The organism is Pseudomonas rhodesiae (assembly GCF_007858255.1).
In the GTDB taxonomy this organism is placed as follows: Bacteria; Pseudomonadota; Gammaproteobacteria; order Pseudomonadales; family Pseudomonadaceae; genus Aquipseudomonas; species Aquipseudomonas rhodesiae.
Genome location: NZ_VFEU01000003.1, coordinates 451636 through 498001, shown reverse-complemented (window position 1 = coordinate 498001; position 46366 = coordinate 451636). Strand labels below are relative to the sequence as shown.

Sequence of the window (46366 nt, the reverse complement as noted above, 5' to 3'; positions counted from 1 at the left end):
GCGATATCAGCCATTTCTTGATGCATCGGTACAATTGGATTCGACCCCATCAATTCAATGATGGGCTGGCGCCAGCTCGGGCCGAAGAAAAACTTAACGTCGTGTCCGGGATTAGTTGACCACTACAAACCCCCCTTCCTGTCCCCGGCGCCAAAGGCGATGGTGTCCACCTAATTTAAGTGGACACCCTTTCTAGCCTTTTAAGCGGGTCTTTTCATGCAGCCACAACGCCGCTCCTACTCCATATCCTTCAAGGCCCAGGTCATTCACGAATGTGCCCAGCCCGGAGCCTCGATTGCCAATGTCGCACTGAGCCACCGTCTCAACGCGAACCTCGTCCATAAATGGATTCGAGTGCAAGCGCAGAAAACCACCGCACTGCAACCTGCTTTCATTCCGCTGCCCGTGCCACCAGCCGGAGCAACTTCGCAAGCCGCGGCATCGGCTATCTGTCTGGAAATCCCACACCCGCGTGGCACCGTCAAAGTGAACTGGCCGACCGAGAACGCCGCTGCCTGTGCGACCTTTCTGCGAGACCTGCTGCGATGATTCGCATCGATGCTATCTGGCTCGCCACCGAGCCTATGGACATGCGTGCCGGCACCGAGACTGCATTGGCCCGGGTGATTGACGTGTTCGGTGCGGCGAAGCCGCACTGCGCTTATCTGTTCGCCAATCGCCGCGCCACTCGCATGAAAGTGCTGGTCCATGACGGTGTGGGTGTTTGGCTTGCAGCGCGTCGGCTGCATCAAGGCAAGTTTCATTGGCCGGGCATACGCCATGGCCCGCAAGCCGAACTCGATACTGAACAACTTCAGGCTCTGGTACTGGGTCTGCCGTGGCAGCGGGTCGGTTCAAACGCTGCAATCACGATGCTCTGATACCCGCCATTCACCTATAGGCTGATCGCCGCTGAGTGCCGGCTCTGGCACAATCAGCGGCATGACTTCGCTCCCCGATCTTGACCACCTGACACCCGAACAACTGCGCGCACTGGCCGCGCAGTTAATGCAGCGTGTCGGCACCCTCGATCAAGAGGTGGATACGCGGGGCAAGACAGTCGATACCCTCGGCAAAACGGTCGAGACGATGGGCAAGAAAATCCATCACGACAAAACCCTCATCGAGAAGCTGACCCACGAGATCGCGCAGCTCAAGCGGTTCAAGTACGCCAAGCGCAGCGAGCAGATGCACCCGGAGCAGGCCAGCTTGCTCGATGACTTGATCGACACCGATATCGCGGCGATCGAGGCTGAGCTTCAAACGTTACAACTCGCCCCGGCACCGACCGAGACCAAACAGAAGCCCAAGCGCACTGCATTACCAGCGGAGTTTCCGCGCACGCTGATCCATCACGAACCGGACAACACTCACTGCCCATGCGGCTGCGCACTTAAACGTATCGGCGAAGACGTCAGCGAAAAACTGGACTACACGCCTGGCGTGTTTACCGTCGAGCGCCATGTGCGTGGCAAGTGGGTCTGCGATGACTGCGAAACACTGATCCAGGCACCGGTACCGGCACAGATCATCGACAAAGGCATCCCGGCCGCTGGGTTGTTGGCTCATGTCATGATCGCCAAGTTTGCCGATCATTTGCCCCTTTACCGCCAGGAATCGATTTTTGGCCGTGCCGGCTTGGCGATCCCGCGCTCGACGCTGGCTCAATGGGTGGGGGCCTGCGGTGTGCAATTGCAGCCATTGGTTGATGCACTGCGCGATGTTGTACTCGCACACCCGGTCGTTCATGTCGATGAAACGCCGGTACAAATGCTCATGCCGGGTCTGAATAAAACCCATCGCTCATATGTCTGGGCCTATGCCACCAGCCAGTTCTGCGAAACGGCGGCGGTGGTCTACGACTTCAGCCTCAGCCGCGCCGGAGAGCATGCCCGAAACTTCCTGCAAGACTGGAAAGGCCAACTGGTCTGTGATGATTTCGGTGGCTACAAGGCCAGCTTCGAACTCGGTGTAACCGAGATCGGCTGCATGGCCCATGCCCGGAGAAAGTTCTTCGAGCTGCACGCGACCAACAAGAGCCATATCGCTGAACAAGGCTTGCGCTATATCCAGTTGTTGTACGAAATCGAAAATGAAGTCCGTGACCTGGAGCCGGACTTACGCCGCCGAATACGGCAAGAAAAAGCAGCTCCGGTGATGGCTACGTTACACACCTGGATGATCGCCCAGCGCGACCTTGTGCCCAACGGCTCGGCCATCAGCAAGGCGCTCGATTACAGCCTCAAACGCTGGACGGCGTTGTCGCGTTATCTTGATAACGGGGCTGTGCCCATAGACAACAATTGGTGTGAGAACCAGATCCGGCCATGGGCTCTTGGGCGCAAGAACTGGCTCTTTGCAGGCTCGTTGCGAAGTGGAAAACGGGCGGCAGCCATCATGAGCCTCATCCAGTCGGCGCGACTGAATGGGCATGATCCGTATGCCTACTTGAAGGACGTCCTCACGCGTCTGCCGACGCAGCGGGCGAGTGAAATTGAGGAGTTGCTGCCGCATAGGTGGCAGCCGGTTTAGTTACGCAAGGGGTGATGCCCGGACGCATACGAACATGGACGAAAGGATCTTGCAGCTAATCGGTGATGCTCAGTTCGAGCGTTGCCTTTATGAAGCTGCGATGTTTAATCTCGAAGACCGCAGGAACAGGCTTCGCTTTCATAACTTCGCCTTTGCTATGCGCGAGCTGGTGGGTCACACGCTGAAGCGCCTGGCTCCAGACGCCGAGGTGAAAAAGTGCATATGGTGGCAGCAGAAGGCAGAAGGCGTTGTCCCGGAGGTAACGCGAGTCGAGCGGTGTGTGTATGCAACGCAGGGCGGGCTTTCCAACCACTACGTGCGAACAAAGCTCCGGTTGGACTTCGCTCAGGAGTTTGAGGAGCTTCGAGATGCCGTAGTCCGTTTGAACGGGTACGTCCACATCACACCAGAAGTTTTCCTCATGGAGGAGGACGACATCGAGCACCTCGCAGTAGAAACAATCGAAGCCGTGGCCGGACTGATGGCCTGCATCCAAGAGTGCAGAGCCGCCGTCGGGGATCGTTTATCGCATGCGATCAATGATGCGACGGTCCAGCAGATTGTTGGGGAAAGTTTGGACGCTGTAGATGAGCTAGCCTCGCACTATTCCCTTGAAGAAATCTATGTGGAATCGCATGAGGTTACCAGTATTACCTCAGAGACTGTACACATCAGGGTAAGCGGTAGCATAGGGGTAACACTGCAGTGGGGATCTAACTCTGATCTCAGAAGAGGCGATGGAGCCGAATTGGATGAGTCGTTCGATTACACCTGCGAATTGACCTGCGAAGCGGCAAATCCAAATCCTGAGGCGCTAGAGTTCGTCGAAGACTCTTTGATGGTAGACACGGGCGACTGGCACGATCAAGAGGAGGATTGGATCGACTCTGCGGCGAGTACATCCGAAGACCATGAAACTCTCGATGCATCGGGCATTCGATCGGACTTCTAGGCTCAGTAGTTTAAGCACCGTCCCGTCCATAGCTATCCATTATCAAGGGCGATTATGGAGCCGAAAGCGGGACGTTCAAGCATGCTGATTCCGCCATGCATCAAATGGGTTGGCTATGTGTTGTGACACCATCTCAGTTGGCGCTATCGTCTTTCCCTGTCAACTGATCCAACGCATTAGCACCACTCTTAAACGCCGACGCAAAGATTGCTCTATTTTTCGCCATAAAAATGCTTGCGTCCTCCGCTTGTTTTTCGTCAAGACCTGGTACATTTTTAATGAGAACGGAAGTTAAAATTTCTGCCAATTCAAGCATTTGATCATGTGCATCGGCTAGTTTTCGATCCAAAAAAACCTTCTCCAAATCTCGAGTGCTTCGGTAAAGTACTTCTACTGCCATGATGGCCTCTCAAAAATTAAAGGGCTGCCTACCTGGGGCAATGCCCTGAAAAAAATTCTATCCGATGGATGTTATCTCTACGATCCGTGCTTGTCTTCATATGAACATTGATAACTAGGCATAGGTCCTTTCGAAAATCTATGCACCGCCTTCCTGTATCTGATTTGTCAGTTGGCGTCTAACGCGCTGATTTAAAACAATAAAACAAAGCATTTTGACACTAACTGGACAGGCATTAGGTGTAGAAAACGATAAACAAACGCTCCAGATCTCGGCTGCTGCGGTATACCACTTCGACGGCCATTCACCACCTCACATGCCTTCACGATAGTTGTCTTTTGCGACTACTGTATTTATATACAGCGAAAAGGGTAAGCCAAACCGTGGGGTTTGGGTAGCAGTTTTTTAATGTAGTAGGGAAATGGACGTGTGGGGCGACGCATCAAGGCTATCAGGCTGCCGGTGTGCCTCATGTCATGCTGACATCATCTCACTTTCCACGCTCTGGCCTTTTTTCTGCATGCAGAATAACCGTCACGTCCAACCCGCATTATCCGGTCGAACCGACCTAAGGAAGCATCATCGTGAAAATCAACTGGGCCGAAAAGTTGCGCCACCAGGTCCATGGCCTGGCCGAGTCGCTGGGGAACCTGTTTGTGGAGTCGTTCCACTACCTGGCGCTGTTCGCCATTGGCGCGGTCACGGCCTGGGCGGCGGTGATGGAGTTTCTAGGGATGCTGGAGAACGGGCACATCAAGATCGATGACATCTTGCTGTTGTTCATCTATTTGGAATTGGGCGCGATGGTTGGGATTTACTTCAAGACCAACCACATGCCCGTGCGCTTCCTGATCTACGTTGCGATCACTGCGCTGACACGTCTGTTGATCTCCAACGTATCCCATCACAACCCGCCGGACCTGGGCATCATCTACCTGTGCGGCGGGATTCTGCTGTTGGCGTTCGCAATCCTGGTGGTGCGTTACGCATCGTCGTCGTTCCCTTCGGTCAAGGTCGAAAGCCCGCGGCGCAAGGGCGAGGCGAGCCTGGAGACCGAGAAGGGTGAGCTTTAAAGCCCGACGCTGAACGGCAGGTCGCTGGCCGGCGGTGGCTGCATAAGTTTGTGGTTGTCGCCGTCGGTCATGATCGCCAGGATTTCCATGGCGCTGTGGCCCTGCTCGATGGCGATGCCGAACTGGATGCTCTGCACCAGGCGCTTGAGCCGTTCGGGGTCGTTGCGTTGCTCGGCACTGATCATGCGCTTGGCCACCACGCCCGTCTCATTCGAGAGGGTGAGCATGATGCTGCCGTCGAGCCGTTGAATGCTCAGGTTGACGCGATATTTTGGGCTGAATGTGTCGGTGATGATCTGAAAAGGATTGTCCATGGTGCGTTACCGCCTGATAAGAACATGCAGTCATTGACGACCGGTGTCTGGATTAGTTCGCATTGCCTGACCACCGGCCACTTCGTCGCTGAGGGGCACAAATTCCGTTTGCCTCAAGAGCTTTACAGCAAGGGCCGTGCCGTATAACGACCATCCCAATGTGGGAGGGGGCTTGCCCCCGATAGCGCTGGGTCAGTCAGCCCATCTACCACTGACCCACCGCCATCGGGGGCAAGCCCTCTCTCACAATTGTTTCAGGCCCGTGATCTATTTCAGGGCGCTACCGGCAAAACGATCTCACACAGCGCAATCAGCACTCCACCCAGCTCACCGCCAGGCCTCCCCGAGAGGTTTCTTTGTACTTGTCATGCATGTCGGCGCCGGTGTCGCGCATGGTGCGTATCACTCGGTCGAGGGAAATGAAGTGCTTGCCGTCGCCGCGCAAGGCCATTTGTGTTGCGTTGATCGCCTTGACCGCCGCGATGGCGTTGCGCTCGATGCACGGTACTTGCACCAGGCCGCCGACGGGGTCGCAGGTCAGGCCCAGGTTATGTTCCAGGCCGATTTCGGCGGCGTTTTCCAATTGCTCGGGCGTGGCGCCGAGGATCTCGGCCAAGCCGGCGGCGGCCATGGCACAGGCCGAGCCGACTTCGCCCTGGCAACCGACCTCCGCCCCGGAGATCGAGGCGTTTTTCTTGCACAGGATGCCGACGGCGGCTGCGGCCAAAAAGAAATTGACCACGTCGTCGTCAGACGCGTCGGCGTTGAACTTCATGTAGTAATGCAACACCGCCGGGATGATGCCGGCCGCGCCGTTGGTCGGTGCCGTGACCATGCGCCCGCCCGCGGCGTTTTCCTCGTTGACGGCCAGGGCGAACAGGTTGACCCACTCCATTGCCGACAAGGTGGACGTGATGACATTCGGTTTGCCGATTTCCAACAGGTTGCGGTGCAATTTTGCCGCGCGGCGCGGAACGTCAAGGCCGCCAGGCAAGATGCCTTCATCGCGCAGCCCTTGTTCGACGCATTCGCGCATCACTGACCAGATATGCAGCAGACCGCTGCGAATGTCTGCGTCACTGCGCCACGCACGTTCGTTGGCCATCATCAGCTCCGACACCCTTAAACCGTGCTGCTTGCACAGCGCCAGCAGTTCGGCGGCGCTGGAAAAGTCATAAGGCAATGCCACATCGCTGACCGGCGTGATGCCCGACGCCGCCTCGGCCGCCTCGATGATGAAACCGCCGCCCACCGAGTAGTACGTCTCTTCACTCACCAGGCCATGGTCGCCATAGGCATGTAGGGACATGGCGTTGGGATGGTAGGGCAAGCTCTCTTCGAGCAGCAGGAGGTCGGCGTGCCAGTTGAAGGCGATATCCTCGGTGCCTGCCAGCAGTAAGCGGCCGCTGTCGCGCAGTTGCTGAATACGCGGATTGATCGAGGTGGGGTCGACCTGATCCGGCCACTCGCTCATCAACCCCATTACGCAGGCGCGATCCGTGGCATGGCCGACACCGGTGGCGGACAGCGAGCCATACAGGCGTACTTCGACGCGGCGGGTGCGGCTGAGCAATTGTTGCTCGGTCAGCGCCTTGGCAAAGGTCGCGGCTGCGCGCATGGGGCCGACGGTGTGAGAGCTGGACGGGCCGATGCCGATTTTAAATAGGTCGAAAACACTGATAGCCATGCTAAAGCCTTACAAGCAATGGAGTAGGAATCGCTGCCATTTTTTGTAGGACGAGCGCAATTGGCGCGATACTGAGCGCCTGTAACACCACTGACCAACGAATTCTCCTAAGAAACCCTTTAGCAGGACTAAACCCTATGGTTCGGCCACTCCATGGTCAGACGTACGTCTGGCTGCATGTTTTCTCCTGTGCGGCGCGGCATTTGTCTTTCACCCGCTGCGCCGAAGAACTGCACATCACACCGGGGGCGGTGAGTCAGCAGATTCGCCAATTGGAGGAGCGCCTAGGCTTTCGCCTGTTCCATCGGCGCGCCCGGGGCGTGGAACTCAGTGCCGAGGGGCAGCGATTAGCGGCGACGGTGGGGGAGGCCTACGGCAGCATCGACGCCGAGTTGCGGCGGCTGGACGCCGGCATGATCAGCGGCACCTTGCGGCTGCGGTCGATCCCGTCGTTCCTCGGCAAGTGGTTGACCCCGCGCTTGCCGCGTCTGCAGCAACGCTTTCCGGATATCCAACTGCGCCTGGTCGCCGAAGACAGCAGCGTCGCCCTGCACGAAGGCGACTTCGACCTGGCCATCGACCTCAACGACGGCAGCTACCCCGGCCTTTTATCCACAGCCTTGCTCGACGAACAGATCTTCCCGGTGTGCGCGCCGAGCCTGCTGCGCGGACGCCCGCCGTTGCATGGCCCCGCCGACCTGGCGCATTTCCCGCTGTTGCACGACATCACGGCCTGGCGTGGGAGTTATGAGTACGCCGAGTGGGAGTTCTACTTGAATGCCATCGGTTATCCCGACGCCGATGTGCGCCGCGGCCATACCTTCAACCGCAACCACCTGACCATCGAAGCGGCCATCGCCGGCATGGGGGTGGCCATTGCGCGGCGTACCTTGCTCAACGATGAGCTGGAGCGCGGCACCTTGATCGTGCCGTTCGGCCTTGCCGTGCCGAACCACAAACGTTACGTGTTGCTGTACGCGCCAGGCGCGTTGAGCCACCCGGGCGTGCGCGCGGTACATGACTGGCTGGTAGAGGAAGCGGGGTTTTTTCGCAGTTTGCACCCGTTGGGAGAGGCGCAATGATGAAGATCGATAGGACGTAAGAAGATGTAACTAACTCCCCACCCTACCAGCGTTTTTGCTTGTCGTCAGGGTTAATTTGTAATGTGGGATTTATCTTTGCAAAGGGGTTGAATTGTTTCCGCAGGTGCTCAATTGTGTAATCAAGAGGTCATGGTTTCACCACAACGGTGTTGCAGTTTGTGATCTCTCGCGAGCTAGCTGAAATAAGGGAAGAACTATGCAAATCCAAGTCAATAGCGATAACCATATTGAAAGCAGCATCCGACTGGAGGAGTGGGTACGTACTACCATTGAGAGCACGCTCGAACGTTATGAAGAAGACCTGACCCGTGTCGAGGTCTACCTGCGGGATGAGAACGGCGACAAGCCTGGCCCCCATGATCTGAGTTGCCGCCTGGAAGCGCGGCCAAAAGGCCATCAACCGCTGTCGGTTCTGCACAAGGCCGATACCTTAGAACAAGCGATCGACGGTGCAGCGACCAAGCTGGACCACGCGCTGGAACACCTGTTCGGTAAACTGCAAGGCAAGCCTCGCGCTGCCGGCAAAGGCCAGCCGACCACCAAAGTCAACGAAGATGAGCTTGAACAGGAGTTCCTGGAAAAAGAACGCGCCGTTTTCAACGGCTGATCACTGACCGTTCTGTCATCCCCTCTGGAAACGGGCCTGCACACGCAGGCCCGTTTTTCGCTACTGGGCTCGTCGGAAAAAGTACCCGCTCAACAGCCCCAACCCAGCCGCTCCCAACCCCGCGAATACCATCGCCCAGCCAGCCCCGTGGCGCAGCGCCGCCTGTGCATCCGCCGTTGTCAGCCCCGCCGCGTTGAGTTTGCCCGCCGCAAGTTGCTGGCTGATGGCCGGCCACGTCTGGGCCGAGCTGGCAGGCAGCACACTGCCCAGGTAGTGGCTGATGCCCAGCAATACCACTAGGCCCATCAGCGCAATAGCGAGCGCCAACGTAATCAGGCGCGCGCTCAGATCGATGCCCGACGCCATTCCCGCCCGATCCGCCGACACCGAACCGGTAGTGGTGTTGGTGGTTGGGGAATTGATCAGCGCCAGGCCCACGCCGGCAATCACACAACTGGCCAGCATCCATCCGACAGCAGCGTGCTCGGCTTGGTTGGCGGCGGCCATCGCCAGAAAACCCGCCCCCATCAAACCCAGGCCCAGCGGAATGATGCGCTCGGCACCATGGCGCAATGCCAGGCGCTCGGCTAGAGGCGGCACCAGCAAGGTGGGCAGGGTGTAGGCGAGTAGCGCAGCGCCGGTAGTGAGGGTGTCGTAGCCCAGGCCGTTCTGGAAATACAGCGGCAGGTAGATCATGAATGGCCAAAAACTGACGTTCATGCCGATCGATCCCATCAGCGCGCCATTGAAGCGGCGAATGCGGAACACCGAAAAATCGAACATCGGGTGCGCACTGTGCCGTTCGATCTGCACGAACAACAATAAGGCGGCCGCCGACAGACTGGCCAAGCCCAGCATCGCCGGCGTGGCGAAGCCGTTTTCGCTGCCCTGGGTGATGACATACACCAGGGCAAACACCGCCAATGTCAGGGTCAGCATGCCGCCGATATCCAGGCGGTGGGCGGCCGGATCGCGGGATTCCTGCACACTGATGCGCAACAGCAACAGGGTGAACAGTGTCAGCGGCACATGCACCAGAAACACCCAGCGCCAATCCGCGACCGCGAGGATCAACGCGCCGACCATCGGCCCGAAGCCCAGGCCGATACCGGCGATCACGCCCCAGATAGCGAATGCCCGCGCCCGTGCCGCCGGTTCACGGAACAGATGCGAGAGAATCGCGAACTGGCAAATCATCATCGCCCCGGCGCCGATGCCCTGAACAAAGCGTGCCGTGATCAGGGTGGCGGCGCTTTCGGCCAGCCCGCAGGCCAGTGAGGCCAGCCCAAATAGCCACAAGCACAGCACGAGCACGCGTCGCCGCCCAAAGCGATCAGCCAGGGTGCCGGCCGCCATCAGCACGCTGGTGCAGGCCAGGGTGTAGGCATTCATGATCCATTGGGCGTCTTGGAAACCCGTGCCGAGTGCATGTTCAAGTGTGGGCAGAAGCACGGGCACGCTGGAGATTTCCAGGCCGAACATCAGCGCCACCAGGCACACGGCGGTGAGGGCGACGGCCTGTCGGGGAGCGCGCGCGGGGCTGGCGGTCAAGGTATCGGCGGCGGACATGGGATTCTCCTGTAAACAAATGGATTAGCCATTTTCAGGGGAATTGAATTCTTTATCCGTGATAAGTTTTCCGCCAGTTAGGGAATTAAAGGCGACAATCACATCATGGTCACCCCCCGTTTCGATGGCGTTGAATTGTTTTTGCAGATCGTTGAAAGCGGCAGCCTGACTGAGGCCGCCGAACGTTTGCACCTCACGCGGTCCGCCGTTGGCAAGGGCTTGGCGCGGCTGGAAGCGCGGCTGGGCACCTGTTTGCTACAGCGCTCCACCCGCCGTCAACGTCTGACCGAGGATGGCCAGGCGTACTACGAACATTGCTTGCGCGCCCAGGCGGAGCTGGAGGCTGCCGAATCGGTGCTGCAAAGCGGTCGGCAGCAACCGCGCGGGCGCCTGCGGGCGAGCGTACCGTTGGCGTTCGGTCATCACTACGCGGCGCCGGCGCTGTGGGGCTTGATGGACCGGTATCCAGGGCTGGAGGTGGAGATTTGCTTCGCCGATCGGCTGACGGACCTGGCGCAGGAAGGGTTCGATATTGCCGTACGCATCGGCGCATTGCCCGATACCGACCGGCTCAGCGCACGACGCCTGGGCGAACAAGTGATGGGCTTGGCCGCGTCACCGGCGTACCTGCAACGCACGGGACCGATCCATCATGTCGACGACCTTGCCAGTCGCCGTAGCATCGCCTATCGCAGCCAACCTACGCAGCGTGCCGGCATCGCCTCGCCGTTGATCATGGACGACCTACAGGCCGTGGCCGATGCCGCGATGGCGGGTGTCGGCCTGGTGTGGTTGCCGAGTTGGTTGATTGCCCATTACGTGCTGCGTGGGCAATTGCTGGCGGTGCTGCCGGACTGCCGTGAGCAGCCCGCACCGATCCATGTGATCTGGCCAACGGCCACTCACCTGCCGGCCAAGACGCGCTGTGCCATCGACGCGCTGGTGGCCGGCACGCCCTCGTGCCTGGCGGGCAGTTGATCAGAACGCGATGGAGGTCTGCACATACACCGTGCGCGGTTCGCCGACGTATTTGCCCTTGTTGTTGTCATCGAACGAGCGGGTGAAGTACTGCTTGTTGAAGATGTTTTTCACCCCGACCGCTACGTTCAGGTCCGACAGCTGCGGGCCGAAGTCGTATGCCGCGCGGCTGCTGAACAGCATGTAGCCGGGGATGCGTCCATTGGCACCATCGGCTGTTTCGGCACGGGTGTTGGCGTTGTCGGCAAACTGGCTGCTCTGGTAGCTGCTGTCCAGGTTGAGCTTCCAGCGGCCTTCGGTGTAACCCACGCCCAGCGTGCCCTTGTGTTTGGACGAGAAGGGCACGCGGTTGCCTTTGTTTGGGCCGTCTTCGCGGATGGTGGCGTCGACATAGGCGTAGGACGCGTACACGTCGAAATCGGCCAGTGCCGGGCTCAAACCGTCGAGGGCGTAGTTCACGCTGGTCTCGATGCCCTGGTGCCGGGTTTCGCCACGGGCGATCACCGAATCGTTGGTCTGGTTGCTTTCGTACTGATTGTCGAAGTTGATCAGGAACGCGCCGATTTCCGCGCGCAGGGTGCCGTTGTCATAGCGGGTGCCCAGTTCCCAGGTGCGGGCTTTTTCCGGTTTGACTTCGCCGCTGGTCACGCGATTGGGCATCTGGCTGTATTGCACGCTGCCGAACGAGCCTTCGGTGTTGGCGTAGAGGTTCCAATCGTCGGTGACGTGATACAGCACGTTGAGCGCCGGCAACGCGGTGTTGTAGTCGCCCTTGTACTTGACGTTGCTGAGGTTGTTGGTCTGCTGGGATTCGATCATCTCGTAGCGAATGCCCGGGGTGAGGGTCCATTTGCCGATATCGATCCGGTCGTCGATGAAAAACGCGTTGGCTTCGGTGCCGCCCCGGGTGTCGCGGTCGTTGCGGCTATCGGTGTTGGGGAGCTGCTGGTTATTGGCGTTGATCGGCGTGCGGTAGCGCAGTTCGTGGCCGGCTTCGTTGATATAGCGGTAGCCGACGCCGACTTCATGGCTGGCCGGGCCGAGGTCGAAGCCTTGGGCGAAGCGGGTTTCCAGACCGCGTACCCAGTATTCACGCGGCGACAGCGACAGGAACGTGCCCTGATCCAGGTAACCGCTGCGAAGGGTCTTGGTGAAGAAGCTGTTGACGGTGAATTCGCGACGGTCCTGCTCGTAGCGGTAGCCAACGTTGAACATCGTGCGGCGACCCCAGAATTTGTCGTAGGGGCGGGTGGACTGATACGGGTCGGCCTTGTAGTCCGCGACGTTCAAGCCGCCGGGCATATCGGCCTGGCCTTCGTAGTACTGCGCCATGGCATTGAAGCTGTTGGCGTCGTCGAGTTGGTACTTGCCTTTGAGAATCAGGTCGTCGATGCGTGTGTCGCTGTGTTCGCGCCAATCGCCGCCACGGGTGCCGGAGTACAGCAGCGCGCCGCCCAGGCCATTGTCGGCAGTGCCGCCGGCCAGCAAGTTGCCGGTGGTCTTGAAGCCATCGTGGCTGGAGGATGGGCTGGTTTCAGTCTGCAGGCCGCCTTTGACAGTGGGCGCGTCCGGGATCGCACGGGTCACGAAGTTGACCACGCCGCCCACGTTCTGTGGGCCGTAGCGTACGGCGCCGCCACCGCGTACCACGTCCACCGCGTCCATGTTACCCATGCTGATCGGCGCGAAGGACAACTGCGGCTGGCCATAGGGCGCGAACGGCACCGGAATTCCGTCCATCAGCACAGTAGAGCGCGAGGCCAAGCGCGGGTTGAGGCCACGGATGCCGAAGTTGAGCGCCATGTCGTGGCTGCCGGTGCCGTTGTTGTCCGGGGCGTTGACGCCAGGGATGCGGTTAAGCACATCGCGGGCCTGGGTGGCACCTTGGCGTTCGAACTCGTCGCGGCGGATCACGTCCCGGGCCCCGGGGTGTTCGAATACGTTGGTCTGTGCCGCATCGCCGAGCCAGTCGCCGACCACGCTGGAAGTACCCAACTCAATAGTGGCCGGTGCGCTGGCCGGTTGCACGCTGTAGGCGTTGTCGCCCTCGGCGCGTGCTTGCAGGCCGGTGCCTTCCAGCAGTTTTTGCAGGCCGTCGGCGGCGCTGTAGTTGCCGGACAGGCCGCGACTCTGCTGGCCGGCGGTGACCTCGGAGCCGAACGAAATCAACACGCCAGCTTCGCGGCCAAATTGATTGAGCGCCGCTTCAAGGGAGGCGGGGGCGATGTGATAAGGCTTGGTCTCGGCCGCCATCACCGACGGCAACACCGTCAGGCTGAGGCTGGCGCCGAGCAGCAGTTGGCGCAGGGTGCGGGCGAGAAGGGTGGGTTGCTGGGGCATGACGGGCGGTCCTGAGAAGGAAAGGATCAAGGGGGGCTTTTCTTCTCTGTCACGCGAGGTACGGAAAACGGCTCACGGTGTTTGGAAATAATTTAAGCGCGGGCCTGCACCGTGACCCAGTAGCGGGTGAAACGCCGGACTTTCACCGGCAGGCTTATTTCCAGCAGGTCGAGGATGCGTTCGCTGTCATCCAATGGATAGCTGCCGGAAATCAGCAGATTGGCCACCTGCGGATCGCAATTGAGCTGGCCGCGGCGATAGCGGCCCAGTTCTTCGAGGAAGTCCTCCAGGCGCATATGGGCGGCCATCAGCATGCCTTCGGCCCAGGCGCCGCTGTTGGCGTCGGTGGCGCGCGGCGTGTCCCAGCCCTTGCGGGTGAAATTGACCTGGCGCATCGCCTCCACCGTCAGCGGCAGGCCGCTGTAGGTGTTGGGCATCACCTCGACGCGGCCATTGAGCACCGCCATTTGAGTGTGGTCGTTGAACTGGCGCACATTGACGCGCGCGGCTTGGCTGCTGAGCAGGCCCTGGCCGGTCAGCACTTGCAGCGGGCTACTGCCGGCGTTGGCGTTGAGCAGGATCTCGCCTTCGAGCAGGCGCACCAGGCGTTGTTCGCCATCGAAATGCACATCCACCGCGCTGCCGGTGTTGAGCTGCAATTGGCTGCCGTCCGCCAACTGCACCTTGCGTCGCTGGCCGACGGGGCTGCGGTAATCGGCGGTCAAAGGCGGCAGGATGTGCTGCTGGCGCAGGCTCCAGGCCGCGGCCGAGCCGGCACCCAGGATCAACAACAACTTCAACGCCTGGCGCCGACTGTTGGAGGTTGGCGCATTCAGTGCTGCGTGGGCCAAAGGCGAAGGCATGCCGCGCAGGCGTTGATTGACGCGTTGGATATGCTCCCAGGCGCGCTGGTGTTCGCTGTGGGCGTTCAGCCACTGCTGCCAGGCGGCCTGCTGACGCGGGGTGAGCGCGCCTTGCTGCATTTCCAGCAGCCAGTGCACAGCTTGTTCGGCCACCTGGTGGGAAACGTTCATAGGGCGAAGTAGCAGCGCAGCGCCGCTTTATGCAGGTGGCGTTTGACGGTGGCGATGGAGATGCCCAACTCGGCGCCGATCTGCGCGTAAGTGAGGCCGTCGAGCTGGGCCAGCAGAAAGGCGCGTTTGACCTGAACGGGCAGGCCGTCGAGCAATTGGTCCAGCTCCATCAGGGTTTGCAGGATGATTGCGCGTTCTTCTTCCGAGGGCGCTACCTGCTCGGGCATCTGCGCGAGAGTTTCGAGGTAGGCGCGTTCGAGGTCCTGGCGGCGATAGAAGTTGTACAGCACGCGCTTGGCTACGGTAGTGAGGAAGGCGCGCGGTTCGATCAGTGTCGGGGTTTCGCGGGCGGTGAGCACGCGGATAAAGGTGTCCTGGGCCAGGTCGGCGGCACTTTCCGGGCAGCCGAGCTTGCGTCGCAACCAGCCGGTGAGCCAGTGGTGATGGTCGTTGTACAAAACTTCGACGGTGTTGGACGGCGACAACGCGAACACTCCGCAAGCATCGGTAGGCGTTAGAGAACAAGAATTGTTCGCATTGTAGGGCCGGCAACGAGGTTCGGCAATCGGAACGGGGAGGTGATTCATCTGTTCTGTTTTGCTTATGAGAATATTTATCATTAATATTGCGCGCTGACGAACCTGGCGCCCACCCATGAAAAGCAAACCCTCACTGCCTCTGGCTTACCGCTTTGCCGTCACGTCACGTGTGTTGGCGGCGGTCATTGGCGGCTACCTGATGGCCTCCCTGGCCAGCATCTGCCTGGCGCTGTGGTTGCCGACTTCTCGTGCCGACGCGGTGATCACCGGGATGATGAGTTCCTTTGTGTTCTATCTGCTGGCCGTGCTCTGGTGCTTCGCCTGCCGTAGCGCCATGCGCGCCTGGCTCGGCGTGATGCTGCCCAGTGCGGTGTTTGCCACCCTGGCGGGCCTGGGTTTTTGGATGGCGCGCACATGAAAGAGGGCTTCCGTCAGGCCATGGCCTGGTTGCACACCTGGGCCGGGTTGATCTTCGGCTGGCTGCTGTTCGCGATTTTTCTGACGGGCACCCTGGCCTATTTCAAGGAAGAGATCAGCCACTGGATGCAGCCCGAAGTGCAGGCGCATCCGCTGGACGACGTGCGCAGCCTGAACGTGGCGCAACAGTACTTGCAGGAAAACGCCCCGACCGCCGCGCGCTGGTTTATCAACCTGCCGGATGCCCGCGACCCCGGCCTGTCGGTGATGTGGCAAGACAAAGTCGACCCCGGCAAACGCGGCAATTTCATACAGAAAACCCTCGACCCGCTGACCGGCCTCGCCGTGCAGGCTCGGGAAAGCATGGGCGGCGAGTTCTTCTATCGTTTCCACTTCCAACTGCAAATGCCCCATCCGTGGGGGCGCTGGTTGTCCACCCTGGCCGCGATGGTGATGTTGGTGGCGCTGATCACCGGCATCATCACCCACAAAAAAATCTTCAAGGACTTCTTCACCTTCCGCCCGCGCAAAGGCCAGCGTTCCTGGCTCGACGGGCATAACGCCGTGGGTGTGCTGGTATTGCCGTTCCATTTGATGATCACCTACAGCAGCCTGGTGATTTTCATGAGCATGGTGATGCCGGCGCCGATCCTGGCCTCCTACGGCAACGACACACGGGCATTCTTCAGCGAAGTATTCCCGGCCACCGATAACGCCCCGGCCCTCGGCCAGCCTGGCCGCTTGCTGCCGTTGGCGTCGATGTACGAACAGGCGCGAGCGCAGTGGGCGGGCGGCCATGTCGGACGTGTGGCGGTGAATAATCCCAGCGATGTAAATGCGTCAGTGAATGTGTTCCGCGCCGGTTCCGACAGCGTGGTGCATGACTTTGGCAGCACCGTGTCGTTCAACGGCACCACCGGCGAGCTGCTGCGGGTCAGCGGCGAGCCATCGTTGCCGGCGGTGGTCGGCGGCAGTTTCTACGGTCTGCACATGGGCCATTTCGCCGGGCCGGTGTTGCGCTGGTTGTACTTTATTTGTGGCCTGGCGGGCACGGCCATGATTGGCACCGGGCTGGTGATCTGGCTGGGTAAGCGGCAACTCAAACATGCCAAAACCGATGGGATGCCGTTTGAACTGCGTCTGGTGGAAGTGCTGAACATCGCCAGCATGTCCGGGCTGTTGATCGCCATTGCAGCGTTTTTCTGGGCCAACCGGCTACTGCCGGTGAGCTTCGCCGAGCGTTCCAGTTGGGAAGTGCAGGCGTTCTTCATCGCTTGGGGCTTGAGCCTGCTGCACGCGATCCTGCGCCGAGGCCGCCAGGGCTGGGTCGAGCAACTGAGCGTCGCCGCACTGCTGTTTATGGCAATCCCGGTGCTCAATGCACTGACCACTTCCCATCACCTGGGGGTGTCACTGGCCAGCGGCGATTGGGCCATGGCCGGTTTCGACCTGACGTGTCTGGCCAGCGGCCTGTTCCTCGCTTGGGCCGCCCGCAAGATGCAGCGTCGCAGCGCGCCGGCGGCCAAGCCAGAGCGCCCACGAACCTTGACCCTCAAGCGCGAGGCCCACTGAATGTTGATCGCGTTGTTGATGTGCTACGCCGGGTTTACCGCGTTGTGCCTGGCCACCGACCGTCACCATGGCGAACTGCTGCGCAGTAAACCGTCGCCCGCTCGGCGCCTGGGCTTACGTGTGGCGGGCTGGTTGTTGCTGACGCTGTCGATAGCGCCGGCGGTCGCAGTCGCCGGCTGGGCTCAGGGCTTGGTGGAATGGTGCGCGGTGTTGATGCTCAGCGCTTTGCTGCTGGTGCTGTTATTGCCGTATCGGCCAAGGCTGGCCTTGATCCTGGCGGGCGTCGGCCTGCTGGCCAGTCCAGTTGCGGCCTTCGCCACCCTCTGAGCGTCTTTGCATGATGATCGGCACCCCACCGGATTCCCAGGACCCGCCCCAGGCCGATGCGCAGGGTGGACGCGCGCATTTTTTGCAGGTGTTCCTATCTCAGCGTTCACAGATGGAAGCCCTGGTGAATCGCCGCGTAGGCTGCCGCGCCACTGCGGCGGACCTGGTGCAGGACCTGTTCCTGCGCTTCTGGCGTCGGCCCCTGGTGCAGGTCGAAGAACTCAGCACCTACCTGTTGCGTTGCGCGGGCAATATCGCCATCGATCACCTGCGCAGCGAAGGCGCGCGGGTGCGCAGCAATGAAGGCTGGCTGCCGGAACAGCATGACCACCAGGGCTGCGAACCCCAGGCGGCGCTGGAAGCGGGCAATGATCTGCGGCATGTCGAAGCGGCCCTGCGCAGCCTGCCCGAGCGCACCCGGCACATCTTTCTGCTCAACCGTATCCACGGGCGCAAATACGCTGATATCGCCAAGGCCATGGGGTTGTCCCAAAGTGCCGTGGAAAAACATATGATGCGTGCCCTCGAAGCCTGCAAGGCCAGCCTTCGCGAGCCATCGACCCCACGCACGCCAGGGAAAGCACCGTGAACCTCACCCCCACGTCCGACCAGGAAAAAGCCGCCCTGGCCTGGCTGAGCCTGCTGCACGACCAGCCCAGCAGCGGCGATCAGGCCACGTTCAGCCGCTGGTTGCGCGCCGACCCGGCCCACGTCGAAGCCTATGCCCAGGCCCAAGTGCTGTGGGAGTTGAGCGAAGTGCCCGCACGCCAGCTTGCGAATGAAGAGGCCCAAGCGCTGCAGGGCTACCTCGATGCGATGAACCGCTCGAAGCGTTCGCGGGTGGCGCGTTGGTCGGGCGCACTGGCCATCGCCGCGTGCCTGCTGCTGATGATTTCGATGGGCGCCGGCTGGCAGCCGTCGCGCTGGGTCGATGACTTCGGGGCCGACTATGTGAGCGCGCCGGGGGAGGTCAAGACCGTGACCCTGGCGGATAACACTCAAGTGACCCTGGATGCCGACAGCGCCATCGCGGTGGATTTCACCCACGGCGAGCGGCATATCCAGTTGCGGCGTGGCGCCGGCTTTTTCAGCGTGAGCCACACCGGTGAGCCATTTGTGGTGGAGGCGGGCAGCGGTGAAGCACGGGTGCTCGGCACGCAATTTGAAGTGCGCCTGCAACCGGCGGGCGCGCAGGTGACGGTGTTGACTGGGCGTGTTGGGGTGACAGCGTCGAAACAAGGCCGGCAACAGGTACTGACCGCCGGCCAGCAGATCGCTTATGCCGATGGCATCGCCCAGCCCCTGCATGCCGTCGACAGCGCATCGCGCCTGGCTTGGCGCGATGGTTGGCTCAATTACTACAAAGCGCCGTTGGCCGACGTGGTCGAGGACCTTGGACGTTACTACCCAGGCCGCATCCTGTTGCTAAACGAAGCGATGGGCGCCAAGCGCGTCAGCGGCAGTTTCCCGAGCAAAGACCCACAGGCAGTGCTGAATGCGTTGCAGGCGGTGCTGGGCTTCGAGCAACACAACCTGTTGGGACGGGTGATCGTGGTGCGCTGATTATTTCAACGCCGCCATGATCTGTTCGGGCCGGTAGTCGCGAATCAGCGTGCCATTGACGTCCACAAACGGAATCCCGCCGCCGCCCAGCGCCTCGTACGCCTTGCGCGCCTGGGCGTCTTTTTCGATATCGAACTGCTGATAGGGAATGCCTTTCTGGTCCAGGAAGCGGCGAATCTGCTTGCAGTAGCCGCACCATTCGGTGGTGTAGAGCACCACGCGCGCATTGGCGCGAACCTGCTCGGACACCACCTGGGACGGGTTGAACACTCGCTCGATCTTGCCCCAGTTCTGAAAGACCACCACCACCAGCAACACCAGCAGGACTTTCTTGAACACCCCGCCGAGCATTAGTTGCGGCGCTTGAGCTGGTCAGTCAGCTGGGTCGGCAGGCCCTTGATGATCAAGGTGCCGGCGGCTTCGTCATACTCGATCTTGTCGCCCAGCAGGTGCGCTTCAAAACTGATGGACAAGCCCTCGGCGCGCCCGGTGAAGCGGCGGAACTGGTTGAGGGTACGTTTATCGGCCGGGATCTCCGGCGACAGGCCGTAGTCCTTGTTACGGATGTGGTCGTAGAACGCCTTGGGCCGATCTTCATCGATCAGGCCCGACAGTTCTTCCAGGCCCATGGGCTCGCCGAGTTTGGCCTGGCTGCTGGCGTAATCCACCAGGGTCTTGGTTTTTTCGCGGGCGGATTCGTCCGGCAGATCTTCGCTCTCGACAAAGTCGCTGAAGGCCTTGAGCAGGGTACGTGTCTCGCCGGGGCCGTCGACGCCTTCCTGGCAGCCGATAAAGTCGCGGAAGTACTCCGAGACCTTCTTGCCGTTCTTGCCTTTGATAAACGAGATGTACTGCTTGGACTGCTTGTTGTTCTGCCACTCGGACACGTTGATGCGCGCCGCCAGGTGCAACTGGCCCAGGTCCAGATGGCGCGAGGGCGTCACGTCCAGCTCGTCGGTCACCGCCACGCCTTCGCTGTGGTGCAACAGGGCGATGGCCAGGTAATCGGTCATACCTTGCTGGTAGTGGGCAAACAGCACATGGCCGCCGGTGGAGAGGTTGGATTCTTCCATCAGCTTCTGCAGGTGCTCGACCGCCGTGCGGCTGAACGTGGTGAAGTCCTGGCCACCGTCGAAATACTCCTTCAACCAGCCGCTGAACGGGTGCGCGCCGGACTCGGCATGGAAGAAACCCCAGGCCTTGCCTTGTTTGGCGTTATAGCTCTCGTTGAGGTCGGCGAGCATGTTTTCGATGGCGGCGGACTCGGCAAGCTCGGAGTCGCGGGCATGGAGAACCGCAGGTGTGCCGTCGGGTTTTTTGTCGATCAGGTGGACGATGCAATGACGGATCGGCATAGGCTTCTCGGCTGGTTGAAGGGGAGCGGTTGGCCTCCCCGAAAAGTTGCCCAGTGTACCGCACCCATTGGCCAAGACACGCCTCGAAGGGGGTTTTGCACACCGTCCGACGGGGCATATGCCTTTTTTTCACGGTTTAGAGCGATAAAGCTGACCAAATGGGTAGGTAGAAGCGGATATTTCCCCGTCTCTGTGCTAGTTTTGCCCGGTCTTACGCCAAGTCTCGGCGATAAGCGTGCATTCAGCATTTGTCAGGTCGAACCAATCCCCGTTTCAAGCATCTATAACCCCGATCTCCGCGGTTATAGCCTGGGGTGCCAGACCTAGACGGTCGGGCTCGACGGCTGACACTGCACTCTGCAATCCATATGAATTTGATAGGGAAGGAACACCACAATGGCTATTACTAAAGACCAACTGATCGCTGACCTGGCTGAAGCAGTAGACGCACCGAAAACCACCGTGCGCGCTCTGCTGGACCAACTGAGCCAGGTTGTTGCCGATCAGCTGGAAAACGGCGGCGAAATCACTCTGCCAGGCGTTGGCAAACTGAAAGTGACCGAGCGTCCTGCCCGTACTGGCCGTAACCCTTCGACTGGCGCTGCCATCGAAATCGCTGCCAAGAAAGTTATCAAGCTGGTTGTGGCCAAAGGCCTGACCGACGCTGTTAACAAGTAAGACGCAGCAAAAAAAACCGTGCTTCGGAGCGATCCGGGCACGGTTTTTTGTTGCCTGCGATTTGTGCTTTACCGCACCCAGCGCTGGCGCCAGATCTGCTGCTCGTTCTTGGTCTGGAAGGTCCAAGCGACGAAGCGGCTTTGTTTCTGGCCTTGGGACATCTCCACCACCTGGCTCTCCAGCGCGCCGGCTTTTTTCAGCGCGGTCTCGATGGCGGGCAGGTTCGACGCTTTCGACACCAGGGTGCTGAACCACAACACCTTGTGGGCAAAGTGCGCGCTCTCGGCGATCAGCTGCGTCACGAACCGCGCCTCGCCGCCCTCACACCACAGCTCGGCCGACTGGCCGCCGAAGTTCAGCACCGGCAATTTACGCTTGGGATCGGCCTTGCCCAGAGCGCGCCACTTGCGTTCGCTGCCCTTGGTGGCTTCGTCCATGGACGCGTGGAACGGCGGATTGCACATGGTCAGGTCAAAGCGCTCGCCCGGCTCCAGCAGGCCCAGCAGGATCTGCTTGGGGTTGGTCTGCTGGCGCAGCTGGATGACCTTGCTCAGGTCGTTGGACTGCACGATGGCCTTGGCGGCGGCCACGGCAATCGGGTCGACCTCCGAGCCGAGGAAGTTCCAGCGGTACTCCATATAGCCAATCAGCGGGTAGACGCAGTTGGCGCCCATGCCAATATCCAGCACCTTGACGATCGAGCCGCGTGGGATCTTGCCCTCGTTGACGCTGGCCAGCAGGTCGGCGAGGAAATGCACGTAATCGGCACGCCCTGGCACCGGCGGGCAGAGGTAATCCGCTGGGATATCCCAATGCTGGATACCGTAGAAAGCCTTGAGCAACGCGCGATTGAACACCCGCACCGCATCCGGGCTGGCAAAGTCGATGCTTTCTTTGCCATAGGGGTTGGTGATCACGAATTGCGCCAGTTCGGGCGTGGTCTTGATCAACGCCGGGAAGTCGTAACGGCCCGTGTGGCGGTTGCGCGGGTGCAGAGTCGCCTCTTTGCGCGGCACCACGGGCTTGGCTGGGGCGGCGGATTTAGGCTTCTTGCGCGGAGGTTTGGGCGTAGTGGGGGCGGTCATGATGATTCTGGTGTTGGCTCAAAGTGGCGGCCATTGTCACACATTCCCGAGGAAAGCTTGGTCAAATGTGGGAGGGGCGGTGCTGCCAGCAAGGGATTGGGAAATTGCAGGCAAAAAAAGAGACCCGAAGGTCTCTTTCTCGACGCGAACCAAGCCTTAGAGGCTGGAAATCCGCGCATGCTGCTCCGCCAGTTTGCCCAGGGCCTGTTCAGCCTCGGCCAGCTTGGCGCGTTCTTTCTCGATCACTTCGGCCGGGGCCTTGTCAACGAATGCCGCGTTGGACAGCTTGCCGCCCACTCGCTGCACTTCGCCTTGCAGGCGTGCGATTTCTTTGTCGAGACGGGCCAGTTCCGCGCCCTTGTCGATCAACCCAGCCATTGGCACCAGCACTTCCATGTCGCCGACCAGTGCGGTGGCGGACAGCGGTGCTTCGGCATCGGCAGCCAATACGGTGATCGACTCCAGCTTGGCCAGCTTCTTGAGCAGTGCATCGTTCTCGCTCAGGCGACGCTGATCCTCAACGCTGGCGTTCTTGACGAACACCGCCAGTGGTTTGCCCGGACCGATGTTCATCTCGGCGCGGATGTTGCGCGTGCCGAGCATCAGGGTCTTGAGCCATTCGATATCGCTTTCGGCCGCTTCATCGATGCGGGCTTCATTGGCCACCGGCCAAGGTTGCAACATGATGGTCTTGCCTTCGATACCCGCCAGTGGCGCCAGGCGCTGCCAGATTTCTTCGGTGATGAACGGCATGAACGGGTGGGCCAGGCGCAGCGCCACTTCCAGCACGCGCACCAGGGTACGGCGGGTGCCGCGCTGACGTTCGACCGGCGCGTTTTCGTCCCACAGGACCGGCTTGGACAGCTCCAGGTACCAGTCGCAATACTGGTTCCAGATGAACTCGTACAGCGCCTGGGCCGCCAGGTCGAAACGGAACTGATCGAGCTGGCGAGTCACCTCGGCTTCGGTGCGCTGCAACTGCGAGATGATCCAGCGGTCCGCCAGGCTCAGCTCGTAGGCTTCGCCGTTCTGGCCGCAGTCTTCGCCCTTGTCCAGCACGTAGCGCGCGGCGTTCCAGATCTTGTTGCAGAAGTTGCGATAGCCTTCGACGCGGCCCATGTCGAACTTGATGTCGCGACCGGTGGACGCCAGCGAGCAGAAGGTAAAGCGCAGGGCGTCGGTGCCGTAGCTGGCAATGCCATCGGCGAATTCATCGCGGGTTTGTTTCTCGATCTTCTTCGCCAGTTTCGGCTGCATCAGGCCCGAGGTGCGTTTCTGCACCAGGGTTTCCAGGTCGATGCCATCAATGATGTCCAGCGGGTCCAGGACGTTGCCTTTGGACTTGGACATCTTCTGGCCCTGGCCATCGCGCACCAGGCCGTGTACGTACACGGTCTTGAACGGCACTTGCGGCGTGCCGTCTTCGTTCTTCACCAAGTGCATGGTCAGCATGATCATCCGGGCGACCCAGAAGAAAATGATGTCAAAACCGGTGACCAGCACGTCGGTGGAGTGGAATTTCTTCAGGAACTCGGTCTGCTGCGGCCAACCCAGGGTGGAGAAGGTCCACAGGCCCGAACTGAACCAGGTGTCCAGTACGTCGTTGTCCTGTTGCAGTGCCACGTCGGCACCGAGGTTGTGCTTGGCGCGCACTTCGGCTTCGTCGCGACCTACGTAGACCTTGCCCGACTCGTCGTACCAGGCCGGAATGCGGTGGCCCCACCACAGTTGGCGGCTGATGCACCAGTCCTGGATGTCACGCATCCACGAGAAGTACATGTTTTCGTACTGCTTAGGCACGAACTGGATACGGCCGTCTTCCACGGCAGCGATAGCGGGCTCGGCCAGCGGTTTGGTGGACACGTACCACTGATCGGTCAGCCACGGCTCGATCACGGTGCCGGAGCGGTCGCCCTTCGGCACTTTCAATGCGTGATCGTCGACGCTGACCAGCAGGCCGGCGGCGTCGAAGGCGGCCACGATCTGCTTGCGTGCTTCGAAGCGGTCGAGGCCAGCGAATTCAGCCGGGATCTTGCCGTCGACGCTGTCGTTGAGGGTGCCGTCCAGGTTGAACACCTGGCAGGCCGGCAAGACAGTGGCGTTCTTGTCGAAGATGTTGAGCAACGGCAGGTTGTGGCGCTTGCCCACTTCGTAGTCGTTGAAATCGTGGGCCGGGGTGATTTTCACGCAGCCGGTGCCGAATTCAGGGTCGCAGTAATCGTCCGCGATGATCGGGATGCGGCGGCCGACCAATGGCAGCTCGACGAACTTGCCGATCAGCGCCTGGTAGCGCGCGTCGTTCGGGTTAACCGCGACGGCGGCATCGCCGAGCATGGTTTCCGGGCGGGTGGTGGCGACAATCAGGTAGTCGTTGCCTTCGGCGGTCTTGGCGCCGTCGGCCAGTGGGTACTTGAGGTTCCACAGGAAGCCTTTCTCGTCGTGGTTTTCCACTTCGAGGTCGGAAATCGCCGTGTGCAGCTTGGTGTCCCAGTTGACCAGGCGTTTGCCGCGGTAGATCAGGCCGTCTTCGTGCAGGCGCACGAAAGCCTCTTTGACCGCTTCGGACAGGCCATCGTCCATGGTGAAGCGCTCGCGGCTCCAGTCGACGGACGAGCCCAGGCGACGGATCTGACGGCTGATATTGCCGCCGGACTGATCCTTCCATTCCCAGATTTTTTCCAGGAATTTCTCACGGCCCAGGTCATGGCGACTCTGGCCGGTGGCTTCGAGTTGGCGTTCCACCAGCATCTGGGTGGCGATACCGGCGTGGTCGGTACCCGGTTGCCACAGGGTGTTGCGGCCCTGCATGCGGCGGAAACGGATCAACGCATCCATGATCGCATTGTTGAAGCCATGGCCCATGTGCAGGCTGCCAGTGACGTTCGGTGGCGGAATCATGATGGTGTAGGACTCGCCCGCACCTTGTGGGGCGAAATAATTTTCGGACTCCCAGGTCTGGTACCAGGAAGTTTCGATAGCGTGGGGCTGGTAGGTCTTATCCATGCGCGGCGGGACCCTAGTTGGCATTAATTCAGGAAAGCCGGCAAGTATAGCGGTGTGAAGCAGTTGCAAGCTATAAGCCACAAGCTGCAAGTGGAGTGCAGTGCTTTAACTTGCGGCTTGTGGTTAGTTGTTTATAGCAGCGGCGATCAGCCGCTCCATCCGCGCATCCAACCGACGTTTGATCTCGGTTTCGATATGCGGGGCAAAATCGTCGATCACGTCTTGCATGATCAGTTGTGCGGCGGCACGCAGTTCGTTGTCCAGGTGCAGCAGCAAGGCGTCGGGGGTTTTTTCAGCGGCGGTAGCGGGTTGCGCAACGGTGGCTGGCGCGACGGGTTCAGGCACGGCAGGTTTGCCGCCGACCATGTCGAACAACAGCGGAATCTGTACCTCGCCTGTGACCGCCTCGGTCAGCAGTGGCGGTTGCAAACCTTCATCACCCAGCAACTGACGGATCGACTCAAGGTCGTCCAGCAGGTGGTCATCTTTTTTTAACGGGTTGAAAGTGTCCATCGTGTGCTCAAAGTCGTTGTAGCCGGTGATCTTGCAAAGGATAGCCCTGTTCGCGGTAGAAACGGAAACTCTCCCGCGCAGCCTGACGAATAGCCGGATCTTCCACCACCACCTCCGCCACGCGGGCGAATGCCTGGGCAAAGGGTGGTACTTTCAGGTCCAGGTTGACCAGCAGGTCGTGATGCGCGCCGCAGCTGTCGCCCAAACCCAGTACCACCAGCCCTTCGGGTTCTGTTTCTGCGGGGCCATGGGGTACAAAGCTTTCACCCTTGAAACGCCACAGACGGGCATCGAGCTCCTCGCGTTGGGCGGCATCGCTGCAATGCAGGTAAATGCGATGGCCCATGCGCCAGGCTTTTTCCGTGAGTTTGCAGGCGAAGTCCAGGCGCGCGAGGGGATCGGCGCTGGGCAATATATAGAAGTCGACTTGGGGCATGTGGGTTCCTGCAACGTCCCGTCCCACCCTTTATAGACGCAAGGGCGGGACGGGCACTGTTTAGGCTTTGGCGCGATCCAGCAGGTACTGCGTCAGCAACGGAACCGGACGGCCGGTGGCGCCCTTGTCTTTGCCGCCACTGGTCCAGGCGGTGCCGGCGATGTCCAAGTGAGCCCAGTTGAAGTTCTTGGCGAAGCGCGACAGGAAGCACGCCGCAGTGATGGTGCCGGCCTTCGGCCCGCCGATGTTGGCGATGTCGGCGAATGGGCTGTCCAGTTGTTCCTGGTACTCGTCGAACAGCGGCAGTTGCCAGGCGCGGTCGTCGGCAGCCTTGCCGGCGCTGAGCAGTTGCTCGATCAGCTCGTCGTTGTTGCCCAGCAGGCCCGAAGTGTGGGAACCCAGGGCAACGATGCAGGCGCCGGTCAGGGTGGCGATGTCGATCACGGCCTGTGGCTTGAAGCGCTCGGCGTAGGTCAGGGCGTCGCACAGCACCAGACGGCCTTCGGCGTCGGTGTTGAGGATTTCCACGGTCTGGCCGCTCATGGTCGTCACGATATCGCCTGGGCGCGAAGCACCGCCGCTCGGCATGTTCTCGGCACAGGCCAGGATGCACACCAGGTTGATCGGCAGCTTGAGTTCCAGCACGGCACGCAGAGTGCCGAACACGCTGGCGGCACCGCCCATGTCGTACTTCATCTCGTCCATGCCGGCGCCAGGCTTGAGGCTGATGCCGCCGGTGTCGAAGGTTATGCCTTTACCCACCAGGGCGTAAGGCTTCTCGGACTTCTTGCCGCCGTTGTATTGCATCACGATCAGGCGAGGCGGCTGGTCGCTGCCCTGGCCCACGGCATAGAACGAGCCCATGCCCAGGTCCTTGATCTTCTTCTCGTCCAGTACTTCAACCTTCAGGCCTTTGAATTCCTTGCCCAACGCCTTGGCTTGCTCGCCCAGGTAGGTCGGGTGGCAGATGTTCGGCGGCAGGTTGCCCAGGTCGCGGGTGAACGACATGCCGTTGGCGATGGCTTGGGCGTGGGTCACGGCGCGGGTCACTTCAGCCTGAGCGGCCTTGATGGTCAGCAGGGTGATTTTTTTCAGGGCGCGGGGTTCGGCTTTCTGGCTCTTGAACTGGTCGAACACGTAGCCACCGTCCACCAGGGTTTCTGCCAGCAGACGGGTCTTGCCGTAGCTGTCACGGCCCTTGACGACGATTTCATCCAGCGCCAGCGTTGCATCGCTGCCGCCCAGGCCCTTGAGGGTGCTGAGGATGCCGCTGATGATCTTGCGGAACGGGCGGTCGCCCAACTCGTCGTCCTTGCCCACGCCCACCAGCAATACGCGGTCGGCCTTGAGGTTGGGCAGGCTTTGCAGCAGCAGGCTCTGACCCACTTTGCCGGCCAGGTCGCCGCGCTTGAGCACCGCGCTGATGGCGCCGCCGCTCAGTTCATCGAGCTGCTTGGCGGCGACGCCGAGCTTGCGGCCTTCGCCGATGGCGACCACGAGGGTGGCGGTCTTCAACGTTTCGGGGCTAACGCTTTTTACAACCAATTCCATGTTCGGGTCCCTTATAAAGGTCTATGAGCCTGGCGTTTGTACCCAGGCTTTAAAGCGTGGCAGTCGTGTCAACCACCCGCGACAAAGGCCGCAGTTTGAACCTCGCCGGCAGAGCCTGACAACCCTTGGCGCACGCTTTGTGCGTGTGCATGAGGTTGCGCAGTGACAGGCGCGGTCAATCACAGGATAATGCGCCATCTTTTTAGCCGGCCCTGTGTAAACGGGGCTGACTCGGTATGCTTGCTTGTTTGGCCGCCTTAGCCTGACAACCCTGGAGTGTCTGGTTTGATTGTCTTCCGTTATCTGTCCCGCGAAGTCCTGTTGACCCTTAGTGCCGTGAGTGCGGTGCTGCTGGTCATCATCATGAGTGGTCGTTTCGTCAAATACCTGGCTCAGGCCGCTTCCGGCGCGCTCGACCCAGGTTCGCTGTTCCTGATCATGGGCTTTCGTCTGCCAGGGTTCCTGCAACTGATCCTGCCGTTGGGCCTGTTCCTGGGCATTCTGCTGGCCTACGGTCGTCTGTACCTTGAAAGCGAAATGACCGTGCTGTCGGCTACCGGCATGAGCCAGCAGCGCCTGCTGGGCATGACCATGATCCCAGCCGCCGGCATCGCCCTGATCGTCGCCTGGCTGAGCCTGAGCCTGGCTCCCCAGGGCGCCATGCAATTTCAGTTGGTGCTGAACAAGCAGGACGCGATGACCGAGTTCGATACCCTCGAACCCGGCCGCTTCCAGGCCCTCAGCGACGGCACTCGGGTGACCTACACCGAGACCATGACCGAAGACCGCGCCAACCTGGGCGGCGTATTCATCTCCGAGAAGCGCCTGGGCCAGGACAAGAAGGACCGTGGCATTTCGGTGCTGGTGGCCGATTCGGGCCGTCAGGAAGTACGCCCCGATGGCAGCCGCTACCTGATCCTGGAAAACGGCTACCGCTATGACGGCAGCCCGGGCCAGGCCGATTACCGGGCCATCAAGTACGACACGTACGGCGTGATGCTGGCCCGTCCGGAAGTCAGTGATGAAGTCACCGACCGCGATGCCATCCCCACCGCGCAATTGATCGGCAGCCAGGAACTGCGTTCCATCGCTGAGCTGCAATGGCGTATTTCCTTGCCGCTGCTGGTGTTTATCGTGACCTTGATGGCGGTGCCGCTGTCGCGCGTCAACCCGCGCCAAGGCCGTTTCCTCAAGTTGTTGCCGGCGATTCTGCTGTACATGGCTTACCTCACCATCCTGATTTCCGCCCGCGGTTCCCTGGAAAAAGGCAAGCTGTCGCCGGTCCTGGGCCTGTGGTGGGTACACGGGATTTTCCTGGTGATCGGCCTGGGGCTGCTTTATTGGGAACCTATACGCTTGAAGATGAAGAGCCGTCGTGGCCAGAAGGAGTTGGCTCGTGGCTAAGCTCGATCGCTACATTGGTAGCAGCGTACTCATTGCCATCCTGGCGGTGCTGGGCATCATCCTGGGCCTGGCCTCGTTGTTTGCCTTCATCGATGAAGTGGGCAACGTCAGCGACACCTACACCGTCACCGACGTGCTGAGCTACGTGGCGCTGACCGCTCCGCGCCGCCTGTACGACATGATGCCGATGGCCGCGCTGATCGGTTGCCTGATCGGCCTGGGCAGCCTGGCCAGCAACAGTGAGCTGACCATCATGCGTGCCGCCGGGGTCTCCATCGGCCGGATCGTATGGGCGGTCATGAAGCCCATGTTGCTGCTGATGCTCTGCAGCGTGCTGATCGGCGAGTACATCGCGCCGCCGGCTGAGTCCACGGCCCAGGCCAATCGCGCCCTGGCCCAGGGTTCGGGTGACGCGCAGAGCGCCAAGCATGGCCTGTGGCACCGTCAGGGTGACGAGTTCATCCACATCAACGCCGTGCAGCCTGGCGGCTTGTTGATCGGGGTGACGCGCTACACCTTCGATAAAGAACGTCATATATTGTCGTCCAGTTTCGCCAAACGTGCGCAGTACGACGCGGAAAAATGGCAACTGAGCGATGTCACCACCACTTATTTCCGCAACCCCGGCCAGGGCACCAAGGCCAGCACCGAAGTGATCAACGTACCGAGCGAAGCGTGGGACATCGCCCTCAAGCCGGAACTGCTCAACACCGTGGTGATGATCCCGGAAAGCCTGCCGATCTCCGGTCTGTGGAGCTATATCCACTATCTCAAGGACCAGGGCCTGAACAATGGCCGTTATTGGCTGGCATTCTGGGTCAAAGTGTTGCAGCCGGTGGTGACCGCCGCGCTGGTGTTGATGGCGATCTCATTCATCTTCGGGCCGCTGCGCTCCGTGACCCTGGGCCAGCGGGTGTTTACCGGCGTGCTGGTGGGGTTCACCTTCCGGATTGCCCAGGATCTGCTCGGCCCGTCGAGCCTGGTGTTTGGCTTCTCGCCGCTATTTGCGGTGCTGGTGCCGACCGCCATCTGCGCTTTGGCCGGGTTCTGGCTGCTGCGCCGCGCCGGTTGATCGCGCGCTTATGAACAAAAAATGCCCCGGTCGAGAGATCGGGGCATTTTTGTTCTGGTCAGCAAAGATGACGCCTGGCCTGAGCATCAGGTACAATTCCCGGCTATTTTTCAGCGGGCAATCTGCCTGCAGCCTTTTTGAGTGTTGATCCGTGAGTGATTTGAGTCATATCCGCAATTTCTCCATCATCGCCCACATTGACCATGGCAAGTCGACGCTGGCCGATCGATTCATCCAGATGTGCGGCGGCCTCGCCGAGCGTGAGATGGAAGCCCAGGTCCTGGACTCCATGGACCTCGAGCGCGAACGCGGGATCACCATCAAGGCCCACAGCGTCACGCTGTACTACAAGGCCAAAGACGGCATCACTTACCAACTGAACTTCATTGACACCCCCGGCCACGTTGACTTCACCTACGAAGTCAGCCGGTCCCTGGCGGCCTGTGAGGGTGCCTTGCTGGTGGTCGACGCCGGCCAGGGCGTGGAAGCGCAATCGGTCGCCAACTGCTACACCGCGATCGAACAGGGCCTGGAAGTCATGCCCGTGCTGAACAAGATCGACCTGCCGCAGGCCGAGCCCGAGCGCGTCAAGGAAGAGATCGAGAAGATCATCGGCATCGACGCCACCGACGCGGTCACCTGCAGCGCCAAGACCGGCCTGGGTGTCGACGAAGTGCTTGAACGCCTGGTCCACACCATTCCAGCCCCCACCGGCAACATCGAAGATCCGCTGCAAGCGTTGATCATCGACTCCTGGTTCGACAACTACCTGGGCGTTGTGTCCCTGGTCCGCGTGCGCCACGGCCGCGTGAAGAAGGGCGACAAGATTCTGGTCAAGTCCACCGGCAAGATCCACTTGGTGGACAGCGTCGGTGTCTTCAACCCCAAGCACACCGCGACCGTTGATCTTAAAGCCGGTGAAGTAGGCTTCATCATCGCCGGTATCAAGGACATCCACGGCGCGCCGGTGGGTGACACCCTGACGCTCAGCTCCACCCCGGATGTGGATGTGCTGCCAGGCTTCAAGCGTATCCAGCCGCAGGTCTACGCCGGTCTGTTCCCGGTCAGCTCTGACGATTTCGAAGATTTCCGCGAAGCCCTGCAAAAGCTGACCCTCAACGACTCGTCGTTGCAGTACACCCCGGAAAGCTCCGACGCCCTGGGCTTCGGCTTCCGCTGCGGGTTCCTGGGCATGCTGCACATGGAAATCATCCAGGAGCGCCTGGAGCGCGAATACGACCTGGACCTGATCACCACCGCGCCTACCGTTATTTTCGAGCTGCTGCTCAAAACCGGTGAAACGATTTACGTCGACAACCCCTCCAAGCTTCCGGATCTGTCGTCGATCGAAGACATGCGCGAGCCTATCGTGCGGGCCAATATCCTGGTTCCGCAGGAGCATTTGGGCAACGTCATTACCCTGTGTATCGAAAAGCGTGGCGTTCAGCGCGACATGCTGTTCCTCGGCACTCAGGTTCAAGTGACTTACGACATGCCGATGAACGAAGTGGTCTTGGACTTCTTCGACCGTCTCAAGTCCACCAGTCGCGGCTATGCTTCGCTGGACTACCATTTCGATCGTTACCAATCGGCTAATCTGGTGAAACTGGATGTGCTGATCAACGGCGACAAGGTCGATGCCTTGGCACTGATCGTGCACAAGGACAATGCGCATTACAAAGGTCGCCAGTTGACCGAGAAGATGAAAGAACTGATTCCGCGTCAGATGTTCGACGTCGCGATCCAGGCCGCCATCGGCGGGCAGATCATTGCGCGAACCTCCGTCAAGGCACTCAGAAAGAACGTGCTGGCCAAATGCTACGGCGGTGACGTAAGCCGTAAGCGCAAGCTGCTTGAGAAGCAAAAGGCCGGTAAAAAACGCATGAAGCAAGTGGGCAACGTGGAAGTTCCACAAGAAGCCTTCCTTGCGGTGCTCAGGTTGGATAGTTAGGTCCTATGTCGCTAAATTTCCCGCTGTTGCTGGTCATCGCCGTTGCCGTCTGCGGTCTCTTGGCGTTGCTCGATCTGGTGTTCTTCGCCCCGCGTCGGCGGGCGGCTATCGCGTCCTATCAAGGCAGCGTCAGCCAGCCCGATGGCGTGGTGATCGAGAAGCTGAACAAAGAGCCTTTGCTGGTTGAATACGGCAAGTCGTTCTTCCCGGTGTTGTTCATCGTGCTGGTGCTGCGTTCGTTCCTGGTGGAGCCGTTTCAGATCCCGTCGGGGTCGATGAAACCTACTCTGGATGTGGGCGACTTCATCCTGGTGAACAAGTTTTCCTATGGGATCCGCCTGCCGGTGATCGATAAGAAGGTCATCGAAGTTGGCGACCCCCAGCGCGGCGACGTGATGGTGTTTCGCTACCCAAGTGATCCGAACGTCAACTACATCAAGCGTGTGGTTGGCCTGCCGGGCGATGTGATCCGTTACACCAGCGACAAGCGCCTGTTCATCAACGGTGAGTCGGTGGCCGAAAAACTGCTCGGTTCCGAACCGAACAGCCTGGGCAGCGCCGAGCTGTATCAGGAGAAGCTCGGTGCCGTGGAGCACGAGATCCGTAAGGAGATGAGCCGCTATCGCGCCCAGCCTGACGGCCAGTGGAAAGTGCCTGCCGGGCACTATTTCATGATGGGCGACAACCGCGACAACTCCAATGACAGCCGCTACTGGGATGACCCCAGTATTCCCAAAGAGCTGCTGGGCATGGTTCCCGACCAGAATATCGTCGGCAAGGCCTTCGCGGTCTGGATGAGTTGGCCGGAACCCAAGCTCAGCCACCTGCCGAACTTCTCGCGGGTCGGGCTGATCAAGTAATACAAGCGGCGCTGTGAACACAGCGCCGAATGCTTTTCTGGGGCGTGGACAATTCGCGCCCCATGCAACACCCATCAGGATTTGAATTTGAACACTGCGTCAATCGTCGATGGCCGCCGGTGCCACCAACTCACTATGGATAAACCGTGACCGTTTCTCTCAGTCGTCTCGAGCGCCAGCTCGGCTACACCTTCAAGGACCAGGAATTGATGGTCCTTGCCCTCACACACCGCAGCTTCGCAGGGCGCAATAACGAGCGCCTGGAATTTCTCGGTGATGCCATCCTCAATTTCGTTGCCGGTGAAGCCCTTTTCGAGCGCTTCCCCCAAGCCCGTGAAGGCCAGCTATCGCGCCTGCGCGCTCGCCTGGTCAAGGGCGAAACCCTGGCCGTACTGGCTCGCGGTTTCGGCCTGGGCGAGTACCTGCGCCTGGGTTCCGGCGAATTGAAAAGCGGCGGGTTCCGCCGTGAATCGATCCTGGCCGATGCCCTCGAAGCGCTGATCGGCGCTATCTACCTGGATGCGGGCATGGAAGCGGCCAAGGAGCGGGTCACCGCATGGCTGACCTCCGAGATCGAAAGCCTGACCCTGGTCGATACCAACAAAGATCCCAAGACCCGCCTGCAGGAATTCCTGCAATCGCGCGGCTGCGAACTGCCCCGCTACGAAGTGGTGGATATCCAGGGTGAGCCCCATTGCCGCGTGTTCTTCGTGGAATGTGAAATCACCTTACTGAACGAAAAAAGCCGAGGTCAGGGTGTGAGCCGTCGTATTGCCGAACAGGTAGCGGCCGCTGCAGCACTGATTGCCCTGGGCGTGGAGAATGGCCATGACTGATTCAACCGCAACACGCTGTGGCTATGTTGCCATCGTCGGCCGCCCCAACGTGGGCAAGTCCACGCTGCTCAACCACATCCTGGGGCAGAAGCTGGCGATTACCTCGCGCAAGCCGCAGACCACCCGCCACAACATGCTGGGCATCAAGACCGAAGGCAATGTGCAAGCGGTCTACGTCGACACCCCGGGCATGCACAAAGGCGGCGAAAAAGCCCTTAACCGCTATATGAACAAGACCGCTTCGGCCGCGTTGAAAGACGTCGACGTGGTGATCTTCGTGGTCGACCGCACCAAGTGGACCGACGAAGACCAGATGGTTCTGGAGCGCGTGCAGTACGTCACCGGCCCGTTGATCGTCGCGCTGAACAAGACCGACCGCATCGAAGACAAAGCCGAGCTGATGCCGCACCTGAGCTGGCTGCAGGAACAACTGCCGAACGCCCAGATCATCCCGATTTCCGCCCAGCACGGCCACAACCTCGATGCCCTGGAGCGCGTGATCGCCGAGCACCTGCCGGAGAACGAACACTTCTTCCCGGAAGACCAGATCACCGACCGCAGCAGCCGTTTCCTCGCCGCCGAACTGGTGCGTGAGAAAATCATGCGCCAGATGGGCGCCGAGCTGCCGTACCAGATCACCGTCGAAATCGAAGAGTTCAAGCAGCAGGGCAAGACCTTGCATATCCATGCGTTGATCCTGGTCGAGCGCGACGGCCAGAAGAAAATCATCATTGGCGACAAGGGCGAGCGCATCAAGCGCATCGGCACCGAGGCGCGCAAGGATATGGAATTGCTGTTCGATTCCAAGATCATGCTCAACCTGTGGGTGAAGGTGAAAGGCGGTTGGTCCGATGACGAGCGTGCGTTGCGCTCCCTCGGCTACGGCGACCTGTAAGTACACCGCAGGGCAAAAAATGTGGGAGGGGGCTTGGCCCCGATAGCGGTGGACCAGTTAATAAATACGTGACTGAGCCACCGCCATCGGGGCCAAGCCCCTTCCCACATTAGGTTTATGTTGTTTTCACGATAGAGAACCCATGTCCCAGTCCCCACCTCCCAGCCAACTCGCCTATGTCCTGCACAGCCGTGCCTATCGCGAGACCAGCGCCCTGGTGGATTTCCTCACCCCGCAAGGTCGCCTGCGCGCGGTGTTGCGCAGTGCGCGGGGCAAGGCCGGGACATTGGCGCGGCCCTTTGTGGCGCTGGATGTGGAGTTTCGCGGCAAGGGCGAGCTGAAGAACGTCGGCCGCCTGGAAAGCGTCGGCACCTGCGCCTGGCTCAATGGCGATGCGCTGTTCAGCGGCCTGTACCTCAATGAACTGCTGATTCGCCTGCTGCCAGCCGAAGATCCGCACCCGGCGGTCTTCGATCACTACGCCGCCACGTTGCTGGCCCTGGCCGAAGGTCGTCCATTGGAGCCGTTGCTGCGCGCCTTCGAATGGCGTCTGCTGGACGACCTGGGTTACGGCTTTGAGCTGAACAACGACCTGCACGGCGAACCCATCGCCGCCGATGGTATGTATCGCCTGCAAGTGGACGCGGGGCTGGAGCGCGTCTACTTGCTGCAACCCGGTCTATTTCAGGGCACCGAGCTGCTGGCCATGAGCGAAGCCGACTGGACCGCGCCCGGCGCCTTGTCCGCCGCCAAGCGCCTGATGCGCCAGGCCCTGGCCGTGCACCTGGGCGGGCGGCCGCTGGTCAGTCGCGAGTTGTTTCGAAAGCCCTGACATCCCCGTGTATGCTGTGCAGCGTTTCTTTCCCCTTTTCAGGAGCGCTTCCGTGACCACCAGCAATCGCATTCTTCTTGGCGTCAACATCGACCACGTCGCTACCCTGCGCCAGGCCCGGGGCACTCGCTACCCCGATCCGGTCAAGGCCGCGCTGGACGCCGAAGAAGCGGGCGCCGACGGCATCACCGTGCACTTGCGCGAAGACCGTCGGCACATCCAGGAACGCGACGTGCTGCTGCTCAAGGACGTGCTGCAAACCCGCATGAATTTCGAAATGGGCGTCACCGAAGAAATGATGGCGTTCGCCGAGCGCATCCGCCCGGCACATATCTGCCTGGTGCCGGAAACCCGCCAGGAACTCACCACCGAGGGCGGCCTGGATGTGGCTGGCCAGGAAGCGCGGATCAAGGCCGCGGTGCAGCGTTTGTCGAAGATCGGCAGCGAAGTGTCGTTGTTTATCGACGCCGACCCGCGCCAGATCGAGGCCTCGCGCCGCGTCGGCGCGCCCGCCATCGAACTGCATACTGGCCGCTACGCCGATGCCACCACTCCGACGGAGGTCGCAGACGAGCTGCAACGCATTATCGAAGGCGTGAACTGCGGTCTCAATGAAGGCTTGATCGTCAATGCCGGCCACGGTTTGCACTACCACAACGTCGAGGCCGTCGCCGCGATCAAGGGCATTAACGAACTGAACATCGGCCATGCCCTGGTGGCCCACGCGCTGTTCGTCGGCTTCAAAGGCGCGGTTGCCGAAATGAAGGCCCTGATCCTGGCCGCCGCCAAGCACTAAAAACAGCCAAGCTGCAATGTGGGAGGGCGTCACCTCCCACATGAGAACCCTTACTGTTTAGCCCGTGTGGGTGTATCGTATCCGCCCTTTGCAGGCTATGCGCCTGCTGGCCGATACGCGAGGTTGTTGTGTCCCGATCCTTTTCCCGTCGACAAATCCTGGGTGGTCTTGCAGGCCTGGCTGTAGTAGGTGTCGGTGCCGGTGGCGGCTACCGCTACTGGCTGGGGAAAGTCGCCGAAGCCGAGGCGGGGCACGATTACGAACTGATCGCGGCGCCGCTGGATGTTGAGCTGGTGCCGGGACACAAGACCGAGGCCTGGGCGTTCGGCCCGTCGGCGCCGGGCACCGAGTTGCGCGTGCGCCAGGGTGAGTGGCTGCGGGTGCGCTTTATCAACCACTTGCCAGTCGCCACCACCATCCACTGGCATGGCATCCGCCTGCCGCTGGAAATGGACGGCGTGCCCTACGTCTCGCAGTTGCCGGTGCTGCCTGGCGAATACTTCGACTACAAGTTCCGCGTGCCCGACGCCGGCAGCTACTGGTACCACCCTCACGTCAACAGCAGCGAAGAACTCGGCCGTGGCCTGGTGGGCCCGCTGATCATCGAAGAGCGCGAGCCTACCGGTTTCAAACACGAATGCACCCTGAGCCTCAAGAGCTGGCACGTGGACGAAGAGGGCGCGTTTGTCGCCTTCAGCATCCCCCGCGAAGCGGCGCGTGGCGGTACGGCCGGGCGCTTGTCGACGATCAACGGTGTGTCCCAGGCGGTGATCGACTTGCCGGCCGGGCAGATCACCCGTGTGCGTCTGCTCAACCTGGATAACACCCTGACTTATCGCATCAATATTCCCGACGTCGAAGCGCGCATCTACGCGTTGGATGGCAACCCTATCGAACCGCGCCCGCTGGGCAAGGAGTACTGGCTGGGCCCGGGCATGCGTATCTGCCTGGCGGTCAAGGCGCCGGCGGCGGGTGAAGAACTGTCGATCCGCAACGGCCCGGTGCGCCTGGGCACCTTCCGCTCAGTGGCCAATACCGACGCGCCCACCGATTGGCCACCGGCGCTGCCGGCCAACCCGATCAGCGAGCCGGACCTGGCCAATGCCGAGAAACTCAACTTCAATTTCGAGTGGGTTGGTTCGGTCTCGGTCAATGTGGACAACGGTAAGCCGCCGAGCCTGTGGCAGATCAACGGCCAGGCCTGGGACATCACCGACAAGACCTGCGCCGACCGCCCGATCGCCACGCTGCAAAAGGGCAAGAGCTACATTTTCGAATTGAAGAACATGACCCAGTACCAGCACCCGATCCACCTGCACGGCATGAGTTTCAAGGTGATCGCCTCGAACCGCCACAAGGTGATCCCGTATTTCACCGACACCTACCTGCTGGGCAAGAACGAGCGCGCCCGGGTGGCGTTGGTGGCGGATAACCCGGGGGTATGGATGTTCCACTGCCATGTGATCGACCATATGGAAACTGGCCTGATGGCCGCCATCGAGGTGGCGTGATGCGTCAGTTTCGCCCCACCGCGATCATCGACCGCAGCCGGGACCAGGACTTTATGCGTGAAGCCCTGGCCCTCGCCGCCCAAGGCGCAGCGCTGGGTGAGGTGCCGGTCGGCGCAGTGCTGGTGCAAGACGGTGAAATCATCGGACGAGGCTTTAATTGCCCCATCAGCGGTAACGACCCTAGCGCCCACGCCGAAATGGTCGCCATCCGCGCCGCCGCCCAGGCCGTCAGCAACTACCGCCTGCCCGGCAGTACGCTGTATGTGACCCTGGAGCCGTGCAGCATGTGCGCCGGTTTGATCGTGCATTCACGCATCGCACGAGTGGTGTACGGCGCATTGGAGCCTAAGGCGGGGATCGTGCAGAGCCAGGGGCAGTTTTTTACCCAGGCCTTTTTGAATCATCGGGTGTTGTTTGAAGGCGGTGTACTGGCTGAAGAGTGCGGCACGGTGCTGAGCGAATTCTTCAAAGCGCGCCGTGCCAAACCCGCCCTCTAAAGAACACAGCAGATCAAATGTGGGAGGGGGCTTGCCCCCGATGACGGCGGGTCAGCTAAGGCTATGCTGACCGACACTCTGAAATCGGGGGCAAGCCCCCTCCCATATTTTGAGCTTTATTTTTCCAGCGGGACGGGGGCTTACTTTTTGGCGATGATGACGGCCCGCATAGGCGCCGGCAGCCCTTCAATGGTCTTGCTGTGATCATCCGGATCGAGGAAATCGCTGAGGGATTGATACTTCATCCATTCCGTCCCCCGTTGTTCCTGCACCGTGGTCACACTCACATCCACACACCGCACATCACTGAACCCGGCACGCCGCAGCCAAAGCATCAACGCCGGCACCGAGGGCAGGAACCACACGTTGCGCATCTGCGCGTAGCGATCTTCCGGCACCAGCACTTGCTGCTGATCGCCTTCCACTACCAAGGTTTCCAGCACCAGCTCGCCGCCCTTGACCAGTGTGTCCTTGAGCGCCAGCAAGTGCTCGATGGGCGAGCGGCGGTGGTAGAAAACGCCCATGGAAAACACCGTGTCGAAGCCTTCCAGGTTGGGCGGCAGGTCTTCGAACGGGAACGGTAGGTGCCAGGCTTTGGGCTCGGACAGGTAGCGTTGCACCGCCTGGAACTGGCAGAAGAACAACCAGTTGGGGTCCACGCCGATCACGCTGTCGGCACCGGCGCCGAGCATGCGCCACATGTAGTAGCCGTTGCCGCAGCCGACGTCGAGGATGCGCTTGCCCTTGAGGTTCAGGTGCGGCGCCACCCGCGACCACTTCCAGTCCGAGCGCCATTCGGTGTCCACGTGCACGCCGAACAAATGGAACGGGCCTTTGCGCCAGGGGCTCAGGCCCATGAGTGCGGTGTGCATCTGCGTGCGGGTGGCGTCGTCGCAGTCGGCGTCCAGGGTCAGGCCGTTCAGCAGATCGACGTGGTCGGGCGCTAGGGTCGGCAGTGCGTCCAGCGCGCTCTGCCAGCGCGCGAGGTCGCCGTGGCCTTTCTCCATTTTGCTGTCGAGTTGCGCCTGCAGGCCCTGGGCCCAGACGGCCAGGGGCGTGCCGACCAGATGGCGGGCGAGGGGGGACAGATCAATCATGGCAAGGCAATCAACGAGGCAAAGTTAAGACACTGGAACCACGGCACGACTTTCGAGAACCCGGCCGCCAGCAGGCGTTCGCGGTGTTCTTCGAGGCTGTCGGGCTTCATGACGTTTTCGATGGCGCTGCGTTTCTGGGCGATTTCCAGTTCGCTATAGCCGTTGGCGCGTTTGAACGCCACATGCAGGTCGGTGAGCAGTGCGTGTTCTTCCAGGTCATCGAAGCGCAGCTTTTCCGAGAGGATCAGCGCGCCGCCCGGCAACAGTGCCTGACGAATGCGGCCGAGCAACGCCAGGCGCTCCTCGGGGGCGATGAACTGCAAGGTGAAGTTCAGCGCCACCACCGAAGCCGGCTGGAACTGCAACGCGAGGATATCGCCCTCGACCACCTGCACCGGCAGCAACTCCTGAAACATCGAGTCCTGGCCATTGAGGTATTCGCGACAGCGCTCGACCATCGCCGCCGAGTTATCCACCGCGATCACCGAGCAGCCCTCGGTGCGCACATGGCGCCGCAGAGCCTGAGTCACCGCGCCGAGGGATGAGCCCAGGTCGTAGAGCACGCTGTGGGGTTGGGCAAACTGCGCGGCCAGCACGCCGAGGTTCTCGACAATGGTCGGATACCCAGGCACCGAGCGTTTGATCATGTCGGGAAACACCCGCACTACATCCTCGTTAAAGGCGAAGTCCGGCACCTGGGGCAGGGGCTGGGCGAACAGGCGATCGGGTTCTTGGCTCACGGTTGTTCCGGCGACGTTGGGGGAAAGGCCGGCATTTTAGCCAAGTTGAAGGAGGAGTGCGCGGTTTGTCTGAAAGCCACTATCGATTCAGATAAGACTGCACGGGCTCGTTAGCGGGTGCAGTCTTCGTAAGCGGTGGGTAATGACGGTAGCTAAGTTGATTCTTGGAGATCAAACGTTGCGTCTATTTTGTAAGTGTCTGAACCATTGCTTTTGGCAGTGAGGGAAAGTTTGCCTTTGTAATGTCGATTAGTATGATCAGGTGTGATATCAAGGGTGCCTTCGTAGTTTTGAAGGCTATCAGGTTCTGCTGGAACTACCATGGCGCTTCTGAAACTGGAAAAGTTATCTAAAACATGTTTGCCTGCAACAATGTTTGGGGTCAGTGTCAAGGTTATTGACGACCAACGATTTTCGGAAACCTTATCCCCTGCATAGATCTCAAGTTCCCTGTCGTCATAATATAAGTAAAAGCTCTCGCCGACGAAGTCTGTGGGCGCATCATTCTTGGAAATAGTACCCGAAAATTCTCCATTTGCGTTCTTTTGGTTTCTCATGATTTTAGTCTCCAATTTTCTGAATAAACATTACATGTTGGACGTATAAGTAATCTATTCTGGGTTTGAAAATTGGAATACTGTCAACTATGACAGTTTGATAGACGGATTTGATATAAGGTTTCGCGCTGAATTGTCTAATGAGTGTTTTATTGATTGAGTTTAAAGAGTGCGCTTAGAGGCGCTTACTGAGAATGCCGCGGCTGTAATTCCCCACTGGCCAAGCCAATAGGTGGTAATCAGCAAATACGGCGCGGCCTCGAACGCGACCACGAACCGATTGATGCCGATCAGCGTGTCGGAAAACACAAAGGATGCGGCCCCCGCCGCGGCCAGCAGCGCCGAACGCTTGGGCACATCACCGCCCAAGCGGGCCAGCGCGCGCCAGAGCATGGCGCTGATCACCAGGGCATAAACCACCACAGGTATTAACAAATCCCCCAGGCCATGGGAAATCAGGAGGCTCAACAGCACCGCTCCCACGCCCAGCGCGAGGATCAACGGCAGCGGCGCCAAGCGGCGGCAATCGCTGAAGTAGGCCTTGAGGTACGCCAAGTGCGCCAACAGAAACGCGCCCAGGCCAAAGATAAACAGGTCCCCCGGCCAGGCCAGCAGAACATCCCCCACCAGCGAGAAAATCAGCCCCAGGCTGATCCAGCGGCGATAGTCGGTGGGCGGCGCATCGTGCAGCCAGCCCAGCAGTGCCAGGACCGGCAAGGGTTTGACCAGCAGGCACAGCAGCGTGGCGTGGGTGGTCAGGCCGTAGATAAAAGTGCCGGCGCCCATCAGCGCAAGAATCAGCCACGGCATATCAGTTCACCGTAATGGCGCAGTCGAAGGCTTCAACGGGTTCGGCTTCCGGCTCCCAGGGCTGCTGGGAGGTCAGGCGCAAGCGACCCTGACCCGGCGCGAAAGCCTGGAACCGCCAGGTCGACTGGCCGCCGCCGCCGATCACCCCGGATTCGCTGCTGCTGTAGACCTCGGGGCTCAGCGCACGCAGCACGCCGCCGGCCGAATCCTGGATCGCCCAGCGGTAACCAGTAGTGGGGTTGCTGGGCAGGGTAAGGATCAGGTTTTGCCCGGTTTTCAGCTGAAGCGGGCAGGCGCTCTGGTTTTCCACGGTGACGTTTTGCTTGGGAGCGCTGGCGCAGGCGGCCAGCAGGGCAAGGCTCAAGGGGAGAAGCAGGCGGGCAGCGGTCATGAGGGCTCCGTTGTTTGGCGACGAAGACCGAGCATAACCGAAGATAAGACAAGGTGTTACAAGGTGGATACAGGTTGCGGCCACTTACGTCATCGGGGGCAAGCCCCCTCCCACACTTGAATGGGTTCACAACTCAACCTGTGGGAGGGGGCTTGCCCCCGATGAGGCCAGTGCACGCGCCAACGGTCTATCAGAACAGCACCTTCGCCACATCCGCAAAGCGCTTGGCGAAATGCACCGTCATGCCTTCCTTCAGGTACTCCGGCAATTCTTCGAAACTGCCGCGATTGGGCTCCGGCAGGATCAGTTCATGAATCTTCTGGCGCCGCGCGGCGATTACTTTTTCGCGCACTCCGCCAATTGGCAGCACATGCCCGGTCAGTGTCAGTTCGCCGGTCATGGCCACGCCTTTCTTCGGCGGTTGGTTTCGGGCCAGGGACAGCAGGGCGCTGGCCATGGTCACACCAGCACTTGGGCCATCCTTCGGCGTGGCGCCTTCCGGCACATGCAGGTGCACAAAGGCTTCGTCGAAGAACTTCGGGTCGCCGCCAAAAGACTTCAGGTTCGAACTGATGTAGCTGTAGGCGATTTCGGCGGACTCCTTCATCACCTCACCCAACTGGCCGGTCAGCTTGAAGCCACGGTTAAGGGTGTGAATGCGCGTCGCCTCGATCGGCAAGGTGGCACCGCCCATGCTGGTCCACGCCAGGCCGGTGATGACCCCAGTGCCGGACAACACTTGTTCATTACGGAACACCGGCGTGCCCAGGGAGCTTTCCAGGTCTTTGTTGCCGATCTTGATCACGCTGTCCGGCGCATCCAGCAACTTGACCACCGCTTTGCGCACCAGTTTGCCCAGCTGTTTCTCCAACTGGCGCACCCCAGCTTCACGGGCGTAACCGTCGATCAGCGCGCGCAGGGCGCCGTCGCTGATGGTCAGGCTGTTTTTCGCCACGCCGGCTTTTTCCAGCTGCTTGGGCCATAGATGGCGCTTGGCGATGGCGACTTTCTCTTCGGTGATATAGCCCGACAGGCGAATCACTTCCATCCGGTCGAGCAATGGGCCGGGGATGGAATCCAGGGTGTTGGCGGTGCACACGAACAGCACCTTGGACAGGTCCAGGCGCAGGTCCAGGTAGTGGTCGAGGAATTCGACATTCTGCTCAGGGTCCAGGGTTTCCAGCAGCGCCGACGCCGGGTCGCCCTGGAAGCTCTGGCCCATCTTGTCGATCTCGTCGAGCATGATTACCGGGTTCATCACCTCCACGTCCTTGAGCGCCTGCACCAGTTTGCCGGGCAGGGCGCCGATGTAGGTGCGGCGATGGCCCTTGATTTCGGCCTCGTCACGCATGCCGCCGACGCTGAACCGATAGAACGGGCGGCCCAGGGACTCGGCGATGGATTTGCCGACACTGGTCTTGCCCACGCCCGGCGGGCCCACCAGCAGCACAATGGAACCGGCGACTTCGCCTTTATAGGCGCCCACCGCGAGGAACTCGAGGATACGGCTCTTGATGTCGTCAAGGCCCGCGTGGTGTTTATCCAGCACCTTGCGCGCGTGCTTAAGGTCGAGTTTGTCCTTGCCGTACACGCCCCACGGCACCGACGTGGCCCAATCCAGGTAGTTGCGGGTGACCGCGTATTCCGGCGAGCCGGTCTCCAGGATCGACAGTTTGTTGAGTTCTTCATCGATGCGTTTTTTCGCCTGGGCTGGCAGTACTTTGCCTTCCAGGCGCTGCTCGAATTGCTCGACGTCCGCGCTGCGGTCGTCCTTGGTCAAACCCAGTTCCTGCTGGATGACTTTGAGCTGTTCTTTGAGGAAGAACTCGCGCTGATGCTCGCCGATCTTGCGGTTCACTTCGGCGGACAGCTCTTTTTGCAGGCGCGCGACTTCGACTTCCTTACGCAGCATCGGCAGCACTTTTTCCATGCGCTTGAGCATGGGCACGCAGTCCAGCACTTCCTGCAGTTCGTTGCCGGTGGCGGAGGTCAGTGCGGCGGCGAAGTCGGTCAGCGGCGATGGGTCGTTGGGGCTGAAGCGGTTGAGGTAGTTCTTCAACTCTTCGCTGTACAACGGGTTGAGGGGCAGCAGCTCCTTGATCGCGTTGATCAGCGCCATGCCGTAAGCCTTGACCTCGTCGGTCGGCTCGGACGGCTGGTGTGGGTATTCGACTTCCACCAGGTACGGCGGGCGATGGTGCTTGAGCCAGGTGCGAATCCTCACGCGGGTCAGGCCCTGGGCGACGAATTGCAGCTTGCCGTTTTCGCGGCTGGCGTGATGCACCTTCACCAGGGTGCCGTACAGCGGCAGGCTGGAGGTGTCGAAGTGGCGCGGGTCTTCCGGCGGCGTGTCCATAAAGAACAGGGCCAGGGAGTGGTGCTCGGACTTGCTCACCAGTTCCAGGGTTTCGGCCCAAGGCTCTTCATTGACGATCACCGGCAACACTTGCGCGGGGAAAAACGGCCGGTTGTGGATCGGGATGATATAGACCTTGTCCGGCAGGTTCTGCCCAGGCAGGGCCAGGCCGGTATTGGACGAGTGGGATTCAGCGTTTTCGGGGTCGGCGTAATCGTTGAGGTCGTAATCGGGAAATTCTTGCTGGTCGCTCATGGGGCACCTGCATCAGGAAGTATGGTGCTTAGATGGGGCGAGGTAGCGGTGGTTTCAATGGTGGGGTTGCGATAGCAACATATTGCATAAAATTACGGCGGCGATCCGGCCATGGGGTCAGCTGATTTTATGAAGGTAGGCCGGGAGCGGCTGTTCTGGCAGCACCGAGAGTACTTTCAAGCGCTGCAACATTCGCTGTCGCGCCCGCTGCAAGTGCTCGCGCAGGTTCAGCGCGGCGGCATCGAAGGCTCCGTGCAGCAGCAGTTCGAGAATCAAGCGATGTTCGGCAAGCATTGACGGATCGGCGCCGATCCCCAGCAAACCGTGGAATATCCGGCTGATGATCATCGGGCTCTGGCCCTGGCGGATCAACGCCGCGATCTTGCGGTTTTGCAGACCGGCCAGGCAGTGCTGGTGCAAGTCCTCTTCGATGCGCTCGATGGCTTCCAGGCTGCAGTGCGGAGTGCTCTGGGCCTCCAGCACCCGTTGCAGCATGGCTTGCAGCACCTCGCGGTCGAGGTTCGGCGCGCTCTGGCGCAAGGCTTCGGGCTCCAGGCAGGCGCGCAGTTCGTAATCCTCGGTCACTTCCCGGGCTGTCAATGGGCCGGCCAGCCATTGGGAGTAGGGCTCCTTTTCCACCAGGCCACGGTCGCGCAGACGCATCAGCGCTTCACGCACCACCGCGCGGCTGACGCCGTAGTGTTCGGCGGCCGCCTGTTCATCCAGGCGGTAATGGCCGAAGGCGATGCAGGTGGACAGCGCCGCGCCGATTTCATCGACGATCCGTTCGCCCAACGGTCGTGTGTCCACCAACTCATCTTCGCCGTTCAAGCCCAGGTGCGCAGCGCTCAAGGGCAGGCGCAGCGGCTCCATGGCCAGGCCTTCGGGATTGATCAGGTAACCGCGGCCATTGAAACGGCAAATCAGCCCTTCTTCATGCAGCAGGTCCAACGCCCGGCGTACCGGCACGCGGCTGGTGCCGAACAATTCGGCCAGGGGCGCTTCCAGCAACACCAGCCCATGGCGGGCAGTGCCGTTGACGATCGCATCACGCAACACCTGGTGAATCATCGCGTAACGGGAGGCCGAGGCAGACGCTGCTTTCATCGATTTCTCAAGAGCCTGTAGGACGATGGCCGGGGATTCTCTCATAGATGTGGGTGTCACTCTGCGCCACGTTGTGGGCACTTTTTTGGGGCCTGAAACGGATCGTTGTTACTTTTCTGCACCAAAATGTACTTATTAATAAAAGATACATTATTTGAGCCTAAGTCACTTCTCCTCTGCTTGTCGGATTATTCTGCAACCCTGAAAGGGCTCTAGTCCGCTATCTCTAGCGTTAACGACCCGGAAAGCGCCAATAGATCACCCAAGGCTGGCACGAAAGCTGCCTTTGTAAAATGTACATTTTATGAATATGTACGTTTTAAAAGGACTGCGCTGATGTCAGATGCCACATCAATGGCCGAGGATTTCGCCCACGGTCGCAGCGACCCGGTGCAAGCTCTGGAGCACTCGCTTGACCTAGCCCTGCGGGCCAGCAGCGTGTTTATCAGCCTCACCGCCGACCGCGCACGCCGTGAAGCCGAAGCCGCCGCTGCCCGCTGGCGTGCCGGTCAGCCATTGAGCCTGTTCGACGGCGTGCCGCTGGCCTGGAAAGACCTGTTTGACATGGCCGGCAGCGTCACCACCGCCGGTGCCGCCTACCGTCGCAATGCCCCCGCCGCCGCGCTCGATGCCCCCGTTGTCGGCCTGTTGTGCCGCGCCGGCATGGTCAGCGTGGGCAAGACCAACCTCAGTGAACTGGCGTATTCCGGCCTGGGCCTGAACCCGCATTTCGGCACGCCGCACAATCCCCATGCCAGCGATCAGCCGCGT

46 protein-coding genes (1 of these 46 cut by a window edge) are annotated in these 46366 nt (G+C 60.5%); 25 read left to right on the top strand and 21 right to left on the bottom strand.

Annotated elements, in window-relative coordinates; all coding sequences use genetic code 11:
• The first annotated feature begins 216 nt into the window (after nucleotides 1-216).
• The 4 genes from tnpA to FIV35_RS07000 all read left to right on the top strand — a co-directional run bounded on the left by tnpA (nucleotide 217) and on the right by FIV35_RS07000 (nucleotide 3484).
• Nucleotides 217-549: an IS66-like element accessory protein TnpA gene (gene tnpA / locus FIV35_RS07015; RefSeq protein WP_034137097.1), complete on the top strand. Its 333-nt coding sequence runs from the start codon at nucleotides 217-219 to the stop codon at nucleotides 547-549.
• A complete protein-coding gene (gene tnpB, locus FIV35_RS29865; RefSeq protein WP_033901901.1) occupies nucleotides 546-881 on the top strand; it encodes an IS66 family insertion sequence element accessory protein TnpB in 336 nt (111 codons plus the stop codon). The genes tnpA and tnpB overlap by 4 nt, the downstream gene beginning before the upstream one ends.
• Before the next feature lie 61 nt (nucleotides 882-942).
• A complete protein-coding gene (gene tnpC, locus FIV35_RS07005) occupies nucleotides 943-2532 on the top strand; it encodes an IS66 family transposase (RefSeq protein ID WP_034137098.1) in 1590 nt (529 codons plus the stop codon).
• 34 nt (nucleotides 2533-2566) lie between these two features.
• On the top strand, nucleotides 2567-3484 hold the full coding sequence (locus tag FIV35_RS07000) for a pPIWI-associating nuclease domain-containing protein (RefSeq protein ID WP_034137099.1): 918 nt from the start codon (nucleotides 2567-2569) through the stop codon (nucleotides 3482-3484).
• Nucleotides 3485-3617: 133 nt separating this feature from the next.
• Here the strand turns inward: FIV35_RS07000 and FIV35_RS06995 are convergent, their stop codons facing one another.
• Nucleotides 3618-3884 carry a YebG family protein gene (locus FIV35_RS06995; protein WP_034137100.1) on the bottom strand — a complete coding sequence of 89 codons (267 nt, stop codon included), beginning with the start codon at nucleotides 3882-3884 and terminating at the stop codon, nucleotides 3618-3620.
• A gap of 584 nt (nucleotides 3885-4468) precedes the next feature.
• Between FIV35_RS06995 and FIV35_RS06990 the strand changes: the two genes are divergently transcribed.
• Nucleotides 4469-4957, top strand: coding sequence for a phosphate-starvation-inducible protein PsiE (locus FIV35_RS06990; protein ID WP_034096030.1), 489 nt, complete (start codon nucleotides 4469-4471; stop codon nucleotides 4955-4957).
• Here the strand turns inward: FIV35_RS06990 and FIV35_RS06985 are convergent.
• Nucleotides 4954-5271: a DUF3509 domain-containing protein gene (locus tag FIV35_RS06985; protein WP_034137101.1), complete on the bottom strand. Its 318-nt coding sequence runs from the start codon at nucleotides 5269-5271 to the stop codon at nucleotides 4954-4956. The genes FIV35_RS06990 and FIV35_RS06985 overlap by 4 nt on opposite strands.
• A gap of 310 nt (nucleotides 5272-5581) precedes the next feature.
• Nucleotides 5582-6958, bottom strand: a complete 1377-nt coding sequence (locus tag FIV35_RS06980; protein WP_083377908.1) for an L-serine ammonia-lyase — start codon at nucleotides 6956-6958, stop codon at nucleotides 5582-5584.
• A 137-nt stretch (nucleotides 6959-7095) separates the two neighbouring features.
• On the opposite strand from FIV35_RS06980, the gene FIV35_RS06975 reads away from it, so the two are divergent.
• Nucleotides 7096-8040 (top strand): LysR substrate-binding domain-containing protein, encoded by a 945-nt coding sequence (locus tag FIV35_RS06975; protein ID WP_034137103.1) that lies wholly within the window; start codon nucleotides 7096-7098, stop codon nucleotides 8038-8040.
• A 217-nt stretch (nucleotides 8041-8257) separates the two neighbouring features.
• The gene (locus tag FIV35_RS06970) at nucleotides 8258-8668 is read left to right on the top strand and encodes an HPF/RaiA family ribosome-associated protein (RefSeq protein WP_034096034.1); all 411 of its coding nucleotides are present in this window, start codon (nucleotides 8258-8260) and stop codon (nucleotides 8666-8668) included.
• Between the two features lie 60 nt (nucleotides 8669-8728).
• Here FIV35_RS06970 and FIV35_RS06965 read toward each other — a convergent pair whose 3' ends face one another.
• Nucleotides 8729-10237, bottom strand: coding sequence for an MFS transporter (locus FIV35_RS06965; protein WP_034137104.1), 1509 nt, complete (start codon nucleotides 10235-10237; stop codon nucleotides 8729-8731).
• Nucleotides 10238-10342: 105 nt separating this feature from the next.
• On the opposite strand from FIV35_RS06965, the gene FIV35_RS06960 reads away from it, so the two are divergent.
• Nucleotides 10343-11215, top strand: a complete 873-nt coding sequence (locus FIV35_RS06960) for a LysR family transcriptional regulator (RefSeq protein ID WP_034137105.1) — start codon at nucleotides 10343-10345, stop codon at nucleotides 11213-11215.
• Here the strand turns inward: FIV35_RS06960 and fecA are convergent, their stop codons facing one another.
• The 3 genes from fecA to FIV35_RS06945 form a co-directional block, all read right to left on the bottom strand.
• Nucleotides 11216-13555: a TonB-dependent Fe(3+) dicitrate receptor FecA gene (gene fecA, locus FIV35_RS06955; protein WP_034137106.1), complete on the bottom strand. Its 2340-nt coding sequence runs from the start codon at nucleotides 13553-13555 to the stop codon at nucleotides 11216-11218.
• A 92-nt stretch (nucleotides 13556-13647) separates the two neighbouring features.
• Complete coding sequence (locus tag FIV35_RS06950) at nucleotides 13648-14589, bottom strand: FecR domain-containing protein (RefSeq protein ID WP_034137107.1); 942 nt, start codon at nucleotides 14587-14589, stop codon at nucleotides 13648-13650.
• Nucleotides 14586-15074 (bottom strand): sigma-70 family RNA polymerase sigma factor, encoded by a 489-nt coding sequence (locus FIV35_RS06945; protein WP_034137466.1) that lies wholly within the window; start codon nucleotides 15072-15074, stop codon nucleotides 14586-14588. Before FIV35_RS06945 ends, FIV35_RS06950 begins: the two co-directional genes overlap by 4 nt.
• 169 nt (nucleotides 15075-15243) lie before the next feature.
• Between FIV35_RS06945 and FIV35_RS06940 the strand changes: the two genes are divergently transcribed.
• From FIV35_RS06940 to FIV35_RS06920, 5 genes are read left to right on the top strand one after another with little or no spacing between them, the layout of a single operon-like run.
• Nucleotides 15244-15546, top strand: coding sequence for a DUF3649 domain-containing protein (locus FIV35_RS06940; protein WP_034137108.1), 303 nt, complete (start codon nucleotides 15244-15246; stop codon nucleotides 15544-15546).
• Nucleotides 15543-17117 (top strand): PepSY-associated TM helix domain-containing protein, encoded by a 1575-nt coding sequence (locus FIV35_RS06935; protein ID WP_034137109.1) that lies wholly within the window; start codon nucleotides 15543-15545, stop codon nucleotides 17115-17117. Before FIV35_RS06940 ends, FIV35_RS06935 begins: the two co-directional genes overlap by 4 nt.
• Nucleotides 17118-17444, top strand: a complete 327-nt coding sequence (locus tag FIV35_RS06930; protein ID WP_034137110.1) for a DUF3325 domain-containing protein — start codon at nucleotides 17118-17120, stop codon at nucleotides 17442-17444.
• A 13-nt stretch (nucleotides 17445-17457) separates the two neighbouring features.
• Entirely contained in the window at nucleotides 17458-18033 is a 576-nt protein-coding gene (locus FIV35_RS06925; RefSeq protein WP_376782726.1) for an RNA polymerase sigma factor, read from the top strand.
• Nucleotides 18030-19007: a FecR family protein gene (locus tag FIV35_RS06920; protein WP_034137112.1), complete on the top strand. Its 978-nt coding sequence runs from the start codon at nucleotides 18030-18032 to the stop codon at nucleotides 19005-19007. The genes FIV35_RS06925 and FIV35_RS06920 overlap by 4 nt, the downstream gene beginning before the upstream one ends.
• On the opposite strand, the gene FIV35_RS06915 is transcribed toward FIV35_RS06920, so the two are convergent.
• Nucleotides 19008-19358, bottom strand: a complete 351-nt coding sequence (locus FIV35_RS06915) for a glutaredoxin family protein (RefSeq protein WP_034137113.1) — start codon at nucleotides 19356-19358, stop codon at nucleotides 19008-19010. It abuts the gene before it with no gap.
• Nucleotides 19358-20362 carry a nucleoid-associated protein YejK gene (gene yejK, locus FIV35_RS06910; protein WP_010212893.1) on the bottom strand — a complete coding sequence of 335 codons (1005 nt, stop codon included), beginning with the start codon at nucleotides 20360-20362 and terminating at the stop codon, nucleotides 19358-19360. The genes FIV35_RS06915 and yejK overlap by 1 nt, the downstream gene beginning before the upstream one ends.
• A gap of 396 nt (nucleotides 20363-20758) precedes the next feature.
• Here yejK and FIV35_RS06905 point away from each other — a divergent pair, with 396 nt between their 5' ends.
• The gene (locus tag FIV35_RS06905; protein WP_003188840.1) at nucleotides 20759-21040 is read left to right on the top strand and encodes an HU family DNA-binding protein; all 282 of its coding nucleotides are present in this window, start codon (nucleotides 20759-20761) and stop codon (nucleotides 21038-21040) included.
• 68 nt (nucleotides 21041-21108) lie between these two features.
• Here FIV35_RS06905 and rlmF read toward each other — a convergent pair whose 3' ends face one another.
• The 5 genes from rlmF to FIV35_RS06880 form a co-directional block, all read right to left on the bottom strand.
• Entirely contained in the window at nucleotides 21109-22125 is a 1017-nt protein-coding gene (rlmF, locus tag FIV35_RS06900; RefSeq protein WP_034137114.1) for a 23S rRNA (adenine(1618)-N(6))-methyltransferase RlmF, read from the bottom strand.
• 156 nt (nucleotides 22126-22281) lie between these two features.
• On the bottom strand, nucleotides 22282-25128 hold the full coding sequence (locus FIV35_RS06895) for a valine--tRNA ligase (RefSeq protein ID WP_034096047.1): 2847 nt from the start codon (nucleotides 25126-25128) through the stop codon (nucleotides 22282-22284).
• A 123-nt stretch (nucleotides 25129-25251) separates the two neighbouring features.
• Nucleotides 25252-25641 carry a hypothetical protein gene (locus tag FIV35_RS06890; protein WP_034137115.1) on the bottom strand — a complete coding sequence of 130 codons (390 nt, stop codon included), beginning with the start codon at nucleotides 25639-25641 and terminating at the stop codon, nucleotides 25252-25254.
• A 7-nt stretch (nucleotides 25642-25648) separates the two neighbouring features.
• A complete protein-coding gene (locus tag FIV35_RS06885; RefSeq protein ID WP_034137116.1) occupies nucleotides 25649-26077 on the bottom strand; it encodes a DNA polymerase III subunit chi in 429 nt (142 codons plus the stop codon).
• Between the two features lie 60 nt (nucleotides 26078-26137).
• A complete protein-coding gene (locus FIV35_RS06880) occupies nucleotides 26138-27628 on the bottom strand; it encodes a leucyl aminopeptidase (protein WP_034137117.1) in 1491 nt (496 codons plus the stop codon).
• A 285-nt stretch (nucleotides 27629-27913) separates the two neighbouring features.
• Between FIV35_RS06880 and lptF the strand changes: the two genes are divergently transcribed.
• The 10 genes from lptF to tadA all read left to right on the top strand — a co-directional run bounded on the left by lptF (nucleotide 27914) and on the right by tadA (nucleotide 38282).
• Complete coding sequence (lptF, locus tag FIV35_RS06875; protein WP_034111890.1) at nucleotides 27914-29032, top strand: LPS export ABC transporter permease LptF; 1119 nt, start codon at nucleotides 27914-27916, stop codon at nucleotides 29030-29032.
• Entirely contained in the window at nucleotides 29025-30104 is a 1080-nt protein-coding gene (gene lptG, locus FIV35_RS06870) for an LPS export ABC transporter permease LptG (RefSeq protein WP_034137118.1), read from the top strand. The genes lptF and lptG overlap by 8 nt, the downstream gene beginning before the upstream one ends.
• Nucleotides 30105-30255: 151 nt before the next feature.
• Nucleotides 30256-32055, top strand: coding sequence for a translation elongation factor 4 (gene lepA / locus FIV35_RS06865; RefSeq protein WP_034137119.1), 1800 nt, complete (start codon nucleotides 30256-30258; stop codon nucleotides 32053-32055).
• Nucleotides 32056-32060: 5 nt separating this feature from the next.
• Nucleotides 32061-32915: a signal peptidase I gene (gene lepB, locus FIV35_RS06860; RefSeq protein ID WP_034137120.1), complete on the top strand. Its 855-nt coding sequence runs from the start codon at nucleotides 32061-32063 to the stop codon at nucleotides 32913-32915.
• 146 nt (nucleotides 32916-33061) lie between these two features.
• Nucleotides 33062-33751 carry a ribonuclease III gene (gene rnc, locus FIV35_RS06855; RefSeq protein ID WP_033902449.1) on the top strand — a complete coding sequence of 230 codons (690 nt, stop codon included), beginning with the start codon at nucleotides 33062-33064 and terminating at the stop codon, nucleotides 33749-33751.
• Nucleotides 33744-34646, top strand: coding sequence for a GTPase Era (gene era / locus FIV35_RS06850; RefSeq protein WP_016978271.1), 903 nt, complete (start codon nucleotides 33744-33746; stop codon nucleotides 34644-34646). The genes rnc and era overlap by 8 nt, the downstream gene beginning before the upstream one ends.
• Before the next feature lie 142 nt (nucleotides 34647-34788).
• Nucleotides 34789-35478, top strand: coding sequence for a DNA repair protein RecO (gene recO, locus FIV35_RS06845; protein ID WP_034137121.1), 690 nt, complete (start codon nucleotides 34789-34791; stop codon nucleotides 35476-35478).
• Between the two features lie 52 nt (nucleotides 35479-35530).
• On the top strand, nucleotides 35531-36274 hold the full coding sequence (gene pdxJ / locus FIV35_RS06840; protein ID WP_034096056.1) for a pyridoxine 5'-phosphate synthase: 744 nt from the start codon (nucleotides 35531-35533) through the stop codon (nucleotides 36272-36274).
• A gap of 128 nt (nucleotides 36275-36402) precedes the next feature.
• Nucleotides 36403-37785 (top strand): multicopper oxidase family protein, encoded by a 1383-nt coding sequence (locus tag FIV35_RS06835; protein ID WP_034137122.1) that lies wholly within the window; start codon nucleotides 36403-36405, stop codon nucleotides 37783-37785.
• On the top strand, nucleotides 37785-38282 hold the full coding sequence (gene tadA / locus FIV35_RS06830) for a tRNA adenosine(34) deaminase TadA (RefSeq protein ID WP_034137123.1): 498 nt from the start codon (nucleotides 37785-37787) through the stop codon (nucleotides 38280-38282). The genes FIV35_RS06835 and tadA overlap by 1 nt, the downstream gene beginning before the upstream one ends.
• Nucleotides 38283-38422: 140 nt before the next feature.
• Here the strand turns inward: tadA and cmoB are convergent, their stop codons facing one another.
• The 7 genes from cmoB to FIV35_RS06795 all read right to left on the bottom strand — a co-directional run bounded on the left by cmoB (nucleotide 38423) and on the right by FIV35_RS06795 (nucleotide 45595).
• Entirely contained in the window at nucleotides 38423-39379 is a 957-nt protein-coding gene (gene cmoB / locus FIV35_RS06825; RefSeq protein WP_034137124.1) for a tRNA 5-methoxyuridine(34)/uridine 5-oxyacetic acid(34) synthase CmoB, read from the bottom strand.
• Nucleotides 39376-40119, bottom strand: a complete 744-nt coding sequence (gene cmoA / locus FIV35_RS06820; RefSeq protein ID WP_034137125.1) for a carboxy-S-adenosyl-L-methionine synthase CmoA — start codon at nucleotides 40117-40119, stop codon at nucleotides 39376-39378. Before cmoA ends, cmoB begins: the two co-directional genes overlap by 4 nt.
• Before the next feature lie 152 nt (nucleotides 40120-40271).
• Entirely contained in the window at nucleotides 40272-40676 is a 405-nt protein-coding gene (locus FIV35_RS06815; RefSeq protein ID WP_146374956.1) for a hypothetical protein, read from the bottom strand.
• 162 nt (nucleotides 40677-40838) lie between these two features.
• Entirely contained in the window at nucleotides 40839-41486 is a 648-nt protein-coding gene (locus tag FIV35_RS06810; RefSeq protein ID WP_034137126.1) for a lysoplasmalogenase, read from the bottom strand.
• Nucleotide 41487: 1 nt separating this feature from the next.
• Nucleotides 41488-41877 carry a protease inhibitor I42 family protein gene (locus tag FIV35_RS06805; RefSeq protein ID WP_034096061.1) on the bottom strand — a complete coding sequence of 130 codons (390 nt, stop codon included), beginning with the start codon at nucleotides 41875-41877 and terminating at the stop codon, nucleotides 41488-41490.
• A 190-nt stretch (nucleotides 41878-42067) separates the two neighbouring features.
• Nucleotides 42068-44488, bottom strand: coding sequence for an endopeptidase La (gene lon, locus FIV35_RS06800; protein WP_034137127.1), 2421 nt, complete (start codon nucleotides 44486-44488; stop codon nucleotides 42068-42070).
• 117 nt (nucleotides 44489-44605) lie between these two features.
• Nucleotides 44606-45595, bottom strand: coding sequence for a GntR family transcriptional regulator (locus FIV35_RS06795; RefSeq protein ID WP_034137128.1), 990 nt, complete (start codon nucleotides 45593-45595; stop codon nucleotides 44606-44608).
• Between the two features lie 336 nt (nucleotides 45596-45931).
• Here FIV35_RS06795 and FIV35_RS06790 point away from each other — a divergent pair, with 336 nt between their 5' ends.
• Nucleotides 45932-46366: the 5' portion of an amidase gene (locus FIV35_RS06790; protein ID WP_034137129.1), read on the top strand. It continues 897 nt past the right edge of the window; 435 of the gene's 1332 nt are visible here — the first part of the coding sequence; the start codon lies at nucleotides 45932-45934; the stop codon falls past the right edge of the window.

Excerpts from the sequence above, each read along its gene's own strand:
- tnpA (WP_034137097.1), top strand. The coding sequence starts at position 217 with ATGCAGCCACAACGCCGCTCCTACTCCATATCCTTCAAGGCCCAGGTC.
- tnpB (WP_033901901.1), top strand. The coding sequence starts at position 546 with ATGATTCGCATCGATGCTATCTGGCTCGCCACCGAGCCTATGGACATG.
- tnpC (WP_034137098.1), top strand. The coding sequence starts at position 943 with ATGACTTCGCTCCCCGATCTTGACCACCTGACACCCGAACAACTGCGC.
- FIV35_RS07000 (WP_034137099.1), top strand. The coding sequence starts at position 2,567 with ATGGACGAAAGGATCTTGCAGCTAATCGGTGATGCTCAGTTCGAGCGT.
- FIV35_RS06995 (WP_034137100.1), bottom strand. The coding sequence starts at position 3,884 with ATGGCAGTAGAAGTACTTTACCGAAGCACTCGAGATTTGGAGAAGGTT.
- FIV35_RS06985 (WP_034137101.1), bottom strand. The coding sequence starts at position 5,271 with ATGGACAATCCTTTTCAGATCATCACCGACACATTCAGCCCAAAATAT.
- FIV35_RS06980 (WP_083377908.1), bottom strand. The coding sequence starts at position 6,958 with ATGGCTATCAGTGTTTTCGACCTATTTAAAATCGGCATCGGCCCGTCC.
- FIV35_RS06975 (WP_034137103.1), top strand. The coding sequence starts at position 7,096 with ATGGTTCGGCCACTCCATGGTCAGACGTACGTCTGGCTGCATGTTTTC.
- FIV35_RS06970 (WP_034096034.1), top strand. The coding sequence starts at position 8,258 with ATGCAAATCCAAGTCAATAGCGATAACCATATTGAAAGCAGCATCCGA.
- FIV35_RS06965 (WP_034137104.1), bottom strand. The coding sequence starts at position 10,237 with ATGTCCGCCGCCGATACCTTGACCGCCAGCCCCGCGCGCGCTCCCCGA.
- FIV35_RS06960 (WP_034137105.1), top strand. The coding sequence starts at position 10,343 with ATGGTCACCCCCCGTTTCGATGGCGTTGAATTGTTTTTGCAGATCGTT.
- fecA (WP_034137106.1), bottom strand. The coding sequence starts at position 13,555 with ATGCCCCAGCAACCCACCCTTCTCGCCCGCACCCTGCGCCAACTGCTG.
- FIV35_RS06950 (WP_034137107.1), bottom strand. The coding sequence starts at position 14,589 with ATGAACGTTTCCCACCAGGTGGCCGAACAAGCTGTGCACTGGCTGCTG.
- FIV35_RS06940 (WP_034137108.1), top strand. The coding sequence starts at position 15,244 with ATGAAAAGCAAACCCTCACTGCCTCTGGCTTACCGCTTTGCCGTCACG.
- FIV35_RS06935 (WP_034137109.1), top strand. The coding sequence starts at position 15,543 with ATGAAAGAGGGCTTCCGTCAGGCCATGGCCTGGTTGCACACCTGGGCC.
- FIV35_RS06930 (WP_034137110.1), top strand. The coding sequence starts at position 17,118 with ATGTTGATCGCGTTGTTGATGTGCTACGCCGGGTTTACCGCGTTGTGC.
- FIV35_RS06925 (WP_376782726.1), top strand. The coding sequence starts at position 17,458 with ATGATCGGCACCCCACCGGATTCCCAGGACCCGCCCCAGGCCGATGCG.
- FIV35_RS06915 (WP_034137113.1), bottom strand. The coding sequence starts at position 19,358 with ATGCTCGGCGGGGTGTTCAAGAAAGTCCTGCTGGTGTTGCTGGTGGTG.
- yejK (WP_010212893.1), bottom strand. The coding sequence starts at position 20,362 with ATGCCGATCCGTCATTGCATCGTCCACCTGATCGACAAAAAACCCGAC.
- FIV35_RS06905 (WP_003188840.1), top strand. The coding sequence starts at position 20,759 with ATGGCTATTACTAAAGACCAACTGATCGCTGACCTGGCTGAAGCAGTA.
- rlmF (WP_034137114.1), bottom strand. The coding sequence starts at position 22,125 with ATGACCGCCCCCACTACGCCCAAACCTCCGCGCAAGAAGCCTAAATCC.
- FIV35_RS06895 (WP_034096047.1), bottom strand. The coding sequence starts at position 25,128 with ATGGATAAGACCTACCAGCCCCACGCTATCGAAACTTCCTGGTACCAG.
- FIV35_RS06890 (WP_034137115.1), bottom strand. The coding sequence starts at position 25,641 with ATGGACACTTTCAACCCGTTAAAAAAAGATGACCACCTGCTGGACGAC.
- FIV35_RS06885 (WP_034137116.1), bottom strand. The coding sequence starts at position 26,077 with ATGCCCCAAGTCGACTTCTATATATTGCCCAGCGCCGATCCCCTCGCG.
- FIV35_RS06880 (WP_034137117.1), bottom strand. The coding sequence starts at position 27,628 with ATGGAATTGGTTGTAAAAAGCGTTAGCCCCGAAACGTTGAAGACCGCC.
- lepB (WP_034137120.1), top strand. The coding sequence starts at position 32,061 with ATGTCGCTAAATTTCCCGCTGTTGCTGGTCATCGCCGTTGCCGTCTGC.
- era (WP_016978271.1), top strand. The coding sequence starts at position 33,744 with ATGACTGATTCAACCGCAACACGCTGTGGCTATGTTGCCATCGTCGGC.
- recO (WP_034137121.1), top strand. The coding sequence starts at position 34,789 with ATGTCCCAGTCCCCACCTCCCAGCCAACTCGCCTATGTCCTGCACAGC.
- tadA (WP_034137123.1), top strand. The coding sequence starts at position 37,785 with ATGCGTCAGTTTCGCCCCACCGCGATCATCGACCGCAGCCGGGACCAG.
- cmoB (WP_034137124.1), bottom strand. The coding sequence starts at position 39,379 with ATGATTGATCTGTCCCCCCTCGCCCGCCATCTGGTCGGCACGCCCCTG.
- FIV35_RS06815 (WP_146374956.1), bottom strand. The coding sequence starts at position 40,676 with ATGAGAAACCAAAAGAACGCAAATGGAGAATTTTCGGGTACTATTTCC.
- FIV35_RS06810 (WP_034137126.1), bottom strand. The coding sequence starts at position 41,486 with ATGCCGTGGCTGATTCTTGCGCTGATGGGCGCCGGCACTTTTATCTAC.
- FIV35_RS06805 (WP_034096061.1), bottom strand. The coding sequence starts at position 41,877 with ATGACCGCTGCCCGCCTGCTTCTCCCCTTGAGCCTTGCCCTGCTGGCC.
- lon (WP_034137127.1), bottom strand. The coding sequence starts at position 44,488 with ATGAGCGACCAGCAAGAATTTCCCGATTACGACCTCAACGATTACGCC.
- FIV35_RS06795 (WP_034137128.1), bottom strand. The coding sequence starts at position 45,595 with ATGAAAGCAGCGTCTGCCTCGGCCTCCCGTTACGCGATGATTCACCAG.